This is a genomic window from Erythrobacter fulvus, assembly GCF_028595285.1.
GTDB classification, from domain to species: domain Bacteria; phylum Pseudomonadota; class Alphaproteobacteria; order Sphingomonadales; family Sphingomonadaceae; genus Erythrobacter; species Erythrobacter fulvus.
Window position 1 is genome coordinate 54446 of record NZ_JAQQXQ010000008.1, and the last position, 56052, is coordinate 110497.

A 56052-nucleotide genomic window follows, 5' to 3' on the forward strand; every position below is an offset into this window, starting at 1 on the left:
GCGCCTCGGCTGCGGCGGAGCAGTCCGGCGTGAGCTTTATCCAAGGCAAGCTGCCGATGCGGCTGAAGCTCATTCAGGGCTTCGGCGCGGTGGCATTCGGGGTGAAGGACAACGGCTTTTCCTTCTTTCTCCTGATTTTCTACAATCAGGTGCTGGGCATGGACGCGGGGCTGGTTAGTCTGGCCCTTTTGATCGCCCTGCTCGTTGACGCTGTGGTCGATCCGATTCTGGGCAACCTGTCCGACCGCACCTACACCCGCTGGGGTCGCCGCCTGCCGTGGCTTTATGCCGCCCCGATCCCGCTTGCTGTCGCTTGGGTGCTGCTGTGGAGCCCGCCCGGAGGCGAGGCCCCGAGCTTCGTCGGGCTGGTCACCATCGCCATTGCCGTCCGGGTGCTGTTATCGGCCTGCGAAGTTCCGTCGATCAGCCTCGTGCCGGAAATCACTGCGGATTATGACGAACGCACCACCCTGTTCCGCTATCGCGCGATGGGCGGATGGATCGGGGGGCTGGGGATGATGGTGCTGGCTTACACCGTGTTCATGCCAGGCTCCGAAGGACTTTTGCAGCGCGAAGGCTATGTCGCGTTTGGTATCTTCGGGGCGGTGCTGATGGCGGTATCGGTGATCGGATCGGCGCTGGGCCAGCACGCGCTGGTCGCCCACCGGCCCGCGGTCAAGCCTGGCCAATTCAGCCTCAAGGGCGCGTTCGGCGAAATCACCGAAGCCTTTTCGGAGCGCGCGTTCCTGATCTTCGCCGCCGGCGGCATGGCCGCCTATGTCCACCAAGGGCTGAACTTTTCCCTGACCAACTACGTCAATCTGTTCGTCTGGCAGCTTTCAAGCAACCAGTTGTTTTTCTTCCCGCTGATGCTGTTTGGCTCGGTCTTGCTGATGTTCGTCACCATCGCTCCCATGCATCGCCGGCTGGGCAAGGCCCATACCGCGGCGCTGGGGATGATTGTCGGGACGGTGATCGGCCTGACGCCTTTCGCGCTGCTGTTGGCGGGCTTCTGGCCGCAGCCGGGCACCAATGCGTCCGCGGCGCTGTTCTACAGTTTCGCTCTGGTGGGTACGGGGTTGGGGATCGTCTCGTTGGTGTCGGCCACCTCGATGATTGCCGAGATCGTCGAATCCTTCGAGGAACGCACCGGCAGGCGGGCGGAGGGATCGTTCTATTCCGGCAATTGGCTGGTGCAGAAATGCGCGACCGGCGCCGGGATCTTCATGTCGGGGCAGATTATCGGTTTGGCGCAGCTTTCAACCGATGCCCAGCCTGGCGACGTGCCGGCCTCCGTACTGCGCGACCTGGTGATCTATTACGGCAGCGCGATGATTATCCTCGCGACCTTTGCCGCTTGGTGGCTGGCACGCTTTCCGATCAGCCGCGAAGAACACGAAGCGCGGGTCAACAGGCTCGCGGCGAGGCGCGCGCACCGGGCTGCCGCGCCCATCGGCGAAGCTACGGACGCCGACCCAGCGGCCGCAACTGCCGGAGTAGTGCCGCACCCAAAATGAAGGCTTGGCGCGTGCGTCACGCTCTGCCACGGTCATCCCCAGATTCGGTTTTCATTCAGGACGAGAGAGGAACACCCCCATGGATTTCGAACCCACCGAACGTCAGGTTTACTGGCGCAATCGTGTGCGCGATTTCATCGAGACGCATGTGCGCCCCAACATGGATGTCTACAAGGCGCAGGACGCCGAGGGTGACCGCTGGAAGGTGATCCAGATCATCGAGGACAAGAAGAAGCTGGCCAAGGAAGCCGGCATCTGGAACCTCTTCATGCCGCCGCGCAACGACAGTCATCATCACGTCGACGACACCTTTGAATTCGAAGGCCCCGGCCTGACGAACCTTGAATATGCGCTGTGCGCAGAGGAAATGGGCCGCATCGGATGGGCGAGCGAGGTGTTCAACTGCTCCGCGCCCGATACCGGCAACATGGAGGTGTTCCACCGTTACGGCACGCGCGAACAGAAGGAACAGTGGCTGCGTCCGCTGATGAACGGCGAGATCCGTTCGGCCTTCCTGATGACCGAGCCCTACACCGCATCGTCCGACGCGACCAATATCGAGACCCGTATCGAACGCGACGGCGACGAATATGTGATCAATGGCCGCAAGTGGTGGTCATCCGGCCTTGGCGATCCGCGCTGCAAGGTCGCGATCGTGATGGGCAAGACCGATTTCAGCGCCCAGCGCCACGCCCAGCAATCGATGGTGCTGATGCCGATCGACACCCCTGGCGTGAAGATCATCCGGCACCTGCCCGTATTCGGCTATGACGATGCCCCGCACGGCCACATGGAAGTGGAGATGAAGGACGTTCGCGTCCCCGTCACCAACATGCTGCTGGGCGAAGGGCGCGGGTTCGAGATCGCGCAGGGCCGCCTCGGGCCGGGCCGCATCCACCACTGCATGCGCACCATCGGCGTTGCCGAGGAAGCGCTCGCCAAGATGTGCCGCCGCCTTCAGGAGCGCGAGGCGTTCGGCAAGCCGGTCTACAAGCACTCGGTCTGGGAAGAGCGCGTCGCGCGTGCCCGCATCGACATCGATATGACCCGCCTGCTGTGCCTCAAGGCCGCCGACATGATGGACAAGGTCGGCAACAAGGCGGCCAAGCAGGAAATCGCGATGATCAAGGTGCAGGCGCCGAACATGGCGCTCAAGATCATCGACGATGCCATCCAGGCCCATGGCGGCGGCGGCGTGTCGGAGGATTACGGCCTCGCATCGGCCTATGCCCACCAGCGCACCCTGCGCCTTGCCGACGGGCCTGACGAAGTCCACGCCCGCTCGATCGCGCATATGGAGTTCGCCAAGCACGCCCCCGTCCCCGGCCCGACCGCCAACGCCTTGCGCGGCGATCATGGCCGTGCCGCCAATGACGGCCAGAGCTTTAGCTCGGGCGACATGGGCGTGGCCCGCTAAGCGCATCAGCGCATAACCGTCCGTGTCGAGCCAGATCGAGAGACGCTCGCACGGACGGTTTTCGCCTTTGTTCGAACCGAACGGAAAGATTTGCTCATGGCAAAAGCCGCCATCCTCGAAACTCCCGGCGAGGGCCTTCGCATCGCAGAGGTTACCTATGCCGCGCCCGGCCCGCATGAAGTCCTGATCGACACCAAAGCCTGTGGCCTGTGCCATTCGGACCTGCACTTCATCGACGGGCATTACCCCCATGCCCTGCCCTGCATTCCCGGGCACGAGGCGGCGGGCGTGGTGCGCGCGGTGGGCAACGAGGTGAAGACGGTTAAGCCGGGCGATCACGTCGTCTCCTGCCTGTCGGCCTTCTGCGGCCACTGCGAGTTCTGCGTGACGGGCCGCATGGCGCTGTGCCTTGGCGGCGACACCCGCCGCGTGAAGGGCGAGGCATCACGCATCGCCTTTGCCGACGGTTCGCCGGTCAACCAAATGCTCAACCTGTCGGCGCTGTCGGAAGAGATGCTGATCCACGAGCACGCCTGCGTTTCGATCGACAAGGACATGCCGTTCGATCGTGCCGCGTTGCTCGGCTGTGCGGTGACGACCGGCGCTGGGACGATCTTCAACGCTTGCAAAGTCACCCCGGGCGAAACCGTGCTGGTGGTCGGCTGCGGCGGCGTCGGCCTTGCGGCGATCAACTCGGCAAAGATTGCCGGCGCGGGCAAGATAATCGCGGCCGACCCGCTGCCCGAAAAGCGCGCGCTGGCCGAAGTCCTGGGCGCAACCCACACCGTCGATGCGCTTGATCCCGAAGCGGCCAAGCAGATCATCGCCATTTCGAACGGCGGAGTTGACTGGGGCATCGAGGCGGTCGGGCGTCAGGCCTCGGCCGATCTTGCGGTCGCTTCGCTGCGGCGCGGCGGTACCGCGGTGATCCTCGGCATGATGCCATTGGACTGCAAGGTCGGCCTGTCGGCGATGGACCTGCTCGGCGGCAAGAAGCTGATGGGCGCGATCATGGGGATGAACCACTTCCCCGTGGACCTTCCCCGCCTCGTCGATTTCTATCTGCGCGGGTTGCTGGATCTCGATACGATCATCGCCGAGCGTATTCCGCTTGATCAGGTCAACGAAGGCTTCAACAAGATGCGCGCCGGCCATTCCGCGCGCAGTGTGGTGGTGTTCGACTGATGGATATCGATTTCGACAAGGAAATGGTCGGCACGGTCGAAGTGACCGAGAAGGACGCGCTCGACCTCGACAGCCTGACCCGCTGGTTCGAAGCCAATGTCGAAGGCTTCGCAGGGCCGATCAGCTACACCAAGTTCAAGGGTGGCCAGTCGAACCCGACGTACCGGATCGACACGCCGGGCAGGTCATACGTTCTGCGCCGCCAGCCCTTTGGCAAGCTGCTTCCTTCGGCGCACGCGGTCGATCGGGAATATGCGGCGATGACGGGACTGTATCCCACCGGCTTCCCGGTGCCGCGCACCTTTGGGCTTTGTGAAGACCCGGAAGTGATCGGATCGAAGTTCTTCGTGATGAGCATGGCCGACGGCCGCTCGCTTTGGAACGGCGCACTGCCGGGCCTCAGCCCCGACGAACGCCGCGCGCATTATCATGCGTTGATCGACACCATGGCCGAACTGCACCTCAACGATCCGCAGAAAATCGGCATGGGCGATTACGGCAAGCCGACCGATTACTGCGCGCGCCAGATCGCCCGCTGGACCAAGCAGTACAAGCTCTCCGAAACCGAGCACATGCCGGAAATGGAGCGGCTGATCGAATGGCTGCCGCAAACCATTCCGGCGCAAAACGCGTCGAGCGTGGTGCATGGCGACTACCGGCTCGACAATGTGATCTTCCACAAGACCGAACCGAAGATCATCGCGGTGCTCGACTGGGAACTGTCGACACTGGGCGATCCGATTGCCGATTTCAGCTATCTGATGCTCAACTGGCACAACCCCGCCGACGGGCGCGCGGGGTTGCTTGGACTGGATCTGGAAGCGCTGGGCATTCCCTCGCAGGAAGAGGCGGTTGAACGTTACGTGGCGCGCACCGGATACCCCGTGCCGCCAATGGACTGGTATTTCGCCTATAACCTGTTCCGGCTCGCCGGGATCATGCAGGGGATCAAGAAGCGCGTCATCGACGGCACGGCTTCCAGCGCCCACGCGCAGGCGATGAGCGAGCGGGTGCGCCCGCTCGCGGAACGTGCCTATCAGTTCGCGCTCGCCGCAGGGATGGATTCCTGATTTTTTCGCACGCGCGGTCGTGCTTGCGGCCCTTTTGGGACGATGAGTAACGCCTTGCCGACAGTCTCCAGCGCGGCTAGCAGCGCGCGAAAGCCGATTTCGCGCCGGAGAACACGCCATGAGTGACAAGCTGATCGCCACCATCGAGGAAGCCTGGGAAAACCGCGCCGAATTGACCTCCACCAGCGAGTTGCGCCACGCGGTAAGCGACGCGCTGACCATGCTCGACTGCGGCGAAGCGCGCGTGGCCGAACCGGACGGCAATGGAGGCTGGAAGGTCAATCAATGGCTCAAGAAGGCGGTGCTGCTGAGCTTCCGCCTCAACGACAACCGCATCATGGAATATGGTGCGGCAGGCGAATCCGCGTTCGACAAGGTGCCGCTGAAGTTCGCCGGATGGGGTGAAAGCCGCTTCCGCGAGGCCGGTTTCCGCGCCGTGCCCGGCGCAATCGTGCGCCGCGGCAGCTTCATCGGCAAGGGCGCGGTGCTGATGCCGAGCTTCGTCAATATCGGTGCCTATGTCGGCGAAAACACCATGATCGACACCTGGGCCACGGTTGGCTCGTGCGCGCAGATCGGCAGCAATGTCCACATCTCCGGCGGTGCGGGGATCGGCGGGGTGCTGGAACCGCTGCAGGCCGAACCCGTCATCATCGGTGACAACGCCTTCATCGGTGCGCGCGCCGAAGTGGCCGAGGGCGTGCGCGTGGGCGAAGGCGCGGTGCTGTCGATGGGGGTCTATCTCGGCGCATCGACCAAGATCGTGAACCGCGAAACCGGCGAAATCCACCGCGGCGAAGTGCCGCCCTATTCGGTGGTCGTCCCCGGTTCGATGCCCGGCAAGGACTTGCCCGACGGCTCCCCCGGCCCGAGCCTTTATTGCGCGGTGATCGTCAAGACGGTCGACGCGCAGACCCGATCGAAGACAGGCATCAACGAACTGCTGCGCGACTGATCGGGAACATCCGGCCGTCCCGCTGGTTGATTGACGCTACGGAAACTTGTTTCGCAGCGCCAACCAACGGGAGAATGACAATGGCCGACATCAAAGAGTCAGTGCGCATCGCAGAAGATGCCGCACGCGGAGCCGTCAGCAATACCGGCCTGCGCTATGTGCTGGGCATCAGCCTCGCGCTGGCCATCATCGCCATGAGCTTGGTGTGGATCGTCCCTGCGCTGGCGCGCTGATCACTTGCCTGCCGCAGCCGGCGCGATCAGCGTCTCGATCGGGTCCATGTCACTGACGCTCGCGGCATAGGCCTCGGCCGCGCGCATCACACGCAGGATATTCCGGCTCGCGATCATCTCGAGTTCAGCCTGCGAATAGCCACGCCGCGCCAGTTCGGCGAACAGCGCGGGATAGCCGCGCACATCTTCGAAACCCACGGGGCCAGATGGCATCCCGTCGAAATCTCCGCCGATGCCGATCGATTCCACCCCCGCGACTTCGCGGATATGATCGATGTGATCGGCCATGTCGGCGATCGTGCTTTGCGGTTCGGGGTTGGCCGCGTCCCATGCATCCAGTGCCGCCCTTATTTTGTCGGGCTGCCCCTGAAACAGCACGCCCAGCTGCGCCTGCTCTGCCGCGCGGCGAGCACCCCACTGGCGCAGATCCTCGGTAATGAAGCGCGGCAGCGCCACCACCATCACGATCCCGCCATTATAAGGCAGACGCCGGAGTACGCTGTCGGGCACGTTCCTCGGGTGGCCGTTGATCGCGCGCGCACCCGAATGGCTGAAGATCACCGGTGCCTTCGCCACATCGAGCGCGTCGAGCATCGTCTCCTCGCTCACATGCGAAAGATCGACCAGCATTCCCAGCCGGTTCATCTCGCGCACCACGTCCCTGCCGAAGTCGCTGAGGCCGCCGTGCACCGGATTGTCGGTCGCGGCATCGGCCCAAGGCGTGTTGCTGTTATGGGTGAGCGTCATATAGCGCGCGCCCAGAGCATGGAGCTGGCGCAGCACGCCGAGGCTCGATCCCATCGAATGGCCGCCTTCCATGCCCAGCAATGAGGCGACACTGCCGTCGACCATCGCGGTCTCAACCTCGTCGGCGGTGGTGGCGAAGCGCAGCCCCTGCGGATAGCGCGCAATGAGGCGCTTGGTGACGTCGATCTGTTCGATCACCTGCTGCACCGCTTCAGCCTCGTCGGGGTTGGAGGGGACATAGACCGACCAGAACTGCGCGCCGACCTTGCCTTCCTCGAGTCGCGCAAGGTCGGTGTGCAGGGCGCGTCCATCGGGATGGCCCTCGCCGGTGCCGGTGGTGTCCTCGAAATCGAAGCCGGCAATCTGGTTGGCGACACGGCTGCGCAGCTGGTTGGGCACGTCATTGTGGCCGTCGAACACCGGCGCAACCTCCAGCGCGGCATTGGCGGTCGCCTCGGCCGGATCGACCGGCGCGGCATCCTGCGCCCATAGCGGGCCGCCTAGCATGAGTGCGGCGGCGAGCGCGGCGCGCGAGATTGCGGAAAGTTGCATGGGTGAGGCTCCCGGAGCTAGAGCGCCCGCACCAGCGAAGACGGAGCAGGCAAGGACACGAAGCATGGCTGATAGCGCGGACGCACTGATCGAACAATTGGGCCTTGCCGCCCACCCCGAAGGCGGGTGGTACCGCGAAACGTGGAGAGCCGATGCCGGCCAGGACGGGCGCGCGCGCGGCACTGCGATCATCTTTCTGCTGAAGGCAGAGGAGGCTTCGCACTGGCACAGGGTCGATGCGGCTGAACTGTGGCTGTGGCAGGCGGGCGATCCGCTTGAACTGCGCCTTTCCGCAAGCGATACAGGGCCGGTGCGATCGGTCATCCTGGGCAGCGACGTGGGCGCGGGCCAGCAGTTGCAGGGCCTCGTCGCGCCGGGCGAATGGCAGGCTGCCCGCCCTGCAGGTGCGCCGCGACACGGCTACAGCCTGGTTTCCTGCGTGGTGGTGCCGGGGTTTGATTTCGCCGGTTTCACCCTAGCCCCGACGGGCTGGGAGCCGGGCGCTTGAGCGCGGCCGAAGACGCCATCCTCGCATTGCTTGCCCAGCGCGCGGCGGGCGCAACCATCTGCCCGAGCGAGGCCGCGCGGCGGCTTGCCGGAACGCAGGGCAACTGGCGCGCCGAAATGGAGGCGGTGCATGCCGCCACCGATGCGCTGCTGGCATGCGGCACAATCGGACTTTCGTGGAAGGGCGCACCCATGCAAAAACGGCGCGGACCCTACCGGATCGCGCGCCGTTGATGCTTGCAAGCCGCAAGACGCCGCAAGGGCGCCGGGCGGATCTTACTTGAGGTGCTTCGAGACCGCAGCGGTCATCTTGAACATCGAGATCTGGTCCTTGCCGATCACCGCGCCAAGCTTGGCGTCGGGATTGATCTGACGCTTGTCCTTGCTGTCCTGCAGGCCGTGGGCCTTGATGTATTCCCATACCTTCGAGGTCACCTGGGCGCGGGTCATCGGACCCTTGCCGATCAGCGCTTCGAGTTCACCGGAAAGCTGCACCGGCTTCTGCAGTGCGTTCGTTGTGCCAGCCATCATCTACTCCCTTGTCTTCAGTGGCAGGTTAATCAGAAATCATCGTCTTCCCAGCCCGCATCATCATCCTCCCCGCCACCGGTGAAGGTGGCATGGAGCACTGCGCAGGCCGTAATGGTCCCTTGCAATGATGCGAGCAGTTCCGCCCGGCTTGCCCCGGGCATAAGCACCAGCGGCAAATCGGTCGCGAAAATCTGGAACAGGTAGTGGCGCGTCTCGCCCTCGGGCGGGTCGGGCAGCAGCCATTCGGAATTGCCGAAAGCATTCTTGCCGGTGCGCGGCGGCACTTCGCCTTCCAGCAGCTTGCCGCGCTGTCCGGCGAGACCCCATACCAGCCAGTGGCACGGTGCCTCGGCACCCTTGGCCGAGGCTTCCTCGACAACGATGACCAGTTCCTGCGAACCCGGTGGCGGCGCGCTCCATTCTAGCGGCGGGGCCACGGCATCTTCCTCGGTCGCGGTGAAGCTTCCGTCGAGTTCATCGCCGGCGCGAAAGGCGGGGCTGGTCAGCGCGAACCCGCTGCGCCCGAGCGCCTGCGCCGAGCCGAGCGCAGCCACCGCCAGACCGGGATGGCGCGCGGCAGCGGGCACATGCGGAGCAAGCCATGCGGGAAATTCAGTCATGATTCTGCCGTTTCATTGCCTCCGTGCTAGTCCCTTCGAGACCGAGAAACGAGGCTTGCCCGACAGGTTTTCGCCGGTTTCTGCGGAAAAACATGCAAAAGCAGGCAAAAAACGGTCCGATAAGGGCTTTTTTGCATCACCGGCGCAACGGTTCTTGCCCTCGGCGCCAAGACATTGCATCCCTTGCCCGCTTCCCGAGAGAAGCCCCCTGCCACTGTTTCGCCGGAGTCGCGCCCCGTCATGAAAGTCGCTCGCACCGCGCTCAGCGTTGTTCTTGCAGCCGCTCTTGTGTCCTGTGGCGGAGGCGGTTCGTCCACTCCGCCGCCGACTTCGGGCGGCTCTGCTCCGACGCCCACCCCGACGCCGTCCAGCTCTGCCTGCGGCCTGCGCGCGCAGCAGGACTTCGCCGACAGCGTGCTCAACGAATGGTATCTGTTCCCGAGCCTGCTCGCCACGGCCAACCCGGCCAGCTTTAGCAGTCTGCAGGATTACCTCGATGCCCGCGTTGCCCCGGCGCGCGCGCAGAACCGCGACCGCTTCTTCACTTTCGCGACCTCGATCGCGGAAGAAAACGCGCTGATCAATTCGGGTTCGAGCGCGGGCTTCGGCATCCGCCTGTTCTACGATACGACCGCGAACCGCGTGTTCGTGACCGAAGCTTTCGAAGGCGCCAACGGCCTGGCCGCAGGGCTTGACCGTGGAAGCGAGATCACCGCGATCGGCACCACCAGCGCGACCTTGCAGAGCGTGTCGAGCCTGATGGCCAGCGGCGGCCCACAGGCGGTGGTCAATGCGCTCGGCCCGTCGACAGCGGGCACCACCCGCGTGCTGCGCTTCGTGCAGCCGAGCGGCCCGACGGTCGAGGCCACGATCACAAAGACCGATTTCGCGCTCGATCCGGTGTCGGACCGATACGGTGCGCTGGTTATCAACGAAGGCGGTCGGCGCGTCGGCTATATCAACCTGCGCACTTTCATCATTGCCGATGCCGCCAACCAACTGCGCGATGCGTTTGGCCAGTTTCGCACGCAGGGCGTGACCGAGCTGATTATCGATCTGCGGTATAATGGCGGCGGTCTGGTCGACGTGGCTGACGTCATGGGCGACCTGATGGGACAGGGTCGCGCCGGGCAGGTGTGGAGCAAGACCGTGCTGCGCGCATCCAAGTCCGCCGAAAACGAAACCCGCCTGTTCCGCAACGAAGCCAATGCCATTGCACCGACGCGGATTGCCTTCATCACCACCAATGCCAGCGCTTCGGCGAGCGAGTTGGTGGCCAATTCGATGATCCCCTATCTCGGCAACAACATGGCGCTGGTGGGATCGAACACATTCGGCAAACCGGTTGGCCAGTTCGGCTTCGATCTGTCGGCCTGCGACCTGCGCGTGCGTGCCGTAGCCTTCCAGACGGTCAACGCCGATGACGAGGGCGAATATTACTCCGGTCTTGCTGGCGTGGTGCCCAACACCTGCCGCGCAGGAGACGACATTTTCCGCCCGCTCGGCGACCCGCGCGAAGCATCGATCGCGGCGGCGCTCGATTTTCTTGCCGGACGCTCCTGCACCCCGATTTCGGGAAGCGGAGCGAATACCGCCGCCAGCGGAATGGATGCCGCGCAGTCCGCGCGGATCGGGCTCGACCTGCCGCAGCGCGAACCGCTGCGTCCGCGGCGCCCCGGTGCGGGCGATCTGGAGATACCGGGCCTGTTCTAAAGCCCGTCGGGCACGGTCTCAAAGGCGGGAATATCGCCCAGATCCACCCAGTCCTGCTTGCTTTTCGTGTAGCAGTGGAAGGCTGGTTTCAGGATGCTGGTATCGTCCAGCGTCCCGGCCTTGATGAACATCATCCCCGGCGGGATTTCGACCCGGGTGAACACAGGCGATCCGCAATCGGGGCAGAACTGCCGGCGCACCGTCGCGCCGCTGTCGCCGGTGTCGTTATAGGTCTTCAGCTCGCCTTCGTAAGCGACCGCGTCCTCCGGCACGCCGATGATCACCGACAGGCTGCTTCCGGCCTGACGCTGGCAGTTCTTGCAATGGCAGGTGACGCATAGCAGCGGGTTGCTCTCGCAGGTGTAGCGCACCTTGCCGCACAGGCAGCCTCCGGTCATGGTCATCGTCTCTCTCCCCTTGCCTCGCCGCGCCTCAGGGCGCTTCCCCGCCGGTGAACGGTTGGCTGTCCGTATAGCCGCAACCCTCCAGAGTCTCCCCGCCCAAAGCGATAGTGGCGACGAAGGGAAAACTGCGGTCGCTCATCCCGTCGCTGCAAATGCCGGGGGTGAGCGTAGCGGTGAAAGGCTGATCAAACAGCGTTCCCGAAAAGCCCATCCCGCCGTTTCCGGCAAAGCGGGTGACGGCAAAGTCGAAACCTTCGGGGTGATCGGGATTGCTGTAGCGGGCGGTCTGGCCGATGATGGTGACGTTCCAGAACGGCTCGGTTCCGGTCAGGTTGATGACCTCGCCCGGCGCGACCGCGTCGAAGGCCTTGCCCTCGGGATCGACCCCGTCGGTCTTGGCCGGGGTGCAGGCGCCGGCGAGCATGAGCGCAGCGAGCGCGGCAGGGGTGCGGATCATCGGCCTCTCTCCTCAAGCCCGAAGATAGGACGGAACCATGCACCGGCCAAGGGGTTAGGCGCGCATGGACTGGTCCCCGAACCGCGCGCGCGGCCTTGCGCGACTTGCCGAATTTCTGCCCGCTGCCGGACGACGCTATGCCGATGAGCGCAATCACGACAACGGCCCCGCCGACGGTGGTCGCAGCAATGTCTCGCAATTGTCGCCGTGGCTGCATGCAGGGCTGATGGGCGAAACCGAAGTGCTCGAAGCCGTGCTCGCCCGGCACAGCCCGCACGCGGCGGAAAAGTTTATCGCCGAGGTGTTCTGGCGGATCTACTTCAAGGGCTACCTCGAACAGCGTCCTGCGATCTGGGCAGGCTACTGCGCGGGCCGCGACGCCGCCTTGGCAGCGATGGAACGCAATTCGGGCCTGCGCACCGCCTATGCCGAAGCCACCGAAGGCCGCACCGGCATCACAGCCTTCGACGTCTGGGCAAAGGAACTGGTCGAGACCGGCTACCTCCACAATCACGCCCGCATGTGGTTTGCGAGCATCTGGATCTTCACCCTCAAGCTCGACTGGCAATTGGGTGCCGATTTCTTCCTGCGGCACCTGCTGGATGGCGATGCCGCGTCGAACACGCTGTCGTGGCGCTGGGTCGCGGGGTTGCATACCAAGGGCAAGCACTACCTCGCACGGCCCAACAACATCGCCCGCTACACCGCCGGACACCCGCAAGGCCCGCTCTCTGCCGAGGGGCTGGCAGGCGATGCCGAGCCGCTGAGCGAGCCGACCGAATATTCCCGCCGCCTGCCCGACCTGCCGCCGCCGGTAACTGCCGCAGACCTCGCGCAGCCTTTCGCGCTGCTACTGCACGACGAAGCGGCGCATCACGCCGCGCTCGCCCTGCCCGCCGCGCCCGCGCTGGTGATCGGCGCGAGCCGTCCGGAGGCACGTTCGCCGGGCACGATCGGCACGCCCGCCGCCCGCTTCACCGCCGGAGCCATCGCCGGCGGACTGGCCGAGGCGGAAGAGGCTTTCGGGTGTCCTTCGATCGAATGGCGCGAAGGCGAGCCGATCGAACCACTGCTGGCCGCAGCCGGCGTGGATCGCCTCGCCGTGCCTTATCTCCCCGCCGGATGGACCCGCGACGCGCTGGCGCCGGGACTGTCCGATCTTGCGGAGCAAGGCCGCGTCAGCACGCTGCTGAACCCGCTCCACCGCGCCACCTGGCCGCATGCCAAGGCAGGGTTTTTCGGGGTCGCCAAGCAGATTGACGCGCTGTTGGGTGGATGCGGGATCGGGGGCGGATAAGCGCCCCCGCCGCTATCAGAGAATCTTGTCGGGCGAAGGATCGTGCCGGTGCCGTTCGGCCTTGCCGAACACCCGTTCCAGCCGTTCGGCCATCGTGTTCGCCGCAATCCGCGCCGCGGCATCGACATCGGCCGCCTTGCCGGTAACCCCGATCGGACGACCGCCCCGCGGGCGCGCCTCGATCGTGCAATGCTTGTCGTCGGCACCATGCTTGCGCCCGTTGACGTCGCTCACATGCACCTCGACCCGGGTCAGGCGATCCTCGAACCGCGCCAGACTGTGGCGCACCTGCTGTTCGATCCGCTCGGCCACGTTATCCGTGCCCATCACCGAACTATCGGTGTTGAACTGGAACTGCATTGCCATGGGCTTTCCTCCTCATTCTTGTTGTGGTTCTGTTGCCACTGACAATATGGGAAGCGCAGGCGCGGGTTTCCACCCCGCAAATGGGCGGAGCTCAGTCGGTTTCGGCCTCTGCCTCGGCAGCTTCCGCCGCACGCTTGTCGGCGCGCACCTGATCGGCCTTGGCGCGCTGCACGGCAGTCTTGCGCGCCTGTTCGGCCAGCCCGCGCCATGTCTTTTCCGACCGCAGCTCCCGTTCGCGCACATTGTCGAGCGTCGCCGCATCGGCCAGCGCCGCGGCTTCGTCCGCGCGTTCGCAATAGAATTCGTAGGTCTGGGCCATTGGTGGTGTCCTGCCGGAAGAGGGGGGGGAGGCGGGAGAAATTATCGGAACCGGGACGCGCCATGCGCCCCGGCCCCGGTTTCGTTCGGTCAGTCAGCCGCCGAAAGGTTTATGGCGCTTTCCTTGCCGTTACGGCCGCGCTCGAGTTCGTAGTTGAGGCGCTGGTCCTTATCGAGCGAGTGCATGCCCGCTGCCTGAACGGCAGTGATGTGCACGAAGCTGTCGGACGAGCCATCATCCGGCTGGATGAAGCCATAGCCCTTGTCGGTGTTGAAGAACTTTACGGTTCCGGTCTTGCTCATGGTGTGTTCCTTTCAAGAACAATGCTTTACCCCACCGCAACACGCGGCAGGGGGAGTGCGTCAAATCGTCCGATGAAAGGAAGTCGTCGTCTGGTTAACGCCGGGGCCTGCGGGTCGAGCCCATGGCAAGCGGCGGAGCGCAAATTTCGAAGTCCGTCGCAAATTTCGACGTCAGCGAGAGGGGCTTTAGCACGGATGGGGTGTTTCTCCTAATTTCGTGGATTTTTGTGTCCGCGTCTTTGTGTTCCGCACGCCCTCCGGCGTGCGAAATCCTCGCTCACACGCCCTGCGGGCGCGTCGCTGCGGGCGGCCGGTCGGCCTTGCGGCCCCTTGCGGGGCCGGGCCAGCGCGACTGTCCAGTGTCGCAATGGGGCGCGGTTCCGGCGCGCAGCGCCGCAAGGGCGACCGCCCGCCCGCAGGTGCTCGATCCCGCAGGGATCGAAACGCACCGAGGACGCACCCGCGGAGGCGGGTGCGCAAGGCAAAGGAAGCGAGGATTTCGCATCGCGGAGGCGATGCGGAACACAAACACGTAATATTATTACAAAGTATACAAAGGTGACACCCTGTCACCTTCACATCCAGTCACCATCTTCCTGTAATCGCTTCATTAATTCCTCGTCCGACAGGTGAGACGGACAGGTGGCGGAGGCGCGGACCGTGTTTCCGGCGACAAAGTGCTGCAGCGATTCCAGTTCGCCCGGCGCATCGGGCGTGGCCGCGCCGGTCTCCACATCCTCGCCCGCTGCGATCCGGCCCAGCAGCGCCTCGAAATCGCGGGCATGGCGTTCGGCCATCGGCCCCAGCCGCCCGAAGGCGGGATTGCCGCCGAGCGTAAAGCGCCCCAGCAGCGCCACCGTCAGCCGTTCATCGAAGCGGCGATAGGTGCCGACCATCTCGCCCTGGTAATAGACCGGCACCTCCACCCCGTTGAGCGCGCGTTCGAGCGCGGCGTGGGCGAGCACGTCGAAGGAATGGTGAAACGCCACCTCCCACGCGAGATCGAAGGGCTTGCCCTTCAGCTTCGATCGCAGCCGATAGGCCGAGGCGCGCGACATGCCGACAGATCGCGCCGCCTCGGCCACCGAATGGGTGGCGGACAGCGCCCGCAGAAAGGCGAGCTGCTTTTCGAGCGTCCAGCCATCATGGCGTTCAGCGCGGGGGGTGTCAGGAACGGCGCGAAGCGAGGGCGCACCGGGCGAGCGGGGGGACGGGGTACGGGCCATCCGCGAAGGATGGCGCGGGGTGGGGGAGTAGGAAAGGGGGGGATATTAGCAGCCTGCATCAAAAATTGAGCCCACATCCCGCCCCTCAATCTTACATAGATCGGACCCTTGGATGCACCAAGCATCGCCACCAAGTTGTAGCGCTCCCAAAGGGTGCTTGGCAAAGGCGTTATGAATTAGACTGCTCTTACGATCACGCCACTGCCATGGTTTGATACCATCGAAGATCAATACGGCGCTAACATTAGCCTTTCGAGCCCTACCTCCATCATTAAATAAGCCATCGTTATTACGGACCAAATTCGGCTCCCGATTTTCAATGCCGTCGCGGCCTATATCAAATACAAGAGAATTAGTGCCATAATTAGCAGAAATATAGTCATCTTCAGTATCAACAATTGATCTAGCATTTAAAGCTATAATATAAGTCATTCCTAACGATCTATACTTATTGGCCTTCTTCTCTAAAGCCATCTTTATTTCTTCACCGGATCGTCTTGTGGAGACGCCACCCACTTCAATCCCAATAGCTCGATAATTGAGTGAATTCAAATCTCTGTTTGGGGATTCGATTAAAGAAATTTTAATGTAACATCCAGAATCTTTATATATGAATTTTTCATTCTTTTTCGGATTAGATTTAATCCAATTTTCAATAGAAATCTTTATTTTGTTCTTTTTTATAGATCGACTGGGTGGGATAATTTTTTCTAAAACAATATAGTGATTTTCGAGTGCGATTTCATTGATTGCATCCCGTATTTCAGATGATATTTTCGAAGACGACGCAACCTCATCAGATCGGTAATTTGGGGAAATTGCCTCGACCACAAAAATCATTCCATCTTTTGTTTCGACCAAGAAATCTGGCGCCCCTTTTTGCCACTCAAAATCAGGCTCAATTTCAACGCGTTTGCATAGATTGGCCTGGAAAAACTTGAAAAGAAAAAGCTCAAAAAAAGCAGACTCGTGCTGTCCGTCATCATGACTGCGGAAGTCACCCAGCCAGCGGGATCTAAATTCGCGAGGGTAGTCGCCAAACCAATTCTCTATCGTTCTTCTGGCTGTCTCGGCCTCTTCTCGAGCGGAAGTGTTCAAATAATTGAACATGCTTTCTGAACTCGACGGAGGTCCGAACCTATGCTTTGGACAGTCGGAAAAAATGGTCACTAGCGCTACCCCCGCACAATCTCCTCCGCCAGCACCGCGACGGTCACGCCCAGCTGGCTCACCTTGAGGACATTATACGCGCGCTGGCCGTCCTCCGATAAGGTCAGCTCCTGACGCACGCTGAAGCCGCCCTTCATGCGGTATTCGAGCACCAGCCGGTTCCCCTCGCTACGCCCCCGCACCGGCCCGATCGCGTCGGTCAGCGTGCCTTCGTAATAGCCGGGGGCCACCTCGATCAGGCGCCATTGGCGCTCGCGGGGTTTTTTGGCGCCCTCGATCACGGTCTGGTCGAGCACCAGGACGCGGGTCGGTGCGGCGTCCCAGCTGGCTTCGTGGTGCGGCTCGATCACGATCCGCCCGCGGCTCTCCACGGTGACGGGGACGGGATCGGACAGCGCCTTTTTCAGCGTCGCGGTGCCGCGGCTCTCTCCTAGGAAGAACACGAAGGGATCGAAGCGCGGCGCCTCTGCACGGGCGATGACGGGCGCGGTTTCGGGTGTGGAGACGCAGGCCCCCAGCATCAGCGCCAGCGACGACGCAGCGATCAGGCCGGTGCGCACGCCGCCTGCCCTCAGCGGTCCCGGTAAGCCGCGATCGGCTCGCCCACCACGAAGCGCGCCGCGCCGATATCGGCGCCGCCGGCATCGCGTTCGTGACGGATGCGGCAGGCCAGCACCGCAACCGCATCGCCATAGGCCGCACGGTTGCGACGCGTCCGGGCGCGGCTTTCGCCGACAAGGGCGATCTGGTGGGCGTGGAGGAGCTGGTTGAGATCCATCGAAACGGGCGGCCTTTGCATCTGGAGACGGACTATGGACGGGAAGCGGACAGCGTCAAGGGCTCCCGGTGAACCGGAAGCCCTTGACTATGGACAGGTTGGCCTGCGTCAGCTCTGCTGTTTCGAGCCGCTGCCGCTGTTACCCTGCTCCATCTGCAGATTGGTGGCGTGTGCCTTGCCACCATCAACCTGCCGCGTGTCATAGCCGTAGCGCTGGTTGGTGCGCGGCTCCTGCGCCTGCTGTTGCAGATCGGTCTTGTTGAACGGCAGGGCATCGCCACCCTTGTCCGGCGTAATCATCCCGGCGCCCTTGGCGGTGTCGTAGGAGTGAATCTTGCCATAATTGGTCATGATGGTGCTTCCTTTTGTGTCCGCGCGGGCCATCAGATGTGATGACTTGCGCCCGGGGCCAAAAGCCGCTTTGAATATTGTGACAATTTTTATTGTCCTTTATTTATTCATGCTTGACTGGTAGCCATACTGATATGGGGATGTATATTGATTCCGCAATGACTTCATTTAAATTTATTGAATTATTATTTCATCTCAATTGACTCATCTGTCATATAGGCGCATCGCTATTGCGGGCATTCCGCCCGATTGGAACATCCGATGGCCAAGGGCCAAGCAAAGAAGAGCCGGGAAACCCGCAAGCCCAAGAAGGACAAGGGCCCCAAGACAAACGCCAGCCAGCCGAGCCTGAAGCCCGGCGCGATCAAGGGCCTGGAGAACATGAAGAACAGCTAGGCGCGGGGCCGCACCGCCGGCTGCCCGTTCAAGACTGCGGCTTGTGGGCGAGGCACTCCATCTCCACCCTAGCGCCGAGGGCAAGGCCGTTCACCCCCATCGCCGAGCGTGCCGGATAGCGGCCCTTTTCGAAATAGCCGGCGTAGATCGCGTTGAAGGCGGGCCAGTCGGCCATGTCGGCCAGCATCACGGTGCATTTGAACACATCGCCCAGCCCCAGCCCGTGGCGGGCGAGGCGGGCTTTCAGCCGTTCGAAGATGCGGTGCGTTTCCGGCTCGATGCCGCCCGGCACCAGCGAGCGTCCGTCGCCCGCTTCGCCGATATCGCCCGACAGGTAGAGCACCTCGCCCACCTGCACCGCATCGGCAAAGGGATAGGGCAGGGTCGATGGGTAGAAGATGATGCCCCCTGCCCCGGCGGCCTCGCCCGTCTCTGCCCCGGTGTGGCCGTCGGCGCTGGCCGGAACCGGCGCCAGGGCCAGTCCCGCCGCCAGCGCCAGTGCGGCGATGATGCGTGTCGTCATGTCATTCCCCCCCTTGTTTCCCCTCGGCCGCTCAGTCGTGTTCGCGGTCCCCCGCGCCGACATAGAGCTGGTTGCCGACTTCGCGGAACTTGGCGCTCATTTCAGCCATGCCCTTCTCGGCCTCTTCTTCCGAAGCGGCGATGAAGGTTTCGGTGGCGGCGTTCTGCTTGGCGGCGAAGTCGCGCACTTCCTGCGTGATCTTCATCGAGCAGAATTTCGGCCCGCACATCGAGCAGAAATGCGCCGACTTCGCGCCTTCGGCGGGCAGCGTCTGGTCGTGGTACTGCTCGGCGGTTTCTGGGTCGAGGCTGAGGTTGAACTGGTCGCGCCAGCGGAACTCGAAGCGGGCCTTGGACAGCGCATCATCGCGGACCTGTGCCGCCGGATGCCCCTTGGCAAGATCGGCGGCGTGGGCGGCGAGCTTGTAGGTGACAACGCCCACCTTCACATCGTCCCGGTCGGGCAGGCCCAGGTGCTCCTTGGGCGTGACGTAGCAGAGCATCGCCGTGCCGTACCACCCGATCTGCGCCGCGCCGATGCCGCTGGTGATGTGGTCGTAACCCGGCGCGATATCGGTGACGAGCGGCCCGAGGGTGTAGAACGGCGCTTCGCCGCAAGCCTCCAGCTGCTTTTCCATGTTCTGCTTGATCTTGTGCATCGGCACGTGGCCGGGGCCTTCGATCATCACCTGCACGTCCTGCTCCCAGGCGCGCTTGGTGAGCTCGCCCAGCGTGTAGAGCTCGGCAAACTGCGCTTCGTCATTGGCGTCGCGGATCGATCCGGGGCGCAGGCCGTCGCCGAGGCTGTAGGCGATGTCATAGGCCTTCATGATCTCGGTGATCTCGTCGAAGTGCTCGTAAAGGAAGCTCTCCTTGTGGTGGGCGAGGCACCACTTGGCCATGATCGATCCGCCGCGGCTGACGATCCCGGTGACGCGCTTGGCGGTCATCGGGATGTAGGGCAGGCGCACGCCGGCGTGGATGGTGAAGTAGTCGACGCCCTGTTCGGCCTGCTCGATCAGCGTGTCGCGGAAGATTTCCCAGGTCAGCTCCTCGGCGATGCCGCCGACCTTCTCCAGCGCCTGATAGATCGGCACGGTGCCGATGGGGACGGGCGAATTGCGGATGATCCATTCGCGGGTGTCATGGATGTTGCGACCGGTGCTGAGGTCCATGATCGTGTCCGCGCCCCAGCGGGTCGCCCACACCATCTTGTCGACTTCCTGCGCCACATCGCTGGCGACGGCCGAGTTGCCGATATTGGCGTTGATCTTGACAAGGAAGTTGCGCCCGATCGCCATCGGCTCGCTTTCCGGGTGGTTGATGTTGGAGGGGATGATCGCCCGCCCCCGCGCGACTTCGCTGCGCACGAATTCCGGGGTGATGACATCGGGGATTTCCGCGCCCCAGCTTTCGCCGTCGCGGATCAGATCGGCGGCAATCTCGCGCCCCAGATTCTCGCGCTCGGCGACATATTCCATTTCCGGCGTGATGATCCCGCGGCGGGCATAGTGCATCTGGCTGACATTCATGCCCGCCTTGGCCCGAAGCGGCCGCTTCACCGCATTGGGGAACTGCGGGACGCCGCCCGAACGATCCGGGCCGAGCTGGCCATTATCTTCCGGCTTGACCTCGCGGCCCGCGTAATCCTCGACATCGCCGCGCGCCATGATCCAGTCGCGGCGCAGCGGCGCGAGACCGGCGTGGATATCGATATGGGCCTCAGGGTCGGTGTAGGGGCCGGAGGTGTCATAGACCCGCACGCTCGGCTCGCCGCCTTCAAGATCGATCTCGCGCATGGCAACCCGGATGCCGGAGCCGGTGCGCGCGCCGACATAGACCTTGCGGCTGCCGCGAATAGGCCCGGTGGTGACGCCGATTTCGACGGGTGAATTGATGTCGGCCATATGCTGTCTCTCTCCAACAGGCGGAAAGAGCGCGGGTGTCATGGTGCAACGACCAGCCCACTCCCTCCGCCGATGCTAATCGGTTCAGGTTCGACGGGTCGTGGGGTGCTTACACCCACCTCTCAGCCTCAGCAGGCTCCCCGGGGATGGGTGACCACTAGCGCGTCAAGGCGGACAAATCCAGCAGTTCGACACCGGCGGGGCGCTTTGGCTGCGGTTGCAGGCCCGGCGATCTATTCTGCGGCCGCGCGCTGCGAATGGAAGAAATCGAGCTTCCAGCGGGTGCCGTCATGAACCAGCACGGCCGATTCCAGCCATCGCACGGGGCGCACATCGGGCGGGGTGCCCGCGCTGCCGGTGTTCTCCCATTGCGACCACGCGACATCACAACGCACAGTGGTATCCATCGGGCCGAGATTCCAGTTGATTTCGACCCCATTGCCCAAGGCTTCGACGACAACGTCGACAAGTGTCGCGCCCGGAAAGCGCTCGCCCACATCGAAAGCGTAAAAGGTCGAGGTCGTCAGCTGCGCGAACGGAGCCTTGTCCTCAATCCGCAGCGCGTCGAAGAAATCGTGGATGGTCTGCTCGATCTCGGCGGGCGCAGCAACGGAATCGGGACATTCGGCCGTGGCGGCATGGGCCGGAGCGCCTGGCACGAATGATGCGGCGAAGGCGGCAAGAAGGGCTGCTGGTTTCATGTTTGGGACAATGCGCCGCCTGCCTGACAAGTCAATCTCCGGCTCGACCATCCCCGCCTTGCCGGCGCGGCGTCGCATCGCGCGGCGGGGCATCGCGCGGCGGGGCATCGCGCGGCGGCGAACGCCGGCCCGGCAAGACGCCCCCTCAGTCGATCACCCGCCCCCGCACCATCACGAAATCGACATCTTCCAGCACGGTCACATCGGCCAGCGGGTTGCCGTCCACCGCGATGATGTCCGCCGAATAGCCGGGCGCGAGGCGGCCGATCTGGCTTTCCATGCCGAGCACCTTGGCAGCACCGGTGGTGGCGCTGGCCAGCACTTCGCGGTCGCTCATGCCTTGTTTGCGCATCAGGCCCAGTTCCTCGGCATTGCGGCCATGCTGGAACACGCCCGCGTCGGTGCCGAAGACCACGGTCACGCCATATTGGCGCGCACGGCTGACGAGCGAGGCCATCAGCGGCTGCACGGCGCGGATCTTGTCCTCAACCACGGGAGTATAGACGCCCTTGCCCAGCCCTTCGGAAACACCCTCCAGCGCCATCAGCGTCGGCACCAGCACTGTGCCGTTGGCCCTCATCGCCTTTGCAGCCGCTTCATCGAGATAGGTGCCGTGCTCGATCGAATCGATCCCCGCTTCGGCGGCCTGCTGGATCCCGCGCGCGCCGTGGGCGTGGGCCATGACTTTCAGGCCCAGCGAATGCGCCGTATCGGCAATCGCCTTCATTTCTTGCGGAGTGAAATGCGCCTCCAGCCCGCGCCCCTGCTGCGACAGGACGCCGCCGGTAGCGGTGATCTTGATCACGTCCGAACCGTTCTGGCTGGCAAGCCGCACCTTGGCCGCGCATTCGACCTCGCCGGTGCAGGTGAAGCCGGAATCAAGCAGCTCGTTCACCTCGGGCCGGAAGCCGTTGACGTCGGCGTGCCCGCCGATGATCGACAGCGCCGGGCCGGCGGCGACGATACGCGGCCCCGGCACCAGCCCTTCGGCGGTGCCGCGCCGCAGGACAAAGGCGGTTTCCTGGGCGCTGCCCGCTTCGCGCACCGTGGTGAAGCCCGCGCGCACCGTCACCAGCGCGTTCTTGGCCCCCACGACCACGCCCCATTCATCGGGCTCGGTCGCCTCTTTCCAGAAATCGCCGCCCGGATCGCCGGTAAGGTGGGTGTGAAGATCGATCAGGCCGGGCAGCACGGTCTTACTCGCCAGATCGATCTCGCGGTCCGCTACGACCGCCCCGTGACCGGGCGTGATCGACACGATCTTGCCGTTGGCCACGATGATCGTCGCCGGGCCGGTCGGATCGCCGGCGGCATCGGTGATGACACTGCCGGCACGGATTGCCACGGTTTCGGCGGCAAGCGGCGCGGCCATTACCGCAGCCAGTGTGCCGACAAGTGCGGCCATCCGGCGCATGGGTTGCTTCATCATCTCTCTCCCGCAAGATTGGTGTTTCGGGAGACGTGATGCGCTGCGGGTGGCCGCGTGGCAAGCCCTGCCACAGCAAAGGCGTGCCGACCCTTTAGCCGATCAGAAGGTGTAGCCGACCCCGAGCCCGAGGATGAACTGGTTCGCATCACCGCGCAGACGGGTATAGGGCGTGTCGGCCCCGTCGCCCACCAGCCGCGAATAGCCGCCGATCCCGGTCACGTTCCATCCGCCGTCGAGCGCATTGCCGCTGAGATCATAGGTCAGCAGCGCGGTGGTGCCGATCCGGTTCAATCCGCCATCGGCACGGAATTGCGGCAGGCCGGTGGCGAGCGCCTGCGCGGGCGAGACGGTGAAATAGTAGTCGGCGAAATTGTCGTCGATGAACTCCGCGCTTGCCTGCGCCTGCAACACCATGGCGCGGCCTATTGGGGCGCGGTAGGCGATCTGCGGCTCGACGATCAGGCCGTCATGCGCGCCCAGCACGTCCTTGCGCGCCTGCACGCCGATGGTGAGTTGATCGAACCGCTTGGCGACGCCCGGAAAGCTGATCCCCGCCGCAGCGCCCACTTCCAGCGCCGCATCGAGCTTGCCAGCGCGCGCCACCACTTCGTCGCTGATGCGGTTGTTGCGATCATTGCGGAAACGGAAGGCCGGGCCGAAACTCACTCGCGGCTTCGTGCGCGGGACGAAGCTTGGCTTGGGCGAGTTCAGATCGAGCACGAAGCCCGGGCCGTTGGGGCTGATCCCCACGCCGCCCACACGGCCGACGATCAGCGGCAACGGGAAAGCAATGTAATCGTCGGAACCGGCATAGCTCGGGACCATACCCGCACCAAGGCCGATGGTCGCCCATGTCTCGTCGAACACCGGCTTCATGAAGTTGAAGGACGCAGGCGGGGCGCCGGCAGGGGCAGGGGGCGGAGCGGGCTGGGTGTCCTCGCCCTCGGCAGCCGTGTCGCTGCGCTCCTCCGTCCCGTTCGCCAGCGCGGGCACAGCGCCGCCGATCAGCGCTGAAGCGCACAGGGCAAGCGGAACAGCGGCAGGCAGAAGCTTCATGATGCGATCCTCGGGAGAGATAGGACGGGCTTTATGCGAGTCTGTCTCAAAAACAGCGTTGCGGCCTTATGTTCCCGCGTGTGATGTTGCAACATGCTTTCATCAGGGCTGCGGCGCGGCGTCATTGCCGTTCCCGTCAGGCTCGCCTAGGGCTGAATGGGCATGGATGATTCACGGCAAACCGACGGCTCCGGGCACGTGCCCGCCCACGATCTGGTGATCGTCGGCGGCGGGCTGGCGGGCGGGCTGATCGCGCTCGCGCTGCACCGCTATGCGCCGGGTTGCCGGTTCCTGCTGGTCGAGGCCGGACGCACGCTTGGCGGGCATCACCGCTGGAGCTGGTTCGAAACCGATCTGCGCCTGCAAGCCCGCCAGCTGATGGACGGCTTCGCGCTCAACGGCTGGGACGAAGGCTACGACATCACCTTCCCCCGGCTGGGCCGCACCCTGCCAACCGCATATCGCTCGCTCGCCAGCGCCGAGTTCCACCGCGCGCTGATGGCCGAACTGCCCGAAGATCGCGTGATGCTGGGTGCCAAGGCCGCCACGGTCGATGCCGACGGGGTCACACTCGCTGACGGCACGCGGATCGACGCGCGGCGGGTGATCGATTGCCGCGCATTCCGCCCCTCGCAACACCTTGCGGGCGGGTGGCAGGTATTCCTCGGCCAGCATTTCCGCTGCGAGGACCCGCACGGCCTCACCCGCCCCGTCATCATGGATGCCAGCGTCGATCAGGTCGCGCCCTACGGCAACGAGGCCGCCTACCGCTTCGTCTATGTCCTGCCGCTTTCGCCTACCGAGGTCTTCGTCGAGGACACCTATTACGCCGATCAGCCGAAGATGGACGCAGAGGTGCTGAAAGGCCGGATCGCCGACTATGCCCGTCGCCACGGGTGGAAGGGCGAGGTGATCGATCAGGAAGCGGGCATCCTGCCGGTGGTGTCGGGCGGCAGCTTCCGCGCGGCACAGGCCGAAATCACCATCCCCGGCGTGGCGCTGGCGGGTGCGCGGGGCGGCTTTTCGCACCCGCTCACCAGCTACACCCTGCCCTTTGCCGCCGACAATGCGCTCGCCATTGCGCGGCTGCTGGCGAACCGTCCGGGCATCTCGGGCAATGAACTCGCCGCCTTCTGCGCCGCCCGCGCAAAACGCCACTGGCGCGCCACCGCCTATTACCGGATGCTGAGCAGGATGCTGTTCGAGGCGGCCGAGCCGGACAAGCGCGTGGTGGTGTTCGAACATTTCTACGCGCTGCGCGGTCGGCTGGTCGAACGCTTCTATGCGGGCCGTTCGACCTGGCCCGATCGTTTGCGCATCCTTACCGGCAAGCCGCCCGTAGCTATCCCGCGCGCCATTCGTGCGCTGTTTTCCTCAGGTAAGCCTTTCAAAACGGAGACCCCGGCATGAACGCCGATGCGAAGCTCAATCTTGCTGGCACGAAGGGGGTGAACCCCGCCCTCGCCGAACGTTACGAAGGCCGTACGGCCTGCGTTATCGGATCGGGTTTCGGCGGGATGGCGCTCGCCATCCGGCTGCAATCGGCAGGCATCGCCACCACTGTGATCGAAAGCCGCGACAAGCCCGGCGGGCGCGCCTATTTCTGGGAGAAGGACGGCTTCACCTTCGACGCCGGCCCGACCGTCATCACCGATCCGCCCTGCCTTGAAGAGCTCTGGGCGCTCACCGGCCACGACATCGCCGAAGATGTCGAACTGATGAAGGTCATGCCCTTCTACCGCCTCAACTGGCCCGACGGCACGAACTTCGACTATTCGAACGACGAAGAACAACTCAACGCCGAGATCGCCAAGCTGAATCCGGCGGACGTTGCAGGCTATGCGCGCTTCCTCGAATATTCCGAGCGGGTGTACCGCGAAGGCTATCTGAAACTCGGCACCAAGCCGTTCCTCGACTTCAAGTCGATGCTCAAGGCCGCACCCGCCCTGATCAAGGAACAGGCGTGGCGCAGCGTCTACGGCATGGTGTCGAGCTATGTCGAGAACGAGAAGCTGCGCGAGGCGCTGAGCTTCCATACGCTGCTGGTGGGCGGCAACCCGATGAACACCTCGTCGATCTACGCGCTGATCCACAAGCTGGAAAAGGACGGCGGCGTGTGGTGGGCACGCGGCGGCACCAACCGGTTGATCGCCGGCATGGTGCGCCACTTCGAACGGCTGGGCGGCACGATGCGCGTCGGCGATCCCGTGGTGCAGGTCCACACGCTGGGCACCAAGGCCACCGAGGTCGAGACCAAGAGCGGCTTCCGCCAGCGCTTCGACGCGGTTGCTTCCAACGCGGACATCATGCATTCCTACAAGGATTTGATGTCGAACAGCCCTCGCGGCAAGCAGATGGCGAAGTCGCTGGGCCGAAAGAGCTTCAGCCCGTCGCTCTTCGTCGTCCATTTCGGGCTGGAGGGCACCTGGCCTGGCATCCCGCACCACATGATTTTGTTCGCCAAGCGCTACAAGGGCCTGCTCGACGACATTTACAAGAACGGCGTCGTGCCGGAAGATTTCGCGATCTACCTTCACCACCCGACCGTGACCGATCCGAGCATGGCGCCCGAAGGCAAGAGCACCTTCTATGCGCTCGTCCCCGTCAGCCACATGGGCAAGATGCCGCTCGACTGGGACGAGGTTGGCCCCAAGCTCGAAAAGATGATCCTCGACGAGCTGGAGCGGCGCCTGATCCCCGACATCCACAGCCGGATCGTCACCAAGTTCAGCTACGCGCCCAAGGACTTCAAGGCCGATCTCAACGCCCACATGGGCAGCGCCTTCAGCCTTGAACCGGTGCTGTGGCAGAGCGCGTGGCTGCGCGGCCACAACCGCGATGACGTGATCGACAATTACTACCTCGTCGGCGCGGGCACCCATCCGGGCGCTGGCATCCCCGGCGTGGTCGGCAGCGCCAAGGCGACCGCCGGGCTGATGCTGGAGGATCTGGCGAAGGCGCAGTAAATCCTCCCCTTCAGGGGAGGGGAACCACCGAAGGTGGTGGAGGGGCGAGCGTGATCAGAGGCCAGAAGGAAACCGTAAAACTCGCCCGCAAACTCCGCGCCGACATGACTCCGCCAGAAATCGTCTTGTGGCAAGCCCTGCGCCAGCGCCCCGGCGGCCACAAGTTCCGCCGCCAGCACCCCGCCGGGATCTACGTGCTCGATTTCTTCTGTTCGCACGCCCGACTGGCGATCGAGGTGGACGGCAGGGCGCACGAAAGCCCGAACGTGATCGCCAAGGACGCGGCCCGATCGCGGTTTCTTCGTGAACAAGGCGTCGCTACAATGCGCATCCCCGCGAAACTTGTGCTTGAAGATATCGAGGCTGTGGTTAGGCGGCTGGTGCAAATCTGTGATGAAAGACTTGAAGGCATGAAAGGCTCGCCCCTCCCCCACCCTGCGGGTGGTCCCCCTCCCCGTTCCGGGGAGGACTCATGAAACGTCTTGCTGTCTATTGCGGATCGGCCTCGCCCGAGGATCCGCGTTACATCCAGCTCGCCTATGATGTCGGCGCGCAATTGGCGCAGCGCGGGATCGGCGTCGTATATGGCGGGGGCAAGCTGGGCCTGATGGGCGCGGTCGCCAAGGGGGCCAAGGAAAATGGCGGCGAAGTCATCGGCATCATCCCGGAGGCGCTGGTCAAGGCTGAAGTCGCCAACCACGACTGCGACGAATTGATCTCCGTTTCGGGCATGCACGAGCGCAAGCAGAAGTTCACCGATCTGTCCGACGGCTTCGTGACGCTGCCCGGCGGGGTCGGCACGATGGACGAATTGTGGGAAGCGATGAGCTGGTCGCAGCTCGGATACCACTCCGATCCGGTCGGCATCCTCAACGCTTTCGGCTTCTACGACGATCTGCTGGCCTTCAACGCGAAGATGGCAGCGGTCGGATTTGTCCGGCCCGCGCACCAGAACATCCTGATCGCGGCGGACACCATCGGCGAACTGCTCGCCAAGATGGAAGCCTACCAGCCGCACACCCCGATCTTCCGCATGAAGGCCGAGGAGCTCTAGGGTTCGCGCCATGGCGGTCGATGCAGCAACCCGCGCCGCTTTGGTCGAGCATGCCCGGCTGTCGATCAAGAAGGGCTCGCAGAGCTTTTCCGCCGCATCGCAATTGTTCGACAATGCGACCCGCGAACGCGCCTGGCTGCTTTACGCCTGGTGCCGCCGCGCGGACGATATTGCCGACAATCAGGAAATGGGCGGCGAATTGGGCGATCAGTCCGATCTGGCAGACCGGCTCGCGCATATCCGCCGGCTGACGGCGCTGGCTTTCGCAGGCGAGCCGACCGGCGATCCGGCTTTCGATGCGCTGGGCGTGGTCGCCGCCGAAGTGGGCCTCACCCCGCAGATGGCCGAGGATGTGATCGCAGGCTTTCAATTGGACGCAGAGGACTGGCGCCCGCGCACCGAGGCCGACATGCTGCGCTATTGCTACCACGTGGCGGGTGCGGTCGGTGTGATGATGGCGGTGGTGATGGGGGTTTCGCCGGAGGATCAGGAAACGCTCGACCGGGCGAATGATCTCGGCCTTGCCTTCCAGCTCTCCAACATTGCCCGCGATATCGTCGAGGATGATGCGGCGGGGCGCTGCTACCTGCCGATGGAGTGGCTCGCCGAACAGGATATCGAGCCCGGCCAGCACACCAAGCCGCATCACCGCAAGGAACTCGCCGAAATGGCCGCGCGGCTGGTCGCGCTGGTGGAAAAGCACGAGGCGGCAGCGCGCGTGGGCGCGGCAAAGCTCCCCTTCCGCAGCCGCTGGGCGGTGCTGTCTGCTGCGCGCATTTACGGCGCAATCGGCCGCAAGGTGAGGAAGCGCGGGCCCGAGGCGTGGAACAGCCGCACCTATGTCCCGCGCGCCGAAAAGGCGCTCTACGGCGTGCGCGCGTTCCTTTCCGCCGTGCTCAATCGCGAGAAGATGCCGGAGGGCGGGATCGACTGGGGGATCGCGGATTACCGGCCGCGCTAGCCTTCAACCGTTCGCCTCGATCGCAGTCGAGAAGCCTTGCGCGAGGTGCTGCGACTACGCTCGACACGAAAGGAGGGCGGGGCTAATCCGGCGGGCATGATCCGCAAACTCCTGATCGCCAATCGCGGCGAAATCGCCTGCCGCATTATCCGCACCGCCCGCGCAATGGGGATCGCCACCGTCGCGGTCTATTCCGATGCCGATGCCAAGGCGCTGCATGTGCGTTCCGCCGATGAAGCGGTGCATATCGGTCCCTCGCCTGCGGCGGAGAGCTATCTGGTGGGGGCGAAGATCATCGCGGCGGCCAAGCAGACCGGGGCGGATGCGGTGCATCCGGGTTACGGCTTCCTCTCGGAGAATGCCGATTTCGCGCAGGCCGTGATCGACGCAGGGCTGATCTGGGTCGGCCCCAGGCCTGCCAGCATCCGCGCGATGGGGTTGAAGGACGCGGCCAAGCAGCTGATGCGCAGCGCGGGCGTGCCGGTGACGCCGGGCTACGATGGCTCGGATCAGTCGGTAGAGCGGCTCACCAAGGAGGCCGAGGCCATCGGCTACCCGGTCCTGATCAAAGCTGTCGCAGGCGGCGGCGGGAAGGGGATGCGCAAGGTCGATGCCCCCGCCGATTTCGCCGCTGCGCTCGAAAGCTGCCGCCGCGAGGCCAAGGCCTCCTTCGGCAATGACGAGGTGCTCTTGGAGAAGTGGATCACCTCGCCCCGTCATATCGAGGTGCAGGTGTTCGGCGATGCCCACGGCAACGTCGTCCACCTGTTCGAACGCGACTGTTCCTTGCAGCGCCGCCACCAGAAAGTGATCGAGGAAGCCCCCGCCCCCGGCATGGACGCGGCCACCCGCGAAGCGATCTGCGCCGCCGCCGTGCGCGCCGCCAAGGCGGTCGATTACGAGGGCGCGGGCACGATCGAATTCATCGCCGATGCCTCCGAAGGCCTGCGCGCGGATCGCATCTTCTTCATGGAGATGAACACCCGGCTTCAGGTGGAACACCCCGTCACCGAGGAAATCACCGGGGTCGATCTGGTCGAATGGCAACTGCGCGTGGCGAGCGGCGAGCCGCTGCCCAAGCGGCAGGACGAGCTGTCGATCAACGGCCATGCGATTGAGGCGCGGTTGTATGCGGAAGACCCGGCGAAGGGGTTTTTGCCGAGCACGGGACGGCTCGACTACCTCCTGTTCCAAGACGGCGGGCGCGTCGAGACAGGGGTTGAAGAAGGTGACGCGATTTCACCGTTCTACGATCCAATGATCGCCAAACTCGTTGCTTGGGGAAAGACACGGGAAGAAGCAAACGACCGTCTTTTCCAGATGGTGTCGTCGGTTGAAATCTGGCCCGTCCGGTCAAATGCCGGATTCCTCAGCAGAACTCTGGAACACCCTGACTTCGAGAACGCGATCCTCGATACAGGATTCATCGCCGAGCGCTTACACTCGTTGATCCCACCTGAAGCCGCAGAGGACCACGTTTGGCAAAGAGCTGCTGAGGCTGCTCTGCTCGACGTCGTTTCAGATAACGAGGGGCTGGCTGGCTTCCGTTTGAACTCAACCCCCAAGATTTCGGTCACGTTGTCGCACAACGGTGAGACCAGAACGCTCCCGTTCGAACCTGCTGTTGCTGGCTCAACCAGCTACCACGATGACCAACGGGTGTTGGTCTTCGATTATGGCTCAACGTACGAGTTCGAAAGAGGCGCGCGCGGCACCGGCCAAGCCTCCGCCGCAGATGGCGCGATCCTCGCGCCGATGCCGGGCAAGGTCATCGCGGTCGATGTCGTCGAGGGGCAGGCCGTCACCGCCGGGCAGCGGCTCATGGTGCTCGAGGCGATGAAGATGGAGCACGCCCTCACCGCGCCGTTCGACGGGGTGGTCGAGGGGCTTAGCGTGAGCGCAGGCGCGCAGGTGCAGGTCGAGGCGGTGTTGTGCACGGTGGTGCCTGGGGCTTCGGAAAAATAATTCGTCACCCCAGCGAAAGCTGGGGCCTAGGGCGGCAAGCGCTGTACCAAGAGGCCCTAGGTCCCAGCTTTCGCTGGGATGACGATGTGCGTAGGGGTGGGGAATGACCTGGGCCAAGGAACTCGAAGAACTGCGCGCGCGCGAAGCGCTTGCCGAGCAGATGGGCGGCGCGGACAAGGTGGCGCGGCAGCATGGCCGGGGCAAGATGGACGCCCGCGCGCGGCTCGCGGCGCTGTGCGACGAAGGCTCCTTCCGCGAGATCGGCAAGATCGCAGGCTCCGCGAAGTATGACGCCAATCGCGACCTCGCGCACGTCACCCCCGCCCCCTTCCTGTTCGGCAAGGCGCTGATCAATGGCCGCCCGGTCGTCGCCACCGCCGACGACTTCACCATTCGCGGCGGCGCGGCAGATGCGGGGATTGCGCGCAAGATGGTGCAGGCCGAACGGATGGCGCACGAGCTGAAGCTGCCCATCATCCGCATGATCGACGGCACCGGCGGCGGCGGCAGTGTGAAAACGCTCGAACAGATCGGCGCGACCTATATCCCCGCGGTGCCCGGCTGGGGCGATGTGGTGACCAACCTCGACACCGTGCCGGTTGTGGCGCTCGCGCTCGGGCCGACGGCAGGCCTCGGCGCGGCACGGACGGTTGCCAGCCACTATTCGATCATGGTCAAGGGCCTCAGCCAGATCTTCGCCGCCGGCCCCGCCGTGGTCGATGGCCTGGGCGATGCCTACAAGGGCGATGCCGCCAGCCATGAAGAGGCCAAGGAGCGGCTGGGCGGATCGGAAATCCACACCCGCAACGGCGTGGTCGATGACGAGGTGGCGAGCGAGGCCGAGGCTTTCGCCCGCGCACGGCATTTCCTCAGCTTCATGCCCGAATATGTCGGCCAACCCGCGCGCCGCTCTCTCTGCACCGATCCGGTCCACCGCAAGGAAGAGGCGCTGCTCAGCCTCGTCCCGCGTGATCCGAAACAGGTCTATTCGATGCGCCGCTGCATGGAGATGGTGTTCGACAGCGGCACCGTGTTCGAGATCGGCAAGCATTGGGGCCGCGCCGCGATCACCGCGCTCGCCCGGCTCGACGGCTGGCCGGTCTGCGTCATCGCCAGCGATCCCAGCTATCTAGGCGGATCTTGGGAGGCCAAGACCAGCGAGAAGGTCGAACGCTTCGTCAAACTGGCCGACCAGTTCCGCCTGCCCATCGTCCACCTCGTCGACAATCCCGGCTTCATGATCGGGCGCGAGGCAGAAATGGCGGGGACGATCCGCTACGGCGTCAACGCGATGAACGTGATCTACCGCGCCACCGTGCCGCTCGCATCGATCGTGTTGCGCCGCGCCTATGGCATCGCGGGCAGCGCGATGAGCAATGCCGAACGCTACCAGTATCGTTATTGCTGGCCGAGCGGCGACTGGGGCAGCCTGCCCATCGCGGGCGGGCTGGAGGTTGCCTATAAATCGGAACTGGAAGCGGCGGATGATCCGGCGGCACTGCTGGGCGAAATCCGCGAAAGGCTGGCGAAAGTCACCTCGCCCTTCCGCTCCGCCGAACGCTTCAATGTCGAGGATATCATCGACCCGCGCGACACGCGGCCATTGCTGTGCGAGTTTGCCGGGCTGGCTTGGAGAAAGCTCGAAAGCGAGCGTTGATTCGGCCCGAAGGGCCACGAGGGCGACTGCCCGCCCGCAGCGGGGGCAGCTTTGCTGCCCGTCTAGCGAGGACCGCGCGCCCGGACGGGCGTGCGGAAATCAGGAAGTGCCCATCCCCGCTTCGGCATCGCTTGGGCCGAACAACTTGCCCTTCTCGCTCAGGAGCACCAACACCAGACAGGTGAGGCCCGACGCCAGCAGCGCCAGCGCCAGCGGGCGTGCTGTGCCGTCATAGGCATAGCCGATCGCTCCGCCGAGCAGCGCCGCGGTGGTCATCCGGATAAATCCGTGCGCCGAGCTTGCCGCCCCGGCGATGGCGAAGAACGGGTTCATCGCGATCGCGCCGAAATTGCTGCCGATAAAGCCGAGCAGCGCCATGTTGATCGCCATCAGCGGGACGAAGTGCCACAGCGACTCTTCCGGCTGGAAGGCGAAGAACACCTGGCAAGCGCTCACGAGAATAAAGGCGAACAGCGCGGTGTGGCTCACCCGGCGGGCGCCGAAACGCTCGACAATGCGCGAGTTCGACCAGCTGGCGAGCGCCATGGAGCCCGCGCAGATGCCGAACACCATCGGGAAGATGTCGCCCGCACCGAAGGTTTCGGTGATCAATTGCTGCGATGAATTGATGAAGCCGAACAACGCGCCGAACACCAGCGCGCTGCCGAACACGTAACCGACGACGCTCGGCAGGGACAAGGCGCGGGTCATGTTGCGGGCAATGGTGCCCACCCGGATCGGCTGGCGGTTTTCTTCCGAAAGGCTTTCGGGCAGGCGGAAATGCACCCACGCGCCCACGGCTACGCCGGCAACCGCCATGACGCCGAAAATCGCGCGCCAGTCGGCCACCAGCAGAATGGCCTCGCCGATACTGGGGGCGACAGCGGGCACCATCAGGAAGATCACGAAGATCAGGCTCATCATGCGGGCCATCTTGTCCCCGCCAACACGGTCGCGGATGATCGCCGGTGGCAGCGCGATGATGCCCGCCGCAAAGAAGCCCTGCGCCGCACGCACCGCGATCAGCATGTCATAGGTCGGCGCGATCGCGCTCAAGAGCGAGAGCACGATGTAGACGAGGATCGAGCCCATCAGGATGGGTCTGCGCCCGAAGCGGTCGGCCAGTGCCCCCGGTACCAGCGCGCCGATCCCGGCGGTAAGCAGATAGACCCCGATCACGAATTGCCGGGCATTGCCCTCTACCGAAAGATCGGCCGCCAGCGCATCGAGCGCAGGCAGAATCGCGTCGATCCCGAAGGCGTTCAGCGCCATCAGCAGCGCCATCATCCACATCAGCTCGGTCTCGCCGATAGCCTTGCGGAGGGGCATTATGGGGGCAAACGTGGTGGCCATGGCAGGCCCTTTGCCCGCAGGTTCTCCCGATGACCACTGTTCTTTTCGCATGCGCACAAAATCGCCATGGCGCGCGAAAGTTCCAGCAATGGTTCCTTCGCGGGCGCGAAGCTTCTATTTTGCCTGCGATATGGCAAGCGAGCCTCCATCACACACGGCAGACGAAGAAGCCTCCCCGGACGAGCTGGGGCTGCGCAAGATCATCCATGTCGACATGGACGCCTTCTTTGCCAGCGTCGAACAGCGCGACAATCCCGAACTGCGCGGAAAGCCTGTCGCGGTCGGCGGGGCGGGCGGGCGCGGGGTGGTGGCCGCCGCCAGCTATGAAGCGCGCCAGTATGGGGTGAAAAGCGCGATGCCTTCGGTCACCGCCAGCAGGCTGTGCCCCGACCTGATTTTCATGCGCCCGCGCTTCGATGCCTACAAGGAAGCAAGCCGCCAGATCCGACGCGTGTTCGAGCATTACACGCCCGTGATCGAACCGCTCAGCCTCGACGAAGCCTATCTCGACGTCACCGACGACCGGCTCGGTATCGGCAGCGCCACGCGCATCGCCCAGCTGATCCGCCAGGAAATCCGCGCCAAGACGCAGCTCACCGCGAGCGCGGGGGTGAGCTACAACAAGTTCCTCGCCAAGCTGGCGAGCGATCAGAACAAGCCCGATGGCCTGTGCATCATCCGCCCAGGTGAAGGCGCGGGTTTTGTGGCGGGCCTGCCGATCCGGCGCTTTCACGGGGTCGGGCCGAAGGCGGAAGAGAAGATGAAACGGCTCGGCATCGAAACGGGCGAGGATCTGGCGGGCAAGGATATCGCCTTCCTGCGCCAGCACTTCGGCAGCATGGGCGATTACCTGTTCCGCGCCGCCCGTGGCATCGATCTGCGGCCCGTGCGGGCGCACCGCATCAGGAAGTCGGTCGGCGGGGAGCGCACTTTTTCCGAGGACATCGGCAGCGGCACGGCTTTGCGCGAGACGCTGGAGAACATTATCGGCATCGTGTGGGAGCGGATCGAGGCGGCCGGCGCGAAGGGGCGCACGGTGACGCTGAAAATGAAATTCACCGATTTCCGCATCATGACCCGCGCAACCTCGCTGCCGCACTTCGTTACCGGCAGGGACGAATTCGCGCAGGTCGCCCGCGCGCTGCTGGAAGCGGAACTGCCGCTGCAGGGGCCGATCCGGCTGATGGGACTGACGCTCGGCAATCTCGAAGGGGCCGAGGATAACAGGCCCGCGCGCGACGAGGCGCAGTTGCGCCTGCTCTAAAGCGTTCCGCGTGCCTTCCACACGGCGATCCGCGCGCGGGTGGTCTTGCCGAGCGGTTCGGGCAACGAGTGCGAGGGGAAGAAGCGGGCTTCCCGCACCTCACGGCCATCGGCGCGCGGATTCTGGTCGCAGGTGGCGGCAAAGATATGCGCGGTGTGGGGCGATCCGGACAAGACCTCTTCAAGCGTGCCGATTGCTTCTATCCGCGGCAATTCGATCCCCAGCTCCTCGCGCACTTCGCGGCGCGCGGCCTCAATCGGGTCTTCCCCGCGCGCAAGCCCACCGCCCGGCAGGCCCCACACATCGGGGCCATAGGAATGTTTAAGCAGCAGCACATCGCCGCCGAGATTGGTGATGATGACGCTCACGCCCGCAATCGGCATCTTGCGCCAGCGCCGCCAGCGGTGCCGCACCGCGTGGGCTATCGGCAGGATCGCGCGGTGCAGCGGAGCGGGCAGATAGGCAGGCATCAGGTGAACACCGTGACCGGAATGCCGTGCCTGCGCGCCATGCCCAGCAGGCGGGCCACCGGCAGATCATTCGCCCCGCGCGCCGCCGCATCGAACACGTCGCGCTTGTCGGCCGCACCGCCGAGCGTGAACACGATTTCATCGCTGTCGGCCAGCGCCGGGATCGTCAGCGTGATGCGATCAAACGGCGCGTGGGCGGGCAGCGGATCGGGGGTGAGGCGACGCAAGACCTGCGGATCGTCCACCTTGGGATCGGTGTTCGGAAACAGCGAGGCAATATGCCCGTCCGGCCCCATGCCGAGCCAGGTCAGCGCGAAATGCGGCGGAACAGCGCCTTCGGTCAGCGCCGCGATCCGTGCCCCTTCGGGTGCGAGCAAGGCGCGGATCTTGCCGGTGTTGGAAGCCTCGTGATCCTCGGGCACGATCCGGTCGTCATTGGGCCAGACCTGCCAGCCGCTCCAGTCGATGCGGCCACTTTCGATCAGCGCGGCGAGGATCGGAAACGGGGTCGAGCCGCCGGGGATCGTGATTGCGCCCGATCCCGCGGCAGCCAATCGCTCCGCCAGCCAGTCGGCTATCGCGCGCTGGTCTGCGCCTTCGATAATGGTGATCTCCTGCATGGCGGCCATGCATAACAAAAGGGCCGCCCCCGGTCAGCGGGAACGGCCCATTTTTTTGATCATGCGCAAGCTTTTCCTCAGGCGAGCAGCGACTTGAGGAACCACACGCGCTGTTCGGTCATGTCGGTCCAGTCGTCGATCAGCCCGTCGGTGGCATTGTCGCCCGCCTGTTCGGCCAGCGGCTTCATGCCCTTGAGGCGTTCGACCACCGTCACATTGTCGTCGCGCAGTTCGGCAATCATATCCTCCGCGCCGAGCGAGGCGCTGTCCTGATCCTTGATCTTCGTGTGCTGCGCCACCGAGCCGACCGAAGTCAGCGTGTCGGCATCAAGCTTGCGGACGCGTTCGGCGATCAGATCGATCTGATCGCGGATTTCCAGCGCCTGTTCGTCAAACAACAGATGCAGATCACGGAAGCGCGGGCCCTTCACATGCCAGTGAAAGTTCTTGGTCTTGATGAACAGGGCAAAATGATCCGCCAGAAGCCCGTTAAGTTCGCCAACCAGCGCGGCTTTCGAATTGGTGTTGGGATTGGCCATGATGTTCTCCTTTATTATGGGGCAGCCGGGTTTCGCTGCCGTTGGTGTGTTCATCATAATAACGGATAAAGGCGCATTCGGTTTCGCAATTTTGCAATTCGCAATAATCGAACAAAGCGATTAAAGCGTCGCGTAACGAGCGTTCAATCCGATCAAGAGCGCTGCAAGAATAAGGCAGGCGGCCAGCGCCAGCCGGATCGCGCGCAACGGCAGGCGGACCAGCCCCGCCGACCCGACAGACCAGCCCAAAACAATCGCCGCCCCGCCCCCCAGCGCACCGCCCATCGCTGCGGTGACCGGCCAGTGCGCATGCGCGGCAAAGGCGAACACCGCAAAGCGCGCAGCATCGCCGACCTGCCGGCCGGCCAGCACAAGCGCGATGGCGCCGAGCGAGCGGGTCGGCTCGCGCGGCTCCTTCAACCGGACAGGCCAGACGAGTTCGGCCCCGGCGATCGCAAGCGCGAAAGCGACCAGCATCTGCGCCGCGCGGGGCGGAAGCCGGTCAGCAAAGCCTGCCCCTGCCCACGCCATCAGCGCGGCGGTGCAAACAGCCGCGGCGACACCCACCAGCAGCAGCGAAACCCGGCGTCCGAGCGCGTCGGCCCAGCGCGCCACCAGCCATTGATCGCGTCCGCCCAGTGCCAGCGCGAAGACCAGCAGCAGCGAGAACAGGAAGCTATCCAAGCCGCGTGCCTCGCGCGGGGGCGGTCAGGCCGCCCACGGCCCGGTGATCGCCACCGTGACAGCGGGCGAATAGACATTGACGAACAGCCATTGGCCATCGGGCGAGAAGCACGCGCCGGCCAGTTCGGTCTGCGCGGTCAGGCGCGCGACGTCATAGGGGCGCCCGTCGGGCGTGATCCCGCGAATGTGATTGTCGACCACATCGGTATACTGGTCTTCGCACACGATCAGGTGGCCGCTGGGGGCAACCGTCAGGTTGTCGCCGAAATTGAACTGATCCGTGCTTTCGCTTTCGAAAAACAGTTCGACCAGATCGGGCGCGCCCGCAACGCCGGGGGTCAGCTTGAGAATCTGGCCCAATTGCTTTGCGCCGCCGCTGGTGCAGCAGGCGAACACCGCTCGCTCGCCCATGTGCAGCCCCTCGCCGCGCGCCACCAGCGCCGCGCCTTTTGCCGCCGCGCGCTGGCGCAGGTCGTCCTTCGGCGCTTCGACCTCGTCGAGATCGACCCAGCTGACGCGATAGCTCTTGCCCAGCGGCATCGCTGCGCCGTTCCAGTTGCGAGTGTCGGCCAGCCCTTCGATCACCATCGCCTGCAAGCGCCCGCCTTCGGCCAGCTTGCCGGGGACTTTCGGCAGGAAACGGTAGAGCACGCCGTCGTCGCGGTCTTCGGTCATATAGACGACGCCGGTCGCCGGATCGACCGCGGCGGCTTCGTGATTGAAGCGGCCCATCGCGGTAAGCGGCACCGGATCGACCAGCCCGCGCGCCGATGCGGGAACCTCGAACACCCAGCCGTGGTTGCGCTCCAGCCCGTCACCGTAACGCTGGCCCGGCCCGGTCGGCGCTTCCTCGCAGGTCAGCCAGCTGCCCCACGGCGTCGTCCCGCCAGCGCAATTGCGGATCGTCCCGCCAAGGCTGCGGAACTGGCGCTTCACGCCAAGCGTCGCGGCATCGAGCACGATAGTGGTGGTGCCGCCGGGTACGAAACTGCCATTGCGCTTGCCGAAACCCTTGGCAATCGGCCCGCCGCTGCCGTCGGTGGGCACCAGCTCATGATTGCGCACCAGTGCAATTTCGCCATTGCCGAGGTCGAAGCAGCCCATCCCGTCGGCCTTGTCCGGCACGGTGCCGCCGTCATCCATCGCATCGCCCAGGCGCGAAATGACGCGGTAGGAAAAACCCTGCGGCAGATCGAGCAGGCCCGCCTTGTCGGGCACCAGCGCGCCGTATCCGGCAAAGCCGGTGGCCGGAGCGCGCGGGCCGGACGCACCAGGCGCGCCGTCGATCCCGCCGCTGCGGATCACGCAGCCACTGGCCGCCAGCGCCGCAAAGGCAGAGGCGGTGGCACCGAGAAAACGGCGGCGGTCGGACGAAATGGCGGGGGCGCTTGCGGGGTGCTGAATCATGCCTCAGCCCCTACTCCCCACCCTCCGGCGCGGCAAGAATTTCGTCCCGGCGCGCCCGCTTGGTGTCCTGCGCGGCAGGCGGTTCAACCCGCTCCAGCGCACTGGAATGCCGCAAGGGAAATCCGGCCCGGAATTGCGTCAATTGAAGAGGTGGCGCAATACAGCCCAACGGCCTAGCAATCGGCCAAACAGATCAGGGGAGAGCACAGGGATGAAGATCGAACCGGGCATGGCGGCGGTGGTGACCGGCGGGGCTTCGGGCCTCGGCAAGGCGAGCGCAAAGGCTTTTGCCGATGCCGGCATGAAGGTTGCCATTTTCGACATCAACGACGAGGCGGGAGAAGCGCACGCCGCCGCAATCGGCGGCACCTTCCACCATGTCGACATCATGGACGAAAGCTCCGTCGAAGCCGGTTTTGCGGCCGCCCGCGCCGCGCACGGGCAGGAGCGCGTGACGCTGCACTGTGCGATGGCATCGCGGCGCGGCAAGACCCTGGGCTGGGACAAGGAGGCGGGGGCCTACAAGCGCCTCTCCACCGAAGATTACGCCTTTGGCGCAGAAGGGATTCTGGTGGCCAGCTACCGTGTCGCCAGCATCTCGGCGCTGGGCATGGCCAATGCCGATCCCGTCAATGACGATGGCGAACGCGGGGCAATCATCCTTACCGCCAGCGTCGCCGCGCAGGACGGGCAGATCGGACAGGTGATCTACGGTTCGTGCAAGGCGGGGGTGAACGGTCTGGTGCTGCCGATGGCGCGCGATCTGATGGATCTCGGAATCCGGGTGAATTCGGTCATGCCGGGCATCTTTGCGACCCCGCTGATGCTGGGAATGAAGGACAGGAACCCGCCGATGTGGGCGCAGCTGAATGCCTCCGTCCCCTTCCCCAAGCGCCTCGGCGAGCCGGAGGAGTTCGCCTCGCTGGTGCTCGAGATAGCCCGCAACAGCTACATCAATGGACACCAGTTCCGGCTGGACGGGGCAATCCGGATGCCGCCGAAGTAAGAGTGCAACACAATCGAAGCCGCCAGGCTTCGCAAGCGCGACTGTGCGTCGGCCGGTAGACCGCCCGCCCGGAGGCGTTCGCGAAGCGAACAAGCCGCGAGGGAAAACAAATGACCACTGCAACCAACGAATACCCCACCAGAGCCTATGGCGCGACCGCGCCCGACAGCGGCGTGGGGCCGATGCAGATCACCCGCCGCGGCTTGCGCCATGACGACGTGCTGATCGAGATCAGCCATTGCGGCATCTGCCATTCCGATCTCCACAGCGCGCGCAACGACTGGGGGCGCAGCACCTATCCGATCGTGCCGGGTCACGAAATCGTCGGCACCGTCGCAGCGACCGGTGAAGGGGTGACACGCCACAAGATCGGCGACCGGGTGGCAATCGGCTGCATGGTCGATTCCTGCATGGAATGCGATCATTGCGCGTCCGATCTTGAACAATACTGCCTCGATGGCGGGATGACCGGCACCTATAACGGCAACGACCGGCGCGACGGCTCGCCAACCTTTGGCGGCTATTCGGAACGGATCGTGGCGCGCGAGGAATTCGTGCTGAAAGTGCCCGACAGCCTGCCGATGGCCGAGGCTGCACCGCTGCTATGCGCCGGGATCACCACCTATTCCCCGCTGCGCACATGGAAGGTGGGCCCGGGCAGCAAGGTCGCGGTCGCAGGGCTTGGCGGGCTGGGGCATATGGGAGTGAAGCTCGCCGCAGCGATGGGCGCAGAAGTAACCGTGCTGTCCCGCAGCGAAAGCAAACGTGCCGATGCCGAAAAGCTGGGCGCCCATGCTTTCCTCAACACCGCCGACAAGGCCGCCATGAAGGCCGCGCGCGGCACCTTCGACATGGTGCTCAACACGATTCCCGTGCGGCATGACGTAACGCCTTACCTGCACTTGCTGCGGATCGACGGGGTGCAGGTGCTCGTCGGCATGATCGACATGATGCCCGAACTCCACACCGGGGTGTTGCTCGGCCGCAAGGTGCTGACCGGCAGCGGCATCGGCGGGCTCGCGGAAACGCAGGAAATGCTGGATTTCTGCGCCGCCAAGGGCGTCCTGCCCGATATCGAGGTGATCGCGATGCAGGATATCCAGACCGCCTATGACCGGATGGAGGCCAGCGACGTCAAATATCGTTTCGTGATCGACATGGAGAGCCTGCAGAAGGGGCCGTGAGCAGTTTCTTCGTATTCTCGTAGATTAGTATATACAATACTATGATATTAAAGATTCTATAATATACAGAAAACTGCACTTGTTTCATTGATGCAACACAATAGCGACAATCTATAAATTCGGTATTCGTAAAGAATTGTGCGGAACCGCGGTGATGATATTGGGTTTCGTTGCCGCGCACGGAGCACATTCGTAATATAAGAAGGCACCGGCGCTGCACGCAGGCGGAACGATCCCACCTCTCTCAAGGAGCGTTCCACATGACCATCCGTTTTGCTTCCGCTGCTTCGGCCATTGCTGTTGCCGGTGTCCTTTCGACTCCCGTTCTGGCCGAGGGTCCCGCAGCCGCGCTGGAAACCGCCGCGCCGATCGTACTGACCGAAAAGGCCGCCGCGCGCCTTGCCGCTGGCGACGAAGATCTGGCGGGCGTCACCATCGCCGCGTCGGGCGAAGCCACCCCGGTGATCCTCACCGCCACCGGCGCCGCTCCGGGCCTTGCCGCGAATAATGGCGAAGTCGTCGTCTCCAGCGCCGCGATCGCCACCGCCGCCGCGGCTGCCGCCATGCAGGCCGAAGAGAATGGCGGGCGCCAGGAAACCTTCACCGTCACGCTCAACCAGGACAGCTTCTTCGGCTTCTACCCGGCCTTCAACGGCCTGATCCCGGTCAGCGAGAATGTCGATTTCAGCTTCTACGGCATCATCTGGACCACCGACGCCTTCGGCACCGGCATCGGTTCCGACCTGTGGACCGAATTCGGCGTCGGTGCCGCGATCTACAGCGGCAATTTCGTCATCAAGCCGCAGGTCGGCCTCACCAACGGGGCGCTGCTGTCGGGCGGCGCGCGCGATCCGAACGGTGTTCCCGCCGGAACCGGCGGCAATTTCGCCGACGGCATCGTGCCGAGTCTGACCATCAACTATTCCGACGACACCTTCGAGGCGGAATATTACGGCGGCTACTACGCTGCGCTGCGCAACCGCAATGATGATGCCGCGCTCGACTTCCTGCACACCTGGATCAACGCGGGCTACAAGTTCAGCGACAACGTATCGGCCGGCGCGCATTACGAGCTGCTGAGCAACACCCGCAACACCTTCCCCGGCGGATCGACCGCTCGGGTGTACCAGTGGGTGGGGCCCTATGTGCAGTTCAAGACCAGCAACGGCTTCTTCGCCCGCTTCACCGCCGGCGCGGATATCGAAAGCGGCAATGACGGCGACTTCTACAAACTGACCGCCGGTTTCACGTTCTGATCCTTTGACGACCCTGAGGCACCCGGGGCGCGGGGGCGTGCGACATTATGCCGTGCGCCCCCTTTGCTTTGCGCCGCCTTTCCCATAACCTTATGCGCAGACAAGAGAATCGGGATCGGGAGAGCCTTTCAATGATGCGGATTACACTTCTGGCAGGCGGCCTTGCCGCGCTGCTGCTGGCCCCTGCGGGCGAGGCGCAGGCGCGCAGCCGGTTCGAGGCGACAATCACCCGCACCACCTACGGCATCCCGCATATCCAGGCGGATACCTGGCAGGGTGTGGGATACGGCGTGGCCTATGCCTATGCCGCCGACAACCTGTGCCTGCTGGCAGAGGAATTCACCACCGTGGCGGGCGAGCGTTCGCGCCATTTCGGGCCGGAGGCCAAGGCGGTGCTCGGCTTTCAGGAGGTGGACAATCTGTCCTCGGACGTGTTTTTCCGCGCTACAATCGATCTGCCCGCCTTGCGCGAAGGCTTCGGGGGGCAAAGCCGCGAGTCGCGCGGGCTCGCAGAGGGCTATGTCGCGGGTTACAACCGCTTCCTGAAGGACGCGGACGCGGACGGCATTCCCGCCGAATGCCGCGGCCAGCCGTGGGTGCGCGCGATCACGCTTGATGATGTGCTGCGCCTCAACGAAAAGCAGATGCTGCTCGCCTCCTCGCTGGCGCTGGCCCCGGGCATCGCGGGCGCAGCGCCCCCGGGCAGCGCCGCTCCCAAGGTCGCGATGGCCCTGCCCAAGCCGGGCGAGCTCGGCATCGGCAGCAATGGCTGGGCCTTCGGCGGCGAGGCAACCGCCGACGGACGCGGCATGGTGATCGGCAATCCGCATTTCCCGTGGAACGGGCCGAGCCGGTTCTGGCAACTCCACGTCACCGGCCCTGACGGTTATGACGTGATGGGCGTCGGCATTGCCGGGACGCCGATCCCGACGCTTGGCTTCAACAAGGATGTCGGCTGGACCCACACCGTCACCGCGGCGCGCCACTTCACGTTGCACACGCTGACTCTCGATCCCGCCGATCCGACCCGCTACATGCTCGACGGGACAAGTGTGGCGATGGAACCGCGCACCATCACCGTGCCGATGCCCGAAGGCACGCCGGACGTCACCCGCACGCTCTACACCACCCGCTTCGGCCCGGTCTTCGTTGCCCCTCAATCGGGCGTGAACTGGAGCGCGGCGATGGCCTTCGCGGTCAAGGATGCCAATCGCGGCAACCAGCGCGCGATCGAAACCTGGCTGCGCATCGGCCAGGCGAAAAATGTCGGCGAGATCAAGACCGCGGTAAGCGCGACGCTGGGTATTCCGTGGGTCAACACCATCGCCGCCGACCGCTTCGGCGATGCGCTCCACGCCGATATCACTGCGGTGCCGAACGTGTCGGCAGACAAGATCGCCGCCTGCGCGACCCCGCTTTCGCCGCTGTTCGCCTCGATTGCGACGCTGCTCGACGGATCGCGCGCGGACTGCGACTGGGACGTGGCAGGCGGCACGCCGGTGCCCGGCCTGATGCCTGCGAGCAATCAGGCTGCCACCATCGTGCGCGGCTATCTTACCAATTCCAATGACAGCTACTGGCTCAGCAATCCGCGCCTGCCGCACCCCGCCCTGTCGCCGATCCTCGGCAAGCATGCACAGGCGCTGAGCTTGCGCACGCGGTCGAACTTCACCGAGACTGAAGCGCTGCTGGCTGCCGGCAAGGTCGATCATGCGCGCGCGCAGGCGCAGGTTTTCGCCAACAAAAGCCTTGCTGCCGACATGACGGTGGCCCCGCTGCTGGCGCTGTGCGAAAGCACGGCAGAACCCGCCGAAACAGTGGCGCGCGGCTGCGCGGCGCTGGCGGGCTGGGATCGCCGCTATGAGGCATCGAGCCGCGGTTCGGCGCTGTTCCGCGCCTTCTGGGCCAAGGTGGGGGGGCGCAGCGATCTGTGGGCGGTGCCTTTCGATCCGGCAGACCCGGTAAATACGCCGCGCGATATCGCCACCGACGGCGCGAAGGGCGAAAAGCTGCTCGCGGCGCTGGGCGAGGCGGTGGCCGATCTGGACAATGCCGGGATCGGCATCGACGCGCCATGGGGCGACGTGCAGCGCTGGATCGCCAATGGTGACGCCATTCCGATCCACGGCGGTCCCGGCACGGCGGGGGTGCTCAACTACCAGGATGCCCGCCCCTCGCCTGCGGGCGGGCTCGTGCCGGTCCACGGATCAAGCTACATCCAGATCGTCGGCTTCGATGCGTCAGGCCCGGTGGTCGATGCGATCCTCAGCTATTCGCAGTCAACCGACCCCGCCTCGCCGCATTACGCCGATCAGACCCGCGCCTACGCCGCCAAACGCTGGCACCGCCTGCCGTTTTCCCCCGACGAGATCGCGGCACAGGCCATCGGCAAGACAAAACGGATCGCGGAATAACCGCAACAGCCTCACGCCGTCGGGCTAAGGGGAGCAGGTTACGACAACCCGCTCCCACAAGGCCGTGATCCGGCCAATCGCGCCGCCGCGATGTCGGGATTGCTGAATAGGCTCGACGAAGCCCGAATTGCGCGCAGACAATCCCGAACTATAGCCCCTAGGGACGTCGGTAATTTTGGATGGCTAATCAGAAGATTAGCCATTAGTAATGCAATATCGCTGCGAGCAGAGATGTTCAGATTAGGTGGCTCGCCGCTTTAGCCCAGGCTATTATGCGAGAGACGCCGACTGCAAGATATTGCTGCAGATCACGAACCTTTTCACCAATATTTCAGGTGAGGATAATGGCGGCGATCAGCTTGCGGCCGCAAACCAAAATATTTTGCGCCACGCCCCGACGAGCCGATCTGGATCGCAAAATAGTGATAAGGCCAAAGCGCGTATCCTTCCCGCTTGCGACCTGCATTTCCTCGATATCCGCGTCAATCGGGCAAGGGAGGGCTGGAGCGGGTGAAGGGAATCGAACCCTCGTCGTAAGCTTGGGAAGCTTCTGCTCTACCATTGAGCTACACCCGCCCGGGCCGCGGCGCGCTTGCCACGATTGGCGGGCGCCGGTCAACTGGTTCCTTTCGTGCCCGTTGCGACCGCAAACTCCGCCCACACGGGCAAGTGATCCGATGCCGTTGTCGCAAGCGCGCTGCGGTGAACGCCGTAGTCCCGGGGCACCATGCGATTGCAGTGCATGATCCGATCAAGCCGCCCCACCGGACGGCTGCTATGAAAGCTCGGGCCGCAGTCGAGGATGGCGAAGGAGCGACCGAATTCGCGGAACGCCCCTGACTGGATGCGCCATTCGTTGAGATCGCCCATCAGCACCGTGGGATGTTGCGCCTGGGCTGCTTCGGCCAGTTCGGTGATCGCTCGCGCCTGCCGCCCGCGCCACAGCCCCGACAGATCGAGATGCATTCCGAAAACGCTCAACTTCGCTCCGCCCGGCGTCTCGACTGTGGCGGTCACAACGCCGCGCGGTTCGAGGTAGGGAATATGAATGATGTCGTGATGGGTGACTTCCATCCCCTTGCGCACCAGAATCGCATTGCCGTGCCAGCCCATCGAATCCTGCTGAACGTCGAGCGGGACAGGGACATAATCGGTGTGGTGATCGATCAGCATCTGCGGCAGGACGCTGGATCGCACGCCAAAGCGGCGGTCTGCTTCCTGCAAGGCGACGATGTCGGCATCGATTTCCTGCAATACCTTGAGGATGCGCAGCGGATTGCGCCGGCGGTCGGTGCCGAGCGCCTTTCGGATATTGTAGCTTGCAACCTTGACCGTTGCGTGCGGGCGATCGGACATGACAGATTCACTCGGGACGGCGCGGAAAGCGCCAAGGTGCGTCACCCGCCGCAGATCCGCAAGGGCCGCTCAACCGCCGTTCTGATCCATTTCGCCACCGACTGCCGTAAACAGATCAACATGGGCCTGCGCGAGACTGGCATTGCCGTCGATCAACGCTTCGCGGCTCGAAATCAGCTGGCGTTGTACGTCGAGCACGTCGAACAAGGAGGCGAGCCCCTCGCGGTAGAGCGCGTTGGACTGTTCGAACGCCGCCTCGCTTTCCGTGACGGCATTCTGGAATTCGTTGGTGCGATCCTTGGCGGCGCTGATGCCGGTGAGCGCGGTCTCGACCTCGGCCAGGACGGACAGCAGCGCCTGCCGGTAGTTGGCCAGTTCGGCAGCAAGGTTGCTTTCGGCGGCACGCACTTCGGCGCGGCGCCGACCGCCGTCGATCAGCGGCACGCCCAGCACAGCCGAAAGACTGGCAATGGCCTGCGAAAACAGCCCGTCGGCGCTGCCGTCGCCCAGCGTCACCAAACCGGGCAAGGCCAACGCGGGGAGCAGATCGGCGCGCTCGATCCCCACGCGCGCGGCGGCTTCGGCGATATTGGCTTCGGCCAGCAGCAGATCCGGGCGACGGCGGAGAAGATCGGCAGGCACACCGATGGCCGGCCCCTGCGCATAGGTGGGCACCTGCGCGTCGGCCCCTGCCCCGGGAACGCCCGACGGCGCATCGCCCACCAGCACCGCCAGCGCATTGGCTGCCCGCGCGCGGGCCAGCAGCAGCAGGCCGCGCTGCGCCTCCGTACGGGCAACGTCCGCGCGGGCACGGCGCACGTCGAGGTTGGACGACAGGCCCGCCTCGAACCGCAGAGTCACGATCCTGAGGGTCTGGCGCTGGAGATCGCTCGATTCCTCGAGCAACCGCAACCGCGCGGCGGTGCGCTGCAATTCGATATACTGGCTCGCGACGGCTGCCGCGAGCAGACGGCGCTGGTCCGCAACCAGCTGCGCGGCTCCGTCGGCGGCGGCGACAGCGGCGGCACGTTCGGCCGACAGCCTCCCGTTGATGTCGATCCGCCACACGCCGCCAAGGCTTGCGCCGGCCCCGTTGGAACCGCTCCCGCGATCATCCACCGCGACATCGCCCGACAATTCGCCGTCGATGGTGGGCAAAAAGTCCGACTCTTCGGCCACGACAATCGCCCGCGCCGCCGCCAGCCGCTGGCGCGCAGCCTCGAGCGAGGGGTTGCGGTCAAGCGCCCGTTCGATCAGCGCGTCGAGTTCCGGATCGCGAAACCCGTGCCACCACGCGTCGTCCAGCCCCGTTTCGGGCCGCACCTCGGCGAAATAGTCGGACGGCAAGGCAATCCCCGCCACCGGTTCGACAGCGGGAATGCGCGGAGACGTGCAACCCGCCAGCAGAGCGAGGCCCGGTACGAGCACGGCAAGACGGATCATGCCGCTGCCCCCGCCGCGGTGCCTTCCTCGTCGGCACGCAGTTCCCGTTCCAACCGCGCCAGATCGACACTGCGCGGCTTGGCCAGCCGGGCGATCAAGGCATAGAGGGCGGGGACAAGGAACAGGGTGAACACAGCGGCGATCCCCAGACCGCCGAAGATCACCCAGCCGATCGCCTGCCGTGCTTCCGCACCCGCACCGCTCGCGATCACCAGCGGCACCGCGCCCGCGACTGTAGAGATCAGCGTCATGGCGATGGGCCGCAACCGCAGAGTCGCCGCGTCGCGGATAGCCGTGGCGACATCGGCGCCTTCCTCGCGCCGCTGGTCGGCAAATTCCACCATCAGGATGCCGTTTTTCGCCATCAGACCGATCAGCATGACAAGGCCAATCTGCGAATAGATATTGAGCGATGTACCTGTGGCAAACAGCGCAAAGATCGCAGCCGCAAGTGCGAAGGGGATCGACACAAGGATGACGAAGGGGCTGGCGAGGCTTTCGAACTGCGCCACCAGCACGAGGAACACGATCAGGATCGCGAAACCATAGGTCAGCAGCAATTCGCGCGAGCTTTCCTCCAGCTGCTGCGCCTCACCCTGCAGGATCGGTTCGATCCCTTCGGCCAGCGCCTCACCCGAAAGACGCTCGATCTCGGCAATCGCATCGGCCAGCGGCACGCCCGGCGCTATCGCCGCCTGCACCTCGATCGCGCGGCGCTGCTCGGTGCGGTCAAGCTCGGCAGCGACGCCTTCTTCGGTAAAACGGGTGAGCGAGGACAGCGGCACCAGCCCGCCTGCGGACGAGCGGACATAGAGATTGCCCAGATCGGCGGGACGGGTGATCGACTCGGTCTGCGCGGTCAGGAAGATCGGGATCGCCTGATCGTCGACATTGAGATCGACCACTTCGAGCCCGTCGACCATGGCCCTGAGCGTCAGCGCAATATCATCAAGCGACACGCCCAGATCCGCCGCCCGCGCGCGATCGATACCGATCGACAGCTGCGGCTGGGTCGGCTGGTAGGAAATCTCGGGATCGGAAAGGATCGGCGAGGTTTCGATCGCGTCCGCCAGTGTGCGCGCCGAACGGTAGATGCCTTCGTAATCGTCACCCGTCAGCGCCACCTGGATACCGCCCTGCCCGCCGCCGCCGCGACCGCCGCCAAGCGTGGAGCGCCCCCGGGCGGAAGCGCGCGAGCCGGGAATGGCATCGAGCGGCTGCTCCAGTGCGGCGACAATCTCGCCCTGGCTACGTTTGCGCGCATCCCAGTCGGCCAGTGTTGCGGTGATGACGATCAGATTGGGATCGTAGCGTCCGACGATCGAGAGGTTGGACTGGATCTCGCCGCTTTCCCGCAGCGGCGCGAGCACGGCCTCGATCTCGTCCAGCTCCTCGTCCATGAAGGCCAGCCCAGTGCCGTCCGGCCCGCGCGCCCAGACATAGAAGCTGGCGCGGTCTTCCTCGGGGACCAGTTCCTCGTCGAGCTGGGTATAGACGGCACCGGCGGCCACCAGCGCCAGCAGCGAGGCACCGACAACCCGCCAAGGCCGGGCAATGCACGCGGCAACCAGCGCGTCGTATCGGTGCGCGAAGCGGCTGGCGAAGGCCTGCAGGCGCGGGTCGGGATCGGCCCCGTCGCCCGCCAGATCGATCTTGGCGGCGAGAGCTGGCACCAGACTGACGGCGACAAAGGTCGACAGGATCACCGCAATCGCGAGCACGAAGCCGAATTCGCGGAACAGGCGGCCCGTTTCCGAAGGAAGGAAGCTGATCGGCACGAAGACCGAGACAAGTACCGCCGTGGTGGCGATCACCGCGAAATAGACCTGCCGCGTCCCCAGCACCGCAGCTGCCTTCTTGCCCAGCCCCTGTTCCTTCTGGAGCCGCTGGGCGTTTTCCAGCACGACGATGGCATCGTCGACCACCAGCCCCGTCGCCAGCACCAGCGCGAGCAGGGTGAGCAGGTTGATCGAAAAGCCCAGAGCCCAGATCCCCGCAACCACCCCGATCAGCGCCACGGGGATCGCGGTGCTGGGGATCAGCGTCGGTTTCAGGTGGCCGAAGAACAGATAGATCACCGCCATCACCACCAGCACAGTGACAACCAGCGTCACCGCTACTTCGCGCACCGAGACGCGGATAAATTCGGCGTCATCGGAAATGACACGGATATCAATATCATCGAACCGCGCGTCCAGCCGTTCGGCCGCAGCGCGGGTCGCATCGGAAATGGCGATGGTATTGGAATTGGCCTGCCGGATGACGCCCAGCCCGATCACCGGTTCGCCGTCGAGCCGCACATAGCTGGTCGCATCGGCAGGCGCGAAATAGGCCTGCGCGACGTCGCCGACAGTCACCTCGTCGCGGATCACCACACCGGCGATAAGCGCCGGATCGGCGGCATTGGCCTCTGCCCGCACCAGCAATTCCTGCGCATCGGAGCGGAACGAACCTGCCGGGGTGTCGAATGGCGCCTGCTCCAGCGCCGCGGCGACATCGCTCATGGTCAGCCGGTAGCGCGCCAGCCGGATCGGATCGACCGCGATGCGCAGCTGCGTCGGGCGCGCACCGAAAGTCTCGATGCTGGCCACGCCCTCGGCGGCGAGCAGTTCGGGAATGATGTCGTTCTCGACGATGCGGGTAAGTTCGGCGACGACGTAGCGGCGACTAGAAACCGCGACCGTCATGATCGCTTCGGCGTCCTGATCGGCCTTGACCACCTGCACCTGCTCGACCCGCTCGGGCAGTTCGCGGGTCACACGGCTGACAGCTTCGCGCAGATCGGAGGCAGCGGTATCGAGATCGGTGCCAGGGTTGAACTCGACCCGGATGCGGCTGTTGTTCTCTTCCGAGGATGAACGGATATTGCGCACGCCATTGACCCGCGCGGCGGCATTTTCGAGCCGCGAGGTAACCTCGGCATCCATCGTCTCGGGCGCGGCGCCGGGCAGGGTTGCGCTGACGGTGACGATCGGGCGATCGACATTGGGCAATTCGCGCACCTCGGTGCCGAGCAGCGCCGCCGCCCCCGCGATCACGATCAGGAGGTTGAGGACGATAACCAGCAGCGGCCGCTTGACCGCCAGCAGGGGAAGATCATTGCGGCTGCTCACGAGGGCGCGACCTCGACCTTGGCGGGTTCGCGCACGGTCGGCCTTACCAGCGTCACGGACTGGCCTTCGCGCAGCTTCTGCACGCCCTTGACGACGACCTGCGTGCCCTTGGCAATCTTCGCTTCGAGCAGCGCCAGACCGTCGCGGCGCGAGGCGATGGTTACCGGCACGCGCACCGCCTTGCCGTCTTTCACCGCGAAGACCGAGGAGCCATCGCCGGTCCACATCACCGCCGCTTCGGGCACGGCCGGGCGCAGCTGGCCGCTATCGGCAAAGCGCACCGCAAAGCTCATGCCCGGGCGGAAGGTATCCGCCGAATTGTCGATCGCGGCGCGCGCGCGATAGCTGCGCTGTTCGAGCTCGATCGTGCTATCGACCGCTTCGATGGTGGTCGGGATCGCGCGGTCGGGATCGGAAAAGGCCACGACCTCGACGCTCTGGCCGGGCCGCAGGCGGCGAAACACCGCTTCGGGCGCATTGAAATCGACATAGAGCCGGGCGCGCTGGTCGATCTGGGCGATCAGCGTGGTCGGGGTCACCCGGTCGCCGGGGTCGAGATCGGAAAAGCTGACATGGCCGGCGAACGGCGCGCGGATGGTGCGCTCGGACAATGCCAAGGCGGCCTGATCACGTTCGATCTGCGCGGCAGCAAGAGCCGTTTCACCGGCCTCGATCTGGCTGTCGGACAGCGCGCCGGTATCCTCGATCCGGCGATAGCGAGCGAGCAACTGCTCGGCCTCCGCCACCCGCACCTCGGCCAGCTTCAGCGCCAGCCGTTCGGCCCGGGCATCAAGCTCCACCAGCACCGCGCCCTGACGGACGAAGGCCCCGGGGGAAAAGCGCACCGCCGCGATCCGGCCCGACACTTCGGGATAAATCTGCGCCGAACGCACGGCACGGGCCGTGCCGACCGCTTCGACAATGTCCTCGTCCGGCAGCAGACGCACGGGTTCTGCGACAACAGCCACGCTGCGGTCGCCACCGCGATCCTGTTCGGCAGAGCAGGCGGCCAGCAGCATTACGGCCGCCATGGAGAGGAATAAACGCATATGGAGAGGGCTGTTTCGCAGATTGGAAGGTTTGTCCATTCAATCCTGCGCAGGCAATCGGGTTCCATCGCAGGCAAGCAAAAGGGCGCCGACACTCGATCGTCGGCGCCCTTCGCCTGTCATGCCGATTACTTCAGGTCGAAGCGATCGAGCATCATCACCTTGTTCCAGGCCTTGGCGAAGTCGGCCACGAACTTCTTCTCGCCGCCCTTCACTGCATAGACCTCGGCCACAGCGCGCAGCTCGGAATTGGAGCCGAACACCAGATCGACTTCGGTCGCGGTCCACTTGAGCGCGCCGGTCTTGCGATCGCGACCTTCATACAGCCCTTCGGTCTCGGCCGGCTTCCATTCGTTGGCCATGTCGAGCAGGTTGGCGAAGAAGTCGTTGCTGAGCGTGCCGGGCTTGTCGGTGAACACACCATGCTTGGCCTGACCGGCATTGGCGTCGAGCATCCGCATGCCCGCCACCAGCACAGTCATTTCCGGCACGGTGAGGGTCAGGGTGTCGGCCTGATCGATCAGCATTTCCGACGGCGAGCGGCGCGCGCGTTCGCTGTAGAAGTTGCGGAACCCGTCAGCCGCCGGACGCAGCAGTTCGAAGGATGCGGCATCGGTGTGCGCGTCGGTCGCATCGACCCGGCCCGGGGTGAAGGGCACGGAAACGCTGTGACCGGCTGCCTTGGCCGCATCCTCGACCGCGACCACGCCGCCGAGCACCACGAGATCGGCGATCGACACCTTCTTCTTGCCCGACTTGGCGTTGAAGTTCGCCTGCACGGCTTCGAGCGCCTTCACCACCTTGGCGAGAGTTTCGGGGTCGTTCACGCCCCAGTCCTTCTGCGGCGCGAGCCGGATGCGCGCGCCATTGGCGCCGCCGCGCATGTCGGTATCGCGGAAAGTCACCGCCGAAGCCCAGGCGGTGCGCACCAGTTCCGAACGCGACAGGCCGGTGGCGCGGATCGCGTCCTTGAGCGAGGCGACGTCGGCTGCCTCGATCATGGCGTAATCGGCCTTGGGCAGAGGGTCCTGCCAGATCAGGTCTTCGGCAGGCACCTCGGCACCGACATAGCGCGCCTTCGGCCCCATGTCGCGGTGGGTAAGCTTGAACCACGCGCGGGCAAAGGCTTCGTCCATCGCCTCGGGATTGTCGACCCATTCCTTGGTGATCTTGCCGTAGGCCGGATCATAGCGGAGCGCGAGGTCGGTGGTGAGCATCACGGGCGCGTGGAACTTGCCCGGGATATGCGCATCGGGGACGATCTGGAGCTGTTCGGCATTGACCGGCTCCCACTGCTTGGCCCCTGCCGGGCTGGTGGTGAGCGTCCATTCGAAGGCATAAAGGTTGTCGAGGTAGTTGCTGCTCCAGGTCACCGGAGTGACCGTCCACGCGCCTTCGAGCCCGCTGGTCACCGCATCGGCGCCGGCGCCGGTGCCGCACTTGTTCTTCCAGCCGAAGCCCTGCGCTTCGACACCTTCCGCCGCGGGCTCCTTGCCGACGCAATCGGCGGCCTTGTGCGCGCCGTGCATCTTGCCGAGCGTGTGCCCGCCGACGATCAGCGCGGCGGTTTCCTCGTCGTTCATGCCCATCCGCGCAAAGGTGGTGCGGATCGCTTGGGCTGCGCGCATGATATCGGCGCTGCCTTCCGGCCCTTCGGGATTGACGTAGATCAGGCCCATTTCCGAGGCCGCGAGCGGGTTTTCGAGGTCACCGTCGGCACCTTCGCGATCCGACGTGAGGAACTTGGTTTCCGGGCCCCAATAGACCATCTCGGGCTCCCATGCGTCGGCACGACCGCCCGCAAAGCCATAGGTCTTGAAGCCCGCATTCTCGAGCGAGACATTGCCTGCAAGGATGATGAGGTCGGACCACGAAAGGCTGGCACCATACTTCTGCTTTACCGGCCACAGCACGCGGCGGGCCTTGTCGAGGTTGCCGTTATCGGGCCAGCTGTTCAGCGGTTCGAAGCGGATCTGCCCGCCGTCCGAGCCGCCGCGCCCGTCGCCCGCGCGATAGGTGCCGGCCGAGTGCCAGGCGAGGCGGATGAACAGGCCCGCATAATTGCCGTAATCCGCCGGCCACCAGTCCTGCGAATCCGTCAGCGCAGCGTTGATGTCGGCCTTCACCGCCTTCAAATCGAGCTTGGCGAATTCGCTGGCGTAGTCGAACGCCTCGCCGTTGGGGTCGGGGTTGTATTCGTTCTGGCGCAGGCGCGACAGATCAACCACGTTCGGCCACCAGTCCTGCACCGAACGCGGCGCGGCCTGATCCTGCGGCACGCCGACGCGGCCCATGCCCGGCTCGTTGAAGCCCGGCGGCGTGGCGCCGGCGGGAATGGCAAGGAGAAGGCTGGAGGAGAGGAGCAGCAGCCCCTTCATTCTATGCGTCATGGTTTGGTCCCTGTTTCGTTATCGAATGTCGTGCACCGGATTGCGGGGCAGGCGCACTTCGGATTTATCCCGATAAGCTGCCGCCTGCCTGACAGCGCAAGCTCCTAAGTGTGCGGATCGGTCGGACAAAACGGGTTCTCCCGATAACAGTAATCCGATTTTCCTGATGAAGCCGGGTGCCGCTTGCCGGACACGCGCGCACGCGGCATGGTCCGGCCAAGGATCGGCAACAGGGGCGACAGGCGGACATGGCAAAGGCAATCACCAAGGCGGCGGCACTGGCGGGAATGGCTCTGGCGGCCTTGCCCGCAACCGCGCAGGCAACCGCCCCGATCATCATGAGCGAGACCGAAGGCGTCGCCCCTGCCCTGCCTGCGATCCTCTCCCCGCGCGAGCGGGCGGAGCTGGAAAACCGCATCCTGGCCGATCGGCTCGATCGCATCATCCCCGAAATCATGCGCGCCGAAGGGATCGACCTGTGGTTGCTGGTTGCGCGCGAATATTTCGAGGAACCGGTGGTCGCCACGATGCTCGATGCCGAGAACATGCACGCGCGCCGCCGCACCATCCTGATCTTCCACGACCCGGGCGAAGGCAAACCGGTCGAACGCCTGACGGTCAGCCGCTACGGTCTTGGCGGGTTGTTCGCGCCATCGTGGAACCCCGAAAGCCAGCCCGATCAGTGGCAGGCGGTGGGCGACATCATCGCCGCGCGCGATCCTGCCAGAATCGCGATCAACTCCTCCGACCTGTCGCAATTCGCCGATGGCATGACGCTCAGCCAGTACGAACGGTTCATGTCTGCTCTGCCGCCCGCGCTCCACCCGCGTGTCGTCAGCGGCGAAGGGCTGGCGATCCGCTGGCTGGAAAGCCGCACGCCGGAGGAAATGACGCTTTATCCCACCATCGTGCGCATTGCCCATGCGGTGATCGGAGAGGCCTTCTCGCGCAAGGTCATCACCCCCGGCGTCACCACGGCCGAACAGGTGCAATGGTGGTATCGCGACCGGTTGATGCAGCTCGGCCTCGATCCCTGGTTCCACCCCTCGGTCGCGATCCAGCGACAGGGCGCGGACGGCATGATGGATGGTGACACGGTGATCCAGCCGGGCGACCTGTTGTGGACCGATTTCGGCATCACCTATCTGCGGCTCAATACCGATACCCAGCATGTGGCCTATGTGCTCAAGCCCGGCGAGACCGAGGCGCCCGCAGGCCTGCGCGCGGGGCTGGCAAACAGCAACAAGGTGCAGGATATCCTAACCAGCCATTTTGCGGTCGGGCGCAGCGGCAACGAAGTGCTGGCAATGGCACGGGCCGAAGCGATCGCAGCGGGTCTCGATCCGTCGATCTACACCCACCCGATTGGCCATCATGGCCACGGCGCAGGGCCGGCAATCGGGTTCTGGGACAACCAGAACGGCGATCCGCGCGGGGATGGAACGATCCGCGCGAACACAGCCTGGTCGATCGAGCTTACCTCCTATGCCGCCGTGCCCGAATGGGGCGGGCAGCGGGTCGATTTCCGCACCGAGGAAGATGCCTTCTTCGACGGGGCGCGTGTGCGCTTCATCGACGGACGGCAAACCGAAATCACCCTGATACCGTCCACACCGTAAGCATTTTTGAGGGGAGCCGCACCCCTTGCATGGGCGGCGCTCGGGGGCCAAAGGGGACGCCAGACAGGAGACCCCCGAAATGCGTCAAATCGACCACTTCATCGTCGGCGACAGCCCCGCCCCGACCCGCAAGCACGCGATCTGGAACCCATCGACCGGCGAAGTGCAGGCCGAAGTCGCGCTGGGCGATGCCGCGCTGCTCGCCCGCGCGGTGGAAACCGCCAAGCGCGTCCAGCCCGAATGGGCCGCCACCAACCCGCAGCGCCGAGCGCGGGTGATGTTCAAGTTCAAGGAGCTGGTCGAGGCGAACATGCAGAGCCTCGCCGAAATGCTCTCGTCAGAACACGGCAAGACCGTGCCCGATGCCAAGGGCGACGTGCAGCGCGGGCTGGAAGTGATCGAATATGCCTGCGGGATCCCGCAGATCATGAAGGGCGAATATACCCACGGCGCCGGGCCTGGGATCGATGTCTATTCGATGCGCCAGCCGCTCGGTATCGGGGCGGGGATTACCCCGTTCAACTTCCCGGCGATGATCCCGATGTGGATGTTCG

54 protein-coding genes, 1 tRNA gene, 1 pseudogene and 1 riboswitch (1 of these 57 running past the window's edge) are annotated in these 56052 nt (G+C 64.7%); of the genes and pseudogenes, 26 read left to right on the plus strand and 30 right to left on the minus strand.

Annotated elements, in window-relative coordinates:
- Window positions 1–29: 29 nt before the first annotated feature.
- The 6 genes from OIK40_RS11360 (at window position 30) to OIK40_RS11385 (ending at window position 6377) form a co-directional block, all read left to right on the plus strand.
- Window positions 30–1517: an MFS transporter gene (locus OIK40_RS11360; protein ID WP_273678452.1), complete on the plus strand. Its 1488-nt coding sequence runs from the start codon at window positions 30–32 to the stop codon at window positions 1515–1517.
- A 79-nt stretch (window positions 1518–1596) separates the two neighbouring features.
- On the plus strand, window positions 1597–2934 hold the full coding sequence (locus tag OIK40_RS11365; protein ID WP_273678453.1) for an acyl-CoA dehydrogenase family protein: 1338 nt from the start codon (window positions 1597–1599) through the stop codon (window positions 2932–2934).
- A gap of 96 nt (window positions 2935–3030) precedes the next feature.
- On the plus strand, window positions 3031–4119 hold the full coding sequence (locus OIK40_RS11370) for a Zn-dependent alcohol dehydrogenase (protein ID WP_273678454.1): 1089 nt from the start codon (window positions 3031–3033) through the stop codon (window positions 4117–4119).
- Entirely contained in the window at window positions 4119–5189 is a 1071-nt protein-coding gene (locus OIK40_RS11375) for a phosphotransferase family protein (RefSeq protein WP_273678455.1), read from the plus strand. Before OIK40_RS11370 ends, OIK40_RS11375 begins: the two co-directional genes overlap by 1 nt.
- A gap of 118 nt (window positions 5190–5307) precedes the next feature.
- The gene (gene dapD, locus OIK40_RS11380) at window positions 5308–6144 is read left to right on the plus strand and encodes a 2,3,4,5-tetrahydropyridine-2,6-dicarboxylate N-succinyltransferase (protein WP_273678456.1); all 837 of its coding nucleotides are present in this window, start codon (window positions 5308–5310) and stop codon (window positions 6142–6144) included.
- Between the two features lie 80 nt (window positions 6145–6224).
- A complete protein-coding gene (locus tag OIK40_RS11385) occupies window positions 6225–6377 on the plus strand; it encodes a hypothetical protein (protein WP_273678457.1) in 153 nt (50 codons plus the stop codon).
- Here OIK40_RS11385 and OIK40_RS11390 read toward each other — a convergent pair whose 3' ends face one another.
- Window positions 6378–7676, minus strand: a complete 1299-nt coding sequence (locus tag OIK40_RS11390; RefSeq protein ID WP_273678458.1) for a dipeptidase — start codon at window positions 7674–7676, stop codon at window positions 6378–6380.
- Window positions 7677–7740: 64 nt separating this feature from the next.
- On the opposite strand from OIK40_RS11390, the gene OIK40_RS11395 reads away from it, so the two are divergent.
- Together OIK40_RS11395 and OIK40_RS11400 are read left to right on the plus strand one after the other, a co-directional pair.
- On the plus strand, window positions 7741–8184 hold the full coding sequence (locus OIK40_RS11395; RefSeq protein WP_273678459.1) for a cupin domain-containing protein: 444 nt from the start codon (window positions 7741–7743) through the stop codon (window positions 8182–8184).
- Window positions 8181–8417, plus strand: a complete 237-nt coding sequence (locus OIK40_RS11400) for a DUF3253 domain-containing protein (protein WP_273678460.1) — start codon at window positions 8181–8183, stop codon at window positions 8415–8417. Before OIK40_RS11395 ends, OIK40_RS11400 begins: the two co-directional genes overlap by 4 nt.
- Window positions 8418–8459: 42 nt before the next feature.
- Here OIK40_RS11400 and OIK40_RS11405 read toward each other — a convergent pair whose 3' ends face one another.
- Window positions 8460–8711 carry an SWIB/MDM2 domain-containing protein gene (locus OIK40_RS11405; protein ID WP_273678461.1) on the minus strand — a complete coding sequence of 84 codons (252 nt, stop codon included), beginning with the start codon at window positions 8709–8711 and terminating at the stop codon, window positions 8460–8462.
- A 32-nt stretch (window positions 8712–8743) separates the two neighbouring features.
- Window positions 8744–9334 (minus strand): YbhB/YbcL family Raf kinase inhibitor-like protein, encoded by a 591-nt coding sequence (locus OIK40_RS11410; RefSeq protein WP_273678462.1) that lies wholly within the window; start codon window positions 9332–9334, stop codon window positions 8744–8746.
- Between the two features lie 240 nt (window positions 9335–9574).
- Here OIK40_RS11410 and OIK40_RS11415 point away from each other — a divergent pair, with 240 nt between their 5' ends.
- A complete protein-coding gene (locus OIK40_RS11415; protein ID WP_273678463.1) occupies window positions 9575–11047 on the plus strand; it encodes a S41 family peptidase in 1473 nt (490 codons plus the stop codon).
- On the opposite strand, the gene OIK40_RS11420 is transcribed toward OIK40_RS11415, so the two are convergent.
- Window positions 11044–11451 carry a GFA family protein gene (locus tag OIK40_RS11420; RefSeq protein WP_273678464.1) on the minus strand — a complete coding sequence of 136 codons (408 nt, stop codon included), beginning with the start codon at window positions 11449–11451 and terminating at the stop codon, window positions 11044–11046. The genes OIK40_RS11415 and OIK40_RS11420 overlap by 4 nt on opposite strands.
- Before the next feature lie 28 nt (window positions 11452–11479).
- On the minus strand, window positions 11480–11908 hold the full coding sequence (locus OIK40_RS11425) for a COG3650 family protein (RefSeq protein ID WP_273678465.1): 429 nt from the start codon (window positions 11906–11908) through the stop codon (window positions 11480–11482).
- Window positions 11909–11972: 64 nt separating this feature from the next.
- Here OIK40_RS11425 and OIK40_RS11430 point away from each other — a divergent pair, with 64 nt between their 5' ends.
- A complete protein-coding gene (locus OIK40_RS11430) occupies window positions 11973–13205 on the plus strand; it encodes an FAD-binding domain-containing protein (RefSeq protein WP_273678466.1) in 1233 nt (410 codons plus the stop codon).
- A gap of 15 nt (window positions 13206–13220) precedes the next feature.
- Here OIK40_RS11430 and OIK40_RS11435 read toward each other — a convergent pair whose 3' ends face one another.
- From OIK40_RS11435 to OIK40_RS11470, 8 genes are all read right to left on the minus strand, one after another.
- Window positions 13221–13571, minus strand: a complete 351-nt coding sequence (locus OIK40_RS11435; RefSeq protein ID WP_273678467.1) for an HPF/RaiA family ribosome-associated protein — start codon at window positions 13569–13571, stop codon at window positions 13221–13223.
- Between the two features lie 91 nt (window positions 13572–13662).
- A complete protein-coding gene (locus tag OIK40_RS11440) occupies window positions 13663–13890 on the minus strand; it encodes a hypothetical protein (RefSeq protein WP_273678468.1) in 228 nt (75 codons plus the stop codon).
- Window positions 13891–13979: 89 nt separating this feature from the next.
- Window positions 13980–14192 (minus strand): cold-shock protein, encoded by a 213-nt coding sequence (locus OIK40_RS11445; protein ID WP_273678469.1) that lies wholly within the window; start codon window positions 14190–14192, stop codon window positions 13980–13982.
- Between the two features lie 575 nt (window positions 14193–14767).
- On the minus strand, window positions 14768–15418 hold the full coding sequence (locus OIK40_RS11450) for a hypothetical protein (RefSeq protein ID WP_273678470.1): 651 nt from the start codon (window positions 15416–15418) through the stop codon (window positions 14768–14770).
- Window positions 15419–15463: 45 nt separating this feature from the next.
- Window positions 15464–16516: a hypothetical protein gene (locus tag OIK40_RS11455; RefSeq protein WP_273678471.1), complete on the minus strand. Its 1053-nt coding sequence runs from the start codon at window positions 16514–16516 to the stop codon at window positions 15464–15466.
- 77 nt (window positions 16517–16593) lie between these two features.
- Entirely contained in the window at window positions 16594–17148 is a 555-nt protein-coding gene (locus OIK40_RS11460; RefSeq protein ID WP_273678472.1) for a DUF3833 family protein, read from the minus strand.
- 11 nt (window positions 17149–17159) lie between these two features.
- The gene (locus OIK40_RS11465) at window positions 17160–17366 is read right to left on the minus strand and encodes a hypothetical protein (protein WP_273678473.1); all 207 of its coding nucleotides are present in this window, start codon (window positions 17364–17366) and stop codon (window positions 17160–17162) included.
- Between the two features lie 108 nt (window positions 17367–17474).
- The gene (locus tag OIK40_RS11470) at window positions 17475–17717 is read right to left on the minus strand and encodes a cold-shock protein (RefSeq protein WP_273678474.1); all 243 of its coding nucleotides are present in this window, start codon (window positions 17715–17717) and stop codon (window positions 17475–17477) included.
- A 261-nt stretch (window positions 17718–17978) separates the two neighbouring features.
- On the opposite strand from OIK40_RS11470, the gene OIK40_RS11475 reads away from it, so the two are divergent.
- Entirely contained in the window at window positions 17979–18113 is a 135-nt protein-coding gene (locus tag OIK40_RS11475; RefSeq protein ID WP_273678475.1) for a hypothetical protein, read from the plus strand.
- 103 nt (window positions 18114–18216) lie between these two features.
- On the opposite strand, the pseudogene OIK40_RS11480 reads toward OIK40_RS11475, so the two are convergent.
- The 5 genes and pseudogenes from OIK40_RS11480 to OIK40_RS11500 all read right to left on the minus strand — a co-directional run.
- Window positions 18217–18699: pseudogene (locus tag OIK40_RS11480) on the minus strand (RidA family protein); the annotation flags it as partial.
- A complete protein-coding gene (gene thiC / locus OIK40_RS11485) occupies window positions 18668–20542 on the minus strand; it encodes a phosphomethylpyrimidine synthase ThiC (protein WP_273678477.1) in 1875 nt (624 codons plus the stop codon). The gene thiC and the pseudogene OIK40_RS11480, both read right to left, overlap by 32 nt.
- Before the next feature lie 42 nt (window positions 20543–20584).
- A riboswitch (TPP riboswitch) is annotated at window positions 20585–20695 on the minus strand.
- Between the two features lie 80 nt (window positions 20696–20775).
- Complete coding sequence (locus OIK40_RS11490; protein ID WP_273678478.1) at window positions 20776–21243, minus strand: hypothetical protein; 468 nt, start codon at window positions 21241–21243, stop codon at window positions 20776–20778.
- 145 nt (window positions 21244–21388) lie between these two features.
- On the minus strand, window positions 21389–22657 hold the full coding sequence (locus tag OIK40_RS11495) for a metal-dependent hydrolase family protein (RefSeq protein WP_273678530.1): 1269 nt from the start codon (window positions 22655–22657) through the stop codon (window positions 21389–21391).
- Window positions 22658–22771: 114 nt separating this feature from the next.
- Entirely contained in the window at window positions 22772–23728 is a 957-nt protein-coding gene (locus OIK40_RS11500; protein ID WP_273678479.1) for a MipA/OmpV family protein, read from the minus strand.
- A 162-nt stretch (window positions 23729–23890) separates the two neighbouring features.
- On the opposite strand from OIK40_RS11500, the gene crtY reads away from it, so the two are divergent.
- The 7 genes from crtY (at window position 23891) to OIK40_RS11535 (ending at window position 32331) form a co-directional block, all read left to right on the plus strand.
- Window positions 23891–25138, plus strand: a complete 1248-nt coding sequence (crtY, locus tag OIK40_RS11505) for a lycopene beta-cyclase CrtY (protein ID WP_273678480.1) — start codon at window positions 23891–23893, stop codon at window positions 25136–25138.
- Window positions 25135–26694: a phytoene desaturase gene (locus OIK40_RS11510; RefSeq protein ID WP_273678481.1), complete on the plus strand. Its 1560-nt coding sequence runs from the start codon at window positions 25135–25137 to the stop codon at window positions 26692–26694. The genes crtY and OIK40_RS11510 overlap by 4 nt, the downstream gene beginning before the upstream one ends.
- Before the next feature lie 50 nt (window positions 26695–26744).
- Window positions 26745–27170 (plus strand): endonuclease domain-containing protein, encoded by a 426-nt coding sequence (locus OIK40_RS11515; RefSeq protein ID WP_273678482.1) that lies wholly within the window; start codon window positions 26745–26747, stop codon window positions 27168–27170.
- Entirely contained in the window at window positions 27167–27748 is a 582-nt protein-coding gene (locus OIK40_RS11520) for an LOG family protein (RefSeq protein ID WP_273678483.1), read from the plus strand. The genes OIK40_RS11515 and OIK40_RS11520 overlap by 4 nt, the downstream gene beginning before the upstream one ends.
- 10 nt (window positions 27749–27758) lie before the next feature.
- Entirely contained in the window at window positions 27759–28709 is a 951-nt protein-coding gene (locus tag OIK40_RS11525) for a phytoene/squalene synthase family protein (protein WP_273678484.1), read from the plus strand.
- 96 nt (window positions 28710–28805) lie between these two features.
- Window positions 28806–30674 carry an acetyl/propionyl/methylcrotonyl-CoA carboxylase subunit alpha gene (locus OIK40_RS11530; protein ID WP_273678485.1) on the plus strand — a complete coding sequence of 623 codons (1869 nt, stop codon included), beginning with the start codon at window positions 28806–28808 and terminating at the stop codon, window positions 30672–30674.
- Between the two features lie 103 nt (window positions 30675–30777).
- Window positions 30778–32331 (plus strand): acyl-CoA carboxylase subunit beta, encoded by a 1554-nt coding sequence (locus OIK40_RS11535; protein WP_273678486.1) that lies wholly within the window; start codon window positions 30778–30780, stop codon window positions 32329–32331.
- Window positions 32332–32430: 99 nt separating this feature from the next.
- On the opposite strand, the gene OIK40_RS11540 is transcribed toward OIK40_RS11535, so the two are convergent.
- Window positions 32431–33684 carry a multidrug effflux MFS transporter gene (locus OIK40_RS11540; protein ID WP_273678487.1) on the minus strand — a complete coding sequence of 418 codons (1254 nt, stop codon included), beginning with the start codon at window positions 33682–33684 and terminating at the stop codon, window positions 32431–32433.
- 130 nt (window positions 33685–33814) lie between these two features.
- On the opposite strand from OIK40_RS11540, the gene dinB reads away from it, so the two are divergent.
- Entirely contained in the window at window positions 33815–34948 is a 1134-nt protein-coding gene (dinB, locus tag OIK40_RS11545) for a DNA polymerase IV (RefSeq protein WP_273678488.1), read from the plus strand.
- On the opposite strand, the gene OIK40_RS11550 is transcribed toward dinB, so the two are convergent.
- The 5 genes from OIK40_RS11550 to OIK40_RS11570 form a co-directional block, all read right to left on the minus strand.
- Entirely contained in the window at window positions 34945–35418 is a 474-nt protein-coding gene (locus OIK40_RS11550) for an NUDIX hydrolase (RefSeq protein WP_273678489.1), read from the minus strand. The genes dinB and OIK40_RS11550 overlap by 4 nt on opposite strands.
- The gene (locus tag OIK40_RS11555; protein ID WP_273678490.1) at window positions 35418–36038 is read right to left on the minus strand and encodes a 6-phosphogluconolactonase; all 621 of its coding nucleotides are present in this window, start codon (window positions 36036–36038) and stop codon (window positions 35418–35420) included. The genes OIK40_RS11550 and OIK40_RS11555 overlap by 1 nt, the downstream gene beginning before the upstream one ends.
- A gap of 77 nt (window positions 36039–36115) precedes the next feature.
- Window positions 36116–36577 (minus strand): Dps family protein, encoded by a 462-nt coding sequence (locus tag OIK40_RS11560; RefSeq protein ID WP_273678491.1) that lies wholly within the window; start codon window positions 36575–36577, stop codon window positions 36116–36118.
- A gap of 120 nt (window positions 36578–36697) precedes the next feature.
- Complete coding sequence (locus tag OIK40_RS11565) at window positions 36698–37261, minus strand: hypothetical protein (protein WP_273678492.1); 564 nt, start codon at window positions 37259–37261, stop codon at window positions 36698–36700.
- A gap of 24 nt (window positions 37262–37285) precedes the next feature.
- On the minus strand, window positions 37286–38668 hold the full coding sequence (locus tag OIK40_RS11570) for an alkaline phosphatase PhoX (RefSeq protein ID WP_273678494.1): 1383 nt from the start codon (window positions 38666–38668) through the stop codon (window positions 37286–37288).
- A gap of 211 nt (window positions 38669–38879) precedes the next feature.
- Here OIK40_RS11570 and OIK40_RS11575 point away from each other — a divergent pair, with 211 nt between their 5' ends.
- The 5 genes from OIK40_RS11575 to OIK40_RS11595 all read left to right on the plus strand — a co-directional run bounded on the left by OIK40_RS11575 (window position 38880) and on the right by OIK40_RS11595 (window position 45042).
- Window positions 38880–39674: an SDR family oxidoreductase gene (locus OIK40_RS11575; protein ID WP_273678495.1), complete on the plus strand. Its 795-nt coding sequence runs from the start codon at window positions 38880–38882 to the stop codon at window positions 39672–39674.
- A 110-nt stretch (window positions 39675–39784) separates the two neighbouring features.
- Entirely contained in the window at window positions 39785–40858 is a 1074-nt protein-coding gene (locus tag OIK40_RS11580; RefSeq protein WP_273678496.1) for an NAD(P)-dependent alcohol dehydrogenase, read from the plus strand.
- 260 nt (window positions 40859–41118) lie between these two features.
- On the plus strand, window positions 41119–42114 hold the full coding sequence (locus OIK40_RS11585; RefSeq protein WP_273678497.1) for a DUF6733 family protein: 996 nt from the start codon (window positions 41119–41121) through the stop codon (window positions 42112–42114).
- Window positions 42115–42245: 131 nt separating this feature from the next.
- Entirely contained in the window at window positions 42246–44528 is a 2283-nt protein-coding gene (locus OIK40_RS11590; protein ID WP_273678498.1) for a penicillin acylase family protein, read from the plus strand.
- 244 nt (window positions 44529–44772) lie between these two features.
- On the plus strand, window positions 44773–45042 hold the full coding sequence (locus tag OIK40_RS11595; RefSeq protein ID WP_273678499.1) for a hypothetical protein: 270 nt from the start codon (window positions 44773–44775) through the stop codon (window positions 45040–45042).
- On the opposite strand, the gene OIK40_RS11600 is transcribed toward OIK40_RS11595, so the two are convergent.
- The 6 genes from OIK40_RS11600 to katG form a co-directional block, all read right to left on the minus strand.
- A tRNA-Gly gene (locus tag OIK40_RS11600) sits at window positions 45031–45104 on the minus strand. The two genes, OIK40_RS11595 and OIK40_RS11600, sit on opposite strands and share 12 nt — an antisense overlap.
- Window positions 45105–45143: 39 nt before the next feature.
- Window positions 45144–45884 (minus strand): endonuclease/exonuclease/phosphatase family protein, encoded by a 741-nt coding sequence (locus OIK40_RS11605; protein WP_273678500.1) that lies wholly within the window; start codon window positions 45882–45884, stop codon window positions 45144–45146.
- Window positions 45885–45953: 69 nt separating this feature from the next.
- Window positions 45954–47327, minus strand: a complete 1374-nt coding sequence (locus tag OIK40_RS11610) for a TolC family protein (protein ID WP_273678502.1) — start codon at window positions 47325–47327, stop codon at window positions 45954–45956.
- Window positions 47324–50440, minus strand: a complete 3117-nt coding sequence (locus OIK40_RS11615) for an efflux RND transporter permease subunit (RefSeq protein ID WP_273678503.1) — start codon at window positions 50438–50440, stop codon at window positions 47324–47326. Before OIK40_RS11615 ends, OIK40_RS11610 begins: the two co-directional genes overlap by 4 nt.
- The gene (locus tag OIK40_RS11620) at window positions 50437–51459 is read right to left on the minus strand and encodes an efflux RND transporter periplasmic adaptor subunit (RefSeq protein ID WP_273678504.1); all 1023 of its coding nucleotides are present in this window, start codon (window positions 51457–51459) and stop codon (window positions 50437–50439) included. Before OIK40_RS11620 ends, OIK40_RS11615 begins: the two co-directional genes overlap by 4 nt.
- 158 nt (window positions 51460–51617) lie before the next feature.
- Complete coding sequence (gene katG, locus OIK40_RS11625) at window positions 51618–53879, minus strand: catalase/peroxidase HPI (RefSeq protein WP_273678505.1); 2262 nt, start codon at window positions 53877–53879, stop codon at window positions 51618–51620.
- Window positions 53880–54127: 248 nt separating this feature from the next.
- Here katG and OIK40_RS11630 point away from each other — a divergent pair, with 248 nt between their 5' ends.
- Together OIK40_RS11630 and OIK40_RS11635 are read left to right on the plus strand one after the other, a co-directional pair.
- Window positions 54128–55498 carry a M24 family metallopeptidase gene (locus OIK40_RS11630; protein ID WP_273678506.1) on the plus strand — a complete coding sequence of 457 codons (1371 nt, stop codon included), beginning with the start codon at window positions 54128–54130 and terminating at the stop codon, window positions 55496–55498.
- Between the two features lie 79 nt (window positions 55499–55577).
- On the plus strand, window positions 55578–56052 hold the start of the coding sequence (locus tag OIK40_RS11635; protein WP_273678507.1) for a CoA-acylating methylmalonate-semialdehyde dehydrogenase. It continues 1019 nt past the right edge of the window; 475 of the gene's 1494 nt are visible here — the first part of the coding sequence; it begins with the start codon at window positions 55578–55580; its stop codon lies off the right edge, out of view.

What these genes read in the sequence shown, in the direction of transcription:
- OIK40_RS11365 (WP_273678453.1), top strand. Translation starts at nt 1,597, where the DNA reads ATGGATTTCGAACCCACCGAACGTCAGGTTTACTGGCGCAATCGTGTG.
- OIK40_RS11370 (WP_273678454.1), top strand. Translation starts at nt 3,031, where the DNA reads ATGGCAAAAGCCGCCATCCTCGAAACTCCCGGCGAGGGCCTTCGCATC.
- OIK40_RS11375 (WP_273678455.1), top strand. Translation starts at nt 4,119, where the DNA reads ATGGATATCGATTTCGACAAGGAAATGGTCGGCACGGTCGAAGTGACC.
- dapD (WP_273678456.1), top strand. Translation starts at nt 5,308, where the DNA reads ATGAGTGACAAGCTGATCGCCACCATCGAGGAAGCCTGGGAAAACCGC.
- OIK40_RS11385 (WP_273678457.1), top strand. Translation starts at nt 6,225, where the DNA reads ATGGCCGACATCAAAGAGTCAGTGCGCATCGCAGAAGATGCCGCACGC.
- OIK40_RS11390 (WP_273678458.1), bottom strand. Translation starts at nt 7,676, where the DNA reads ATGCAACTTTCCGCAATCTCGCGCGCCGCGCTCGCCGCCGCACTCATG.
- OIK40_RS11395 (WP_273678459.1), top strand. Translation starts at nt 7,741, where the DNA reads ATGGCTGATAGCGCGGACGCACTGATCGAACAATTGGGCCTTGCCGCC.
- OIK40_RS11405 (WP_273678461.1), bottom strand. Translation starts at nt 8,711, where the DNA reads ATGGCTGGCACAACGAACGCACTGCAGAAGCCGGTGCAGCTTTCCGGT.
- OIK40_RS11410 (WP_273678462.1), bottom strand. Translation starts at nt 9,334, where the DNA reads ATGACTGAATTTCCCGCATGGCTTGCTCCGCATGTGCCCGCTGCCGCG.
- OIK40_RS11415 (WP_273678463.1), top strand. Translation starts at nt 9,575, where the DNA reads ATGAAAGTCGCTCGCACCGCGCTCAGCGTTGTTCTTGCAGCCGCTCTT.
- OIK40_RS11420 (WP_273678464.1), bottom strand. Translation starts at nt 11,451, where the DNA reads ATGACCATGACCGGAGGCTGCCTGTGCGGCAAGGTGCGCTACACCTGC.
- OIK40_RS11425 (WP_273678465.1), bottom strand. Translation starts at nt 11,908, where the DNA reads ATGATCCGCACCCCTGCCGCGCTCGCTGCGCTCATGCTCGCCGGCGCC.
- OIK40_RS11430 (WP_273678466.1), top strand. Translation starts at nt 11,973, where the DNA reads ATGGACTGGTCCCCGAACCGCGCGCGCGGCCTTGCGCGACTTGCCGAA.
- OIK40_RS11435 (WP_273678467.1), bottom strand. Translation starts at nt 13,571, where the DNA reads ATGGCAATGCAGTTCCAGTTCAACACCGATAGTTCGGTGATGGGCACG.
- OIK40_RS11440 (WP_273678468.1), bottom strand. Translation starts at nt 13,890, where the DNA reads ATGGCCCAGACCTACGAATTCTATTGCGAACGCGCGGACGAAGCCGCG.
- OIK40_RS11445 (WP_273678469.1), bottom strand. Translation starts at nt 14,192, where the DNA reads ATGAGCAAGACCGGAACCGTAAAGTTCTTCAACACCGACAAGGGCTAT.
- OIK40_RS11450 (WP_273678470.1), bottom strand. Translation starts at nt 15,418, where the DNA reads ATGGCCCGTACCCCGTCCCCCCGCTCGCCCGGTGCGCCCTCGCTTCGC.
- OIK40_RS11465 (WP_273678473.1), bottom strand. Translation starts at nt 17,366, where the DNA reads ATGGATCTCAACCAGCTCCTCCACGCCCACCAGATCGCCCTTGTCGGC.
- OIK40_RS11470 (WP_273678474.1), bottom strand. Translation starts at nt 17,717, where the DNA reads ATGACCAATTATGGCAAGATTCACTCCTACGACACCGCCAAGGGCGCC.
- OIK40_RS11475 (WP_273678475.1), top strand. Translation starts at nt 17,979, where the DNA reads ATGGCCAAGGGCCAAGCAAAGAAGAGCCGGGAAACCCGCAAGCCCAAG.
- thiC (WP_273678477.1), bottom strand. Translation starts at nt 20,542, where the DNA reads ATGGCCGACATCAATTCACCCGTCGAAATCGGCGTCACCACCGGGCCT.
- OIK40_RS11490 (WP_273678478.1), bottom strand. Translation starts at nt 21,243, where the DNA reads ATGAAACCAGCAGCCCTTCTTGCCGCCTTCGCCGCATCATTCGTGCCA.
- OIK40_RS11495 (WP_273678530.1), bottom strand. Translation starts at nt 22,657, where the DNA reads ATGCGCCGGATGGCCGCACTTGTCGGCACACTGGCTGCGGTAATGGCC.
- OIK40_RS11500 (WP_273678479.1), bottom strand. Translation starts at nt 23,728, where the DNA reads ATGAAGCTTCTGCCTGCCGCTGTTCCGCTTGCCCTGTGCGCTTCAGCG.
- crtY (WP_273678480.1), top strand. Translation starts at nt 23,891, where the DNA reads ATGGATGATTCACGGCAAACCGACGGCTCCGGGCACGTGCCCGCCCAC.
- OIK40_RS11510 (WP_273678481.1), top strand. Translation starts at nt 25,135, where the DNA reads ATGAACGCCGATGCGAAGCTCAATCTTGCTGGCACGAAGGGGGTGAAC.
- OIK40_RS11520 (WP_273678483.1), top strand. Translation starts at nt 27,167, where the DNA reads ATGAAACGTCTTGCTGTCTATTGCGGATCGGCCTCGCCCGAGGATCCG.
- OIK40_RS11525 (WP_273678484.1), top strand. Translation starts at nt 27,759, where the DNA reads ATGGCGGTCGATGCAGCAACCCGCGCCGCTTTGGTCGAGCATGCCCGG.
- OIK40_RS11530 (WP_273678485.1), top strand. Translation starts at nt 28,806, where the DNA reads ATGATCCGCAAACTCCTGATCGCCAATCGCGGCGAAATCGCCTGCCGC.
- OIK40_RS11535 (WP_273678486.1), top strand. Translation starts at nt 30,778, where the DNA reads ATGACCTGGGCCAAGGAACTCGAAGAACTGCGCGCGCGCGAAGCGCTT.
- OIK40_RS11540 (WP_273678487.1), bottom strand. Translation starts at nt 33,684, where the DNA reads ATGGCCACCACGTTTGCCCCCATAATGCCCCTCCGCAAGGCTATCGGC.
- dinB (WP_273678488.1), top strand. Translation starts at nt 33,815, where the DNA reads ATGGCAAGCGAGCCTCCATCACACACGGCAGACGAAGAAGCCTCCCCG.
- OIK40_RS11550 (WP_273678489.1), bottom strand. Translation starts at nt 35,418, where the DNA reads ATGCCTGCCTATCTGCCCGCTCCGCTGCACCGCGCGATCCTGCCGATA.
- OIK40_RS11555 (WP_273678490.1), bottom strand. Translation starts at nt 36,038, where the DNA reads ATGCAGGAGATCACCATTATCGAAGGCGCAGACCAGCGCGCGATAGCC.
- OIK40_RS11560 (WP_273678491.1), bottom strand. Translation starts at nt 36,577, where the DNA reads ATGGCCAATCCCAACACCAATTCGAAAGCCGCGCTGGTTGGCGAACTT.
- OIK40_RS11570 (WP_273678494.1), bottom strand. Translation starts at nt 38,668, where the DNA reads ATGATTCAGCACCCCGCAAGCGCCCCCGCCATTTCGTCCGACCGCCGC.
- OIK40_RS11575 (WP_273678495.1), top strand. Translation starts at nt 38,880, where the DNA reads ATGAAGATCGAACCGGGCATGGCGGCGGTGGTGACCGGCGGGGCTTCG.
- OIK40_RS11580 (WP_273678496.1), top strand. Translation starts at nt 39,785, where the DNA reads ATGACCACTGCAACCAACGAATACCCCACCAGAGCCTATGGCGCGACC.
- OIK40_RS11585 (WP_273678497.1), top strand. Translation starts at nt 41,119, where the DNA reads ATGACCATCCGTTTTGCTTCCGCTGCTTCGGCCATTGCTGTTGCCGGT.
- OIK40_RS11590 (WP_273678498.1), top strand. Translation starts at nt 42,246, where the DNA reads ATGATGCGGATTACACTTCTGGCAGGCGGCCTTGCCGCGCTGCTGCTG.
- OIK40_RS11605 (WP_273678500.1), bottom strand. Translation starts at nt 45,884, where the DNA reads ATGTCCGATCGCCCGCACGCAACGGTCAAGGTTGCAAGCTACAATATC.
- OIK40_RS11610 (WP_273678502.1), bottom strand. Translation starts at nt 47,327, where the DNA reads ATGATCCGTCTTGCCGTGCTCGTACCGGGCCTCGCTCTGCTGGCGGGT.
- OIK40_RS11620 (WP_273678504.1), bottom strand. Translation starts at nt 51,459, where the DNA reads ATGCTGCTGGCCGCCTGCTCTGCCGAACAGGATCGCGGTGGCGACCGC.
- katG (WP_273678505.1), bottom strand. Translation starts at nt 53,879, where the DNA reads ATGACGCATAGAATGAAGGGGCTGCTGCTCCTCTCCTCCAGCCTTCTC.
- OIK40_RS11630 (WP_273678506.1), top strand. Translation starts at nt 54,128, where the DNA reads ATGGCAAAGGCAATCACCAAGGCGGCGGCACTGGCGGGAATGGCTCTG.